Raw genomic sequence first — 57671 nt, 5'->3', positions numbered from 1 at the left:
ACCGGTTTCTACACCAAGTATGGTGATGGAGCGTGTGATTTGGCGCCATTGTTTGGGCTTAGTAAGCGCCAAGTAAGGCAGCTTGCGAAACATATGGGCGCACCCGACAACATCATCAATAAAGCGCCTACCGCAGATCTTGAAAGCTTAACACCACAGAAGGCTGATGAAGAGGCGCTGGGGCTTAGCTATGACCAAATTGATGACTTCCTTGAAGGTAAGCCTGTAGATGATGCGGTAATAGAACGTTTGCTATATATTTACACGATTACGCAACATAAACGTGTTCCCATTCCGACTATTTACGACGGCGAGTAAATTCATGAAAAAAGTTGAAGCTATCATAAAACCCTTTAAGTTAGATGATGTACGAGAAGCGCTATCTTCAATCGGTGTTACAGGATTAACTGTTACTGAGGTCAAAGGCTTCGGTCGCCAAAAAGGGCACACGGAAATGTATCGCGGAGCTGAATATCAAGTCGACTTTCTACCTAAAATGAAACTCGAAATGGTGATAACAGATGAACTGCTCGATCAAACCGTTGAAACCTTAGTTGCAGCGGCTAAAACAGGCAAAATAGGTGATGGAAAAGTGTTTGTCACCAATGTCGAGCGGGCCGTGCGTATCCGCACCGGAGAAGAGGACGGTGAAGCAATATAATCACCGCAGTCAATAGGCTCGAGAGACGGGATAATAGGTCTGAACAACAAAAATTGACGTATTATCCCACTTTATCTAAGTACCAGAACTAGCAGCTCCAACAGTATTCGCTAGCTGAAAGGCTACCACTGTTATCTTGGTCCCACGCTTTTCGTCCATCACTAAATACGTATAAGGATCCATCTGTTGCTTGCGCGCCTCCCGAGACAGGTATTGCGCGTAGACGGTAACTGACACCATTGGCAGAAACGGTATCAATGACAAGATCATAACGTTTATTAGCGGCAGGTTCCGCCGCCGGTGAATGCGTTTGAAAGATCGCTGGAGCGCCTGTATCACTTCCACCAGTCGCAGCCCCCTCATAAGTATAATTGGCCGCTTTGTGTCGTTCCATTGCAGCGGCTAACGCCATGAGGTCTGCCTGGGCGGTACTGCGGTAGCTACCGACCATCATTCCCTGATATGCCGGATAAGCGATAGCGCTGATAATCCCCACAATCGCAACCACTATCATCAATTCCACTAGCGTGAAACCCGTTGTTTTTCTGTTCTGCCTAATTCTGTACATATTTATTGTCTCTCGACTTCTGTTTCCCAACTTCCACGTTGCACACGTTCAAACCGACCATAAATGTTTCGGGCTAAACATTCAAAATCTGAATTACACGGCTGAACAACGCCATTATTGTCTATTTTAATAACAGCAGAAACACACTCTGTACCCAAACAAACAACAGGTTGCACAATATCCTCAATCAAGATCTTAGTATCTGGCGCGATACCTGTCTGCTTTAATTGCGCATATCGGTCATTTTTGTCCAGCTCACCCGTTTGATTCAGATCATCAACGGCGTTGGCATTAAATAAATTGACTAAATATGCGCGACTATTACCTGTCGGCGGTGCACAGCTACTACCGCTTGAACTTGCCGGAACATAGGTTGTAAAGAATATCTTGTAATCCAATATTAACGGCGAGGATAAAACTTTCTCACCATCCGTAGTTAATCTCAACAGCCAACCTTTCTTGCTCGCCAAAGTCGTACTGGCAATATCACGCGTAGTCTGATTTGCATCCGTCAATAAATGATCCGTCGCATCATACAAATCTGACTCTACGTAAGCTGTTTTGGGCAGCGTATATCGACCATTCGCATTGAGCGTGAACACTCCATCATCTTTGAGCATGTAAAAACGATCATCAATTTGAGTATCCAGTGGACCTGCCCTAAATCCGCTACCAAACGCGACCGCATAGAATAGGTCATCGCCTAAACTAATCTCTGATACATCCGGTCCATAATAGAAGCGACGATTATCAGCAGCACCGCTGCCTGCGAAATCAGCAAGGCGAGCACCGCGCATAAAATCGCCACCCGCTTGCCCATTGTAGATATCGAACCGGAACAATTGCCCGCCCATATCAACCACATACATGTGGTCAGCTAAACCGTCATTGTCACGATCAATAGTCGAAATCCGCGCAGGTATGCTGTATTGCATTTCAGGCACATTTAGATCAGCGCCGGCATTACTGATAGTCCACAACAACTGGCCATTGTCAGCATCGATGATATATACAGCATTCCCAACCGAGTCTGTCGTACGGATGCTGTTTGAATCCTGAGAATCATCATACCCACCACCGACAATCATGACATTCTTGGTAGAGCCGCCGATAGACATCTTGGTGATCGTCGGTCTTGACCATGTTTGGCCTAGTTTCTCAAATCCTGGAGAACCACCAGTAATTTGGAAGACTAACTTAGGCGAGCTCTTGCTGGTTACATCAAATACATAATAATTGTTGCCACCTCTTCGCATACCCACATACAAGTATGTGTCTGTTCCTTTGGTTCGCAGTACCATATCACCGTCAAGCCCATATATGTGGTTGAACGTAGAGGTGTCTCGGTATAGCTCATTCAAATTAGCTAACAGGTCTTGAGGAATAATAGCGAAATTTTCGCTACCTGTGGCGGCGTCAATTGAATGTAAAAAGCCATGATTGGTTGCGACAAAAATCGCACTGTCAGTTGTAGAATAGTTAACAATGACAGGCTGACTGTGAATAGGATCCCCCATTTGCAAACGCACATCACTAGTCGAACCATCACCATCATCATCTCTAACATCCACGCCTCTAGCCCATTTCAGTACAGTATCCCTTGCTACCAGTGGATTTGGTTCACTATCAACATCCAACATCGTCGTTGTAATGGCTGTGTTAGATTCATGTAACTCATTACTGCTACTGGCAATGTTCCCAGGCCCTGAGAAGGTGTAAATATTTCGCGTGAGTGACACTTTGCTAGCAGCACCACCATCCCTTACATCATTTCCATCAGCCAACGTTGACCAGAATGAGTGACTATTCTCAGCAAAGAAACCGGTTACAGTATCCACGGCATCAAGGCTGTTTTTATCCAACACTTTGTCACCGTCAATCTTATACTTCTTCAGGTTACCCGGCCAAAGGGTTCCCTCAGAGGGCTTAAATAATGCGAAATACAGTTCATCTCTATGGGTTAGACGATTCAGCTGGTTCACCGCTACACCTGGAGATACAAAGGTCGCGTTGACATCTTTAACGGAGCGCAAGATTGTTTGGAATGCTTCTACTAAATCGGCGCTATTATTGGCAGTATAGAATCCACCACCGCTTTGCAATGCGAGTTTATTGAGAAAGTTGTTCGCCGTGCTATTTGCCGCAAAGCCTATTGTGTGCGTAATAATGCGAGCGTCAATTTTTGATTGGTTGGCTTTACTTAAGTTACTGACTAAGTCTACCCCACACTTCTCACCGCCAGAGCCGGTGCACGACTGCCCCAACAACGCCTCTATTTCATCTACGCTATGATTGTTGTTTGCCTCACCATCAGACAACAAGACAATATGATTATTAGTCTGGCACTGTAAATCTACGATAGGTGAAATATACTCAGCTCCCGTGGGTATATATTCATTGATACAGTTTGAGCTGCTCAGATTGTCCGCTGTACAACCGCTCGGTTTTACCGCATCTGAACCAATATAAGAGGCTCTATGACTAACACGCGTATTTCTGCGCACTGTACTACTGACCGAGCCATCTCCCCTGCGCAAACCATAATAGACATCACGGCCACCGTAATACTGTGTTGCTTCATAAAGTGTATCTACAATAGGCGTGAACCCACTGGCACTCAAATCATCGACTTGGCTGATCAAGTGCTGACGCACCGTACTTGTCGTGCCGGGAATAGCATTTCCTTGATATTTGATCACTAACACGGGGGAGCCTGATGGCTTGCCTTTATATGAATAGGCGCCTCGGTCACCGGTGAAATTAGAGAAAATAAACATCATGTCGTTGTTCGCCTGCCATCCAGTACGATTTACGATTTGTTGTACGATAGGCACCAACGACGGCGTTTTGTACACTGAATTTTTATAAAACGACGGAATATTCGACCAGGTTACACTGGCTGTTTTTGACTTGTCGCGCAGTGTGTAACGCTTATAGTTGTTGAACCCTTTAGGGTCATCTTCATCAGCTGCCGCAATAGTCATTGAAGCACCATTGCCGGTATCCGTTTGATAGGCAGTAAATTCTATATAGGCCTCTGAAATGGTTGCGCCCTGAGGCAAATTAACATTTCGAAACCGTGCTGCAATGTAGGCATTGTTGCCACTGTCAAAAGTCAGTTCACTACCTGTCGATTGGTAACCGTCAGGTCTTTCCTCTGCATTATTTCGATTGGAACTGACTTGATAGGCCAATTGACCTGTTACACACCCTGTAGCGGTCGTATCATCATAGACGACTACCAGCTGTGGCGAGCGCCCCGTACCTTCTTCAATGGCCAACGCTTTGCGCGCACTTGATGCGTCGGAACTGGTTCCCTCAATGATAAGGTTTAATGCACTACCACCGCACCAGCTACTCTGATCGACGACCTCTTGGATCACATTGACCAAACTGGGTGAATTGACTATTTCTCCAGAAGCAGGAAATTCATTATCCGTACTCCACACCACAGCATCGCTTGTGACCGGTCGACTTGAAATATCGTTATTGGTAGTAGTGAATTCTGTCGCATTACCACTTTTCTCACCGCGAATGGTAATAGTCGATGCCGCACTGTTTAATTGTGCGGACGTCAGGCGTAAAAAAGCGTTCGTAATAGTAGCGCCACGCGGAATGTTCAACTGCGTGTATCGTAGCCCCGTGGTAACCGTATTAGTACCTTGCGTTAACACCAATTGATTGTTGCCAAGCGTGACTGACCCATTGACTTCATATGCATCATTCTCACCCGCGTTCGTTGACGTAATGATTTCGGGTTGAACCGCTTCATCGATATCTCGAATGGGGTACAATATTGGTCCGCCGAGATCAGAAAATCGCATGAGACCAGCATTGATATTGGTTGCAGAACCTAACGCATCCTTCAAGGCATTCTGCACACGCAACATACGTGACTCAGACGTACCGTCCATCCCCGTCATACTGCCGGAGGTATCCATAATAAATAACACATTAGGGTTATAGGTTACCGCACTGCCGCCAGAACCGAGATAGATATCTAAATCGTCAGCCATTGCAGTGGCGTTGATCATAATGCTCAAAATAGCACTAACGAAAAAAAGAAAAACGTTACGGCCTTTGTAAATGTTCATAGGGTCTCCTCCCCACTATTGCGAGGCTGGCGCAAATACTGATGCAGACATGCTGTTGGCTACCGCATAGGGTTTTCCAGCCACCTGCCCGCAACCGCGCACGATAAAAACATGACAATTGATATTGCTGCCACCAATGACGTTGCTAGAACCTCGACAAGCTTGCTCGCGCACAAACGCAGTACGCGACCAACTATTGATGGCTGGGCGACTATCAAATAATCCAGCAGCGTTATGATTATTACCCGTAATCAAACCCGCTTGAGTCACAGTGCGATTGGTCCATGTGGCGTTTTCATAGCAACTCATCGTCTGGACGGTAGGATCAAAAATGTTGCCCTGACGAGCATCCGAGAGTGGATCAGTCAAATTCGGGTCTGTTAGTAGAATTTCATCTTCTGATTCAAATACGACCCCGGCAATAGCGGCTTCCGCTGCATCGAATGCTAGCGAAGAGGTTTCCATCGAGGTCGCCATTTTACTTTGCATCAAGCTGCTTGAAACAGACGCTACTCCCAAAATAGTCAGCGAAAGCAAAATAAGCAGTGCAAATACGAGTACTAAGCCTTGTTGTCTCATACGCCAATACTCCGAACAAAATTTTTCATATTGCGAAGGGCAATAGTGATTTCAAATGGTTTATAGATATTGTCGGTTCCAGGTGTAATAGGGTCACCGCCGAGCAACACAAATGAAGGAGAATCACTTAAGTTAACTTCACCATCACCTTGCACAAGTACCGCTATGCGGACGGCTACAACCTGCCCATCATTCGCAAGTGCTGCTGGGAGTTCATCTGCGGGAATAAATTGCACAGGTCGCGCTGACGTATCACCTGCTAGATCTGCATCTGCAATTCCATACAAGACCTGAAAACTTTGTACGTCATCTAGCAAGGTGAATGCATTGTGTCCATTGTGTCCTGCTGCGGCTTTTAGTCCCCTCAAGTACCGCCCATCAAATCCTCTGCACTTTAATTCAGTGCCATCCATAAAATACTCATTCACCACATGAAACTCTGCACCATTGTTGTAACCAAGCGTATATCCTCTGCAATCCCTGTCACTTTGTAGGCTTACTACCAAAGTGTCATTGCTGCCCGCAGCGCCTTCAAGAGCACCTAGCGCAGGACGCGCGGGGAAATCACCAGGAACAGGAATTGGGTGGTTTTGCACAAATGCAGCTTCAGTAACGACGTCTACTGTTCTGTCCAATTGACCTGACAAAGGATCGTAGCGTCCCGCCATGATGACGTCAGTGCGAAGGCGATTAACAATAAACCGGCCACTCTCTTGGGCTGATGCTATCGCACGGTTAAGTTTATCAGTCACTGAATTACTCACCATCACTTGAATGATGGCGCCGGAAATGATTAACCCCAGAGTTAACGAAATCATTATCTCGATAAGGGTAAAACCCTGCTGACGTTTCATAGCACCACCTCTACAATCACACAATCGTGATCGCCAGTGCGGCCAATCAAACAATCGGGATTAAGCTCCCTGTCATTGGCTTGCCAGCTTTCTACAGGCCAAGCCAAGATGACCCTGTGGCGAGAACCAACACTACAGGCATCTGCGTCTGCAAGATTATTGTCATTACAACTGAGTTCGAGTTCGATTAATGGATTTGAATTAACAGCTGCGCATGACATTTCATAGGCATCGAAACTGGCGACTTCAGCCGCCGTACAGGGATTCTGTCGGCAATCAGGTATCGCGGCGGGATGCGCAAGACAATGGCACTGATAAGGATTGCCTGAAGTACCACAGCTTAAATTTTCGAAGTTGTACAGCGTCGTGTCAAAGTAAGCGTTATTGACAATGAGACCATCACCCTCTGTAGACGAAACAGCACTGGCGCGTAGACGCTCGCTCATTTGCTGAGCAACGAGCACAGCCTGAGTGCGACTGAGCGCGTCGGCATTGGCAAACGACCCAATAAATTGCAAAGAGGCAACACCGAGTAAACCTACAGAAAGGATGAATAAGGTAATTAGGACTTCAACCATGCCCACGCCTCTTTCTGAAGCGCCTACTGGCCTTACGTCTTTTCTTTTTAAACCTGCATATAACACCATAATGTCATCCTTGAGTTCACTTAAACGAGCACTAAGCGAACACTATTGCCTTTGTTGCCATGACAGACAATAGCGTAAATGTGTCAATGGATGGTTATAGTGAGGAATCAAAAGGTATAAAACTAGAGTACCTGTACCGATTCAACTCATCAGTACAGGCAATACTAACTAACTGATTTGCTTAACTCTTAGTTCCTTAGGGACTGCAAATTCCACGTTTTCTTCCCTTCCTTGACGTTCCGTCGCTGATGTCGCTCCCAACGTTTTTAATCGTTCAATTACGTCTTGTACTAACACTTCAGGCGCAGAGGCACCCGCTGTCACACCAATATGCTCAACTCCGTCGAGCCAGTCAACTTTGATGCACGAGGCACCGTCAATTAGATACGCTTTGGAACCTATTTTTTCGGCCAATTCACGTAATCGGTTTGAATTAGAGCTATTTTGAGCCCCTACAACCAATACGACATCACACTCGGCAGCAAGTTCACGAACAGCGTCTTGTCTATTTTGCGTAGCATAGCAAATATCATCTTTACGCGGCCCTTCTATCATCGGAAAACGCTCGCGCAGTGCATCAATGACCTCAGCTGTATCATCAACAGACAGAGTTGTTTGACTGCAATAATATAAATTAGCTGTATCTTTAACAGTTAACTTAGCAACATCCTCAATAGATTCAACCAGATAAATACCACCCTGTGGGTTGTGATACTGCCCCATTGTTCCTTCTACTTCTGGATGCCCTGCGTGACCAATAAGAATACATTCTGTGCCTCGCTTACTGGCACGGGTGACTTCCATATGCACTTTCGTCACCAATGGACATGTGGCATCGAATACTTTTAGGCCGCGCTCATCAGCTTCTTGTCTGACTTTTTGTGATACACCATGAGCACTGAAAATTACGATACTGTCATCAGGCACTTCAGCCACTTCGTCTACGAAAATAGCCCCACGTGCTTTTAAGCCATCTACCACGAAACGGTTGTGAACGACTTCATGACGCACATAAATAGGTGGTTGAAAAAGCTCTAACGCCCGTTCAACGATAGTGATAGCACGGTCGACGCCGGCACAGAAGCCGCGAGGGTTAGCGAGATGAATTTGCATATAATGCCCCGTAATGTCTAGTGCAATGAGGTTGGTTCAGGATTCCTGACCGCTAAAATTTCGACATCAAAGATAACGGTTTGACCAGCCAATGGATGATTAAAGTCAACGGTTACAGAGTCTCCTGCTACACTTCTGATGATGCCGGGTAACTCGCTACCATCTGGCTGCGCAAACCCCACAATCATACCCTCTTGTACGCCCTCTTCCAATTGAAAACGACTGCGTTCAAGGTGATAAATATTATCCGGATTCGGCATGCCGAATGCGTCCGTTGGAGCAAGCGTAAATGACTTACGGTCACCTTCTTTCAGGCCGATTAAACATGCTTCAAAGTTAGCGGTTAAACTGCCATCCCCCATCACCAATTTGGCTGGTTTATTGTTGACTCGCGTGCTATCTGCCGCCGAACCGTCTTCTAACTTGAGGTCGAAGTGCATTAGCACTTCGCTGTTTTCTCTGATGGTATCTTCGCTCATGGTGTCGCTTCAGACTCCTGATTGTCTTTGCTCAATAGCATGTCCAAAATCAATAAAGCGGCGCCGATGAAAATAGCGCTATCGGCAATATTGAACGCAGGCCAGTGCCACTGTTGATAATAAAAGTCGAGAAAATCTATTACGTAGCCATGCACTAAACGATCATACACATTCCCTATCGCGCCCCCCAAAATGAAGGTAAATGCGATGGGAAGTCTTAGTTGTGTCTTGGGTACCTGTTTCAACCAGTAGATTAACAGCGCACTGATGCCTATTGCGATTGCGGTAAAGAACCAGCGTTGCCAACCGCCTGCATCATGCAAAAAACTGAATGCGGCCCCGTAATTGTGTACGTAGGTCAAATTGAAAAAGGGCATCACTTCGATCGATTGATATAAGTCCATTTGCTCAACAACTGTAACTTTAGTCCACTGGTCAACAATGAAAACAACGATACTGATCCAGAGAAAGCGTAAGCCGGTATTTCTCAATACATTAGGCATACTGACGTTCCTCACCGTCGCCCGCGACATTGCTGACACAACGCCCACACAATTCTGGATGCTCAGCATCTTGACCAACATCATCGGTATAATGCCAGCAACGTACACATTTAGTGTCTTGCGTTTTATTAACCGCTACTTGAAGGCCTGGCACATCGGTTTCAATAGCATCTTCGGAGCTGCCTTCTATCACATCGGCTTTAGAGCAAATCAATACAAAACGCAATTCATCACCCAGCTTTGCAAGTTGCTCGGAGAGCTCTTTGCTCGCATAAAGTGTGACGTTCGCTTCTAATGAACCGCCAAGCTTGCCGTCTTTACGAGCACCTTCCAAACATCGGTTAACTGCCGTTTTAACCTTCATAATGGATTGCCAGAAGGCATTGTCAAATTGCATATCAACCGATTCAAAACCTTCATACCAAGTCTCTGTGAATACAAATTCATTGCGCTCACCTGGCATTGCCTCCCACACTTCCTGCGCGGTAAAACTCATGACTGGAGCCATCCATCGCACCAGTGCTTCGGCGATGTGATATAAAGCGGTTTGACATGAACGTCTTGCATGACCATCACCTTTCGCGGTGTATTGACGGTCTTTGATAATATCAAGATAGAAACTGCCCATCTCAATTGAACAAAACTGCATCAGAGCTTGCGTAACTTCTAACAAGTCATATCTTGAATAAGCATCAGCAATGTTCTTCTGTACATCAACGGCGCGTTGAACAGCCCATTGATCAAGGGCCACCATATCCGCCACGGCTACTTTATCTTTAACCGGATCGAATCCGTTTAAGTTCGCTAACAAGAAACGTGCTGTGTTACGGATACGACGATAGGCATCAGCTGAACGCTTCAAGATCTCATCTGACACAGCGATTTCACTGCGATAATCTGTTGATGCCACCCAAAGGCGCAGAATATCCGCCCCCAACTTGTTGGTCACATCCTGCGGTGACACAACATTACCCAACGACTTGGACATTTTTTTACCATCAGCATCAACTGTAAACCCGTGGGTTAACACTTGCTTATAGGGTGCATGACCGTGCATAGCGACGGAAGACATCAGCGAAGACATAAACCAACCACGATGTTGGTCCGAACCTTCCAGGTACAAATCTGCACCGGCTGGCAAATCATCACGGCAGTCGACCACAAAGTAATGCGTTACGCCTGAGTCAAACCATACGTCCAACGTATCTGTAACCTTTTCGTAATCTCCTGCATCAGCGCCTAGTAGATCCTCATCAGCCAGATCCCACCACGCCTGAATACCAGTCTTCTCTACGGCTTGTGCAACCGTTTCCATAATACGCGTTGACTCAGGGTGTAATTCACCGCTGACTTTGTGAATAAATAGTGGAATTGGTACGCCCCATGTACGCTGACGTGATATACACCAATCTGGACGGCCTTCCACCATGCTTTCAATGCGGCTTTCGCCCCATGCCGGGATCCATTGAGTTTTATGAATCTCATCAATTGAATCTTTACGTAAATGTTTTTTGTCCATGCTCACAAACCACTGCGGCGTTGCACGGAAAATTATCGGCGTTTTATGTCGCCAGCAATGTGGATAACTGTGCTCGTACTTAACATTCAAAAGCAAGTTGCCTGAGGCCTCTAACGCTTCAATGATAGCGTCGTTCGCTTTAAAAACGTGCATACCTTCAAACTGAGGAGTACCCGGTAAATACACACCATTCCCACCCACTGGGTTATACACTTCAATATCGTATTGCTTACCCACGTTGAAGTCGTCAACACCGTGTGCTGGTGCAGTGTGAACACAGCCGGTACCTGATTCGGTTGTAACATGTTCACCGAGGATCACCGGCACCTGTATATCTAATAGAGGGTGTTGCAATTGAACTCGCTCTAGTGACTGACCCGACGTAGTGGCAACAATTTCAACATCATCCGCCGCATAACGTTGAGCACAGCTTTCAACCAAGTCTTCAGCAAGGATCAAGCTGTGAACCTTTCCTGCGATGGTCATGTTAACCAACGCATAAGGCAATTCAGGGTGTAGTGACACTGCACGGTTTGCAGGAATTGTCCATGGCGTTGTCGTCCAGATAACTAACGCGGCCTGAGCGGTTGTGTCTTCTGCGACACCGAATATTCCAGCAAGAGCGCTTTGATCAACGACAGGAAATGCAACATCAATAGCTGGCGAAATCTTATCTTTATATTCAACTTCAGCTTCAGCCAATGCAGAGCCACAATCTGTACACCAATGCACGGGTTTGAAGCCTTTCTCAACGTGACCATTTTCGACGATTTTTGATAACGCACGAATAATGTTCGCTTCAGATTGGAAATCCATGGTTTTATAAGGATTATCCCAGTCACCGAACACGCCTAATCGAACGAAATCCGCTAACTGACCATCAATTTGCTTTTGTGCATATTCACGGCATTTTTGTCTAAATTCAGCGGTTGAAACTTTGTGGCCTGGTTTACCTACCTTTTTCTCAACCATCAACTCAATCGGAAGGCCGTGACAATCCCATCCCGGTACATATGGTGAATCAAAATCCGCTAACGTTTTTGATTTAACAATAATGTCTTTAAGAATTTTATTAACCGCATGACCGATATGAATATTGCCGTTCGCGTAAGGAGGGCCATCGTGCAAAATAAAAGGCTTCTTACCTTGCTTGGCTGCTCGGATCTTTGCATACAAGTCCTTCTGCTGCCATTTTTTGAGCATTTCAGGTTCTCGCTGCGCAAGGTTACCGCGCATCGGGAACGAAGTATCAGGCAAGTTTAAGGTGGCTTTGTAGTCACTCATGCGTCTATGGTTCCAATTGTGTTAAATAGTCGATGCTAACAAGGTTTTGGCCTGTTCAGCATCTTGGATAATTTGTTGTTTAAGCGCGTCAAAAGACGCAAATCTCTGTTCTTCTCGCAACTTGGCAATAGGTATTACATTGATACGTTTACCATACAAATTGTGAGCAAAATCAAACACGTGCACTTCAAGTTGCGCTCGTGTACCGTCTACAGTAGGTCGATGACCTATGTTGGCAACTCCCGCATAAAGCGTATTTTCAATACGCACATGCACCGCAAAAACACCTGAAATGGGGCTTTTGAGGCGTTTAAGTAATACATTTGCCGTTGGAAAGCCGATAGTTCTGCCGAGCTTTTCACCGTGTATGACTTTCCCAGATATCGTAAATGGGCGCCCTAACATCGATTCAGCCAATGAAAATTCACTGCGTTCGAGGGCTTCACGTATCGCTGTCGAACTCACACGACATTTGGCCAGCAATAAACTTTTCGTGTTAACTACCGAAAAACCATTTTGCTGCCCGGCGTCGACCAACATGGCAAAATCGCCTGCGCGACCTTTGCCAAAGCGAAAGTCATCGCCAACGACCAAAAACCTTACACCCAACCTATTGACTAATAAATCTTGGGTAAACGTTTGCGGCGACTGACCCGCAAAATCATGATTAAACTTAACGCAGATAAGACGGTCGATGCCAAGCGCTTCAAGCGCTTGATACTTATCCCTCAACGTACTCAATCGAGCAGGCGCTGACGAAGGCATAAATACTTCTTCTGGCTGAGGTTCAAATACCATCACGGTGGCCGGTAATTGGCGAGCACGAGCTTGCTCAATTAGCTGTTTCAACACAGCCTGATGACCTAAATGCACACCATCGAATTTACCAATGGTTAATACGCACCCTTTATGCCGTTCTCGCAAATTGTGTACGCCGTGCACCAGTTCCACGTACTGCCCTCAATTAACTGCTCTGTTCTAAGCGGGAGTTTAAACAAAGCTCGCGATTATAAACGACCTTGAATTGAATACCAATTACTGTAGCGGTTTTATTCTACGCATTACCATGGCGAATATGGCGAGGACGGATCCCCATCAGCAATAATCCAGCAAAGAACACTAATCCAGCAGTGACAATTCTTTCTGCCAACCAACCTATTCGCTGCATTTCAGCCATCAAAGACCAATCTAACTCAGGGCGCCAAAGTACAAATAAAGCCATCCCAATAGCCGCGATAAAGACTCTCAAGACGAACCATAATGTGTGGGGAGACAACTTGAACACGCCTTGAGAAGACAATGCCCAATATAACAAAGCGGCGTTTAACGTAGCGGACAGACTGGTAGCAAGCGCTAAACCAATGTAACCAAAGGGTATAGCCAGAATGATATTAAATACCATATTTGCCGCCATGCTCCAGATCCCAAACTTCACCGGCGTTTTAGTATCATGACGAGAGAAGTATCCTGGCGCCAGAACTTTCACAAGCATAAAGCTCAGTAAGCCCGTTGAGTACGCCATGAGGCTTAAAGATGCCATATACGCAGTTTCAGCTGTGAATGCACCACGCTGGAAAATAACGGTCAAAATCGGCTCAGCCAAAACAAATAATCCAGTCGCAGCAGGTATCCCCAGCAAGCACACCATACGCACAGCCCAATCCATATTATTCGCAAACTGTACAGCGTTCTTGCTCACGTGGTCACGGGACAGCGCGGGTAAAATAACGGTTGCGATCGCTATGCCAAAGAGTCCGAGTGGGAACTCTAACAAACGATCAGAATAATAAAGCCAACTGATTGACCCCGTCACCAGAAAGCTCGCGATAAGCGTATCCAATAACAGGTTAATTTGACTAACACTCACACCAAACAAGGCTGGGATCATCAATTTGCGAACTTTCACCACCCCAGGGTCGTTCCAGCCCCAACGCGGCCTCACTAAGTAACCCGCGCGATATAAAAAGGGTAGTTGAAATAAAAGCTGAACAATACCGCCAATAAACACCCCCCACGCAAGGGCAAAAGCGGGCTGCTCTAAGTGGGGAGACAAATACCACGCACACAGAATGATACAAATATTCAACAGTACTGGCGTGAAAGCCGCCACGGCAAAACGATTAATCGTGTTTAATACCGCGCCTGATACCCCCACGAGTGAGATGAAGGCAATATAAGGAAATGTGATCTTGAGCATCGTCGATGCAAGCTCGAACTTCGCCCCATCCGGTTGATGATTTAAGTAGTCAAGGAACCAACCGGTGCCAAATAGCGCGGCCAATACGGGGGAGCCAATGACACCTAAAATGGCAATGACAAATACGATTGCACCTAGTGTGCCTGAGACCTGTGCGACAAACTCTCGTTGACGCGCGTTGTCTTCATTGTGATGAACTTCCGTTAATACCGGTACAAAAGCTTGTGAAAAAGCGCCTTCAGCGAATAAACGGCGGAGGAAATTGGGGATCTTATTCGCAAAGAAGAAGACGTCTGCAGCTGCTCCATCGCCCATAATAAGGGCAACTACGGCGTCTCGGACTAAACCGAGCACGCGTGAAATAAAAGTCATTGCGCTGACAATGATACCGGATTTTAATAATTTTGAAGCCAACGCTAATGCCTATGATCAGGAGATGAATTTACTCGGCTAACAATTTAATTGCCAGTTTGACAAAGTCTGATGAGGTCAACATGCCAATCACACGATGCTCTTCATCGACAACGGGCAAGCAACCGTGTTTATTCTGTAAAAAGAAGGACGCCACGCTCTTGACATCATCACTGGCTTTAACCGTATCAAAGTCGGTCAACGCCACTTCCATAATATTGGTGTCCGCTTCATGCTCAGCTAATTTCGCACCACCATAGGTTGCCATTAAGCCAAACACTTTAGCAATCAACGATTTTTGGGTCACAATACCGACCAACTTGTCAGATTTGGGATCGACAATCGGCAAATGGCGGATGCCTTTCTCGCGTGTGACGCTATGCGCATGATGCAAGGTTGTATCAGGAGACAAGGAAAAAACGGGTGTCGTCATCACGTCTGCAACAGTGAGAGTCATAATACGTCCTTTTGCTTATTCTGTTATGCAACTAATCGTGGTGTAGATTACCCCATCCACTGTACCAGTGTCATTAATCTCCCGCACACAAATACTAAGATAGCTGACACGCTTAAAAACAGTTGACTTTAGGCGCTTGAATAGGCACAATCCGCACCCTTAATTTTTACCTGTTTTTTGGGAGTTACACCTTGGCTAACATTAAGTCTGCTAAGAAACGTGCCATCCAGGCCGAAAAGCGTCGTCAGCACAACGCCAGTCGTCGCTCCATGACTCGCACCAGCTTGAAAAAAGTTGTTGCGGCTATTGAAGCTGGCGATAAAGCCGCTGCACAAACTGCGTTCGTGGCGGCTCAGCCGATTCTAGACCGCATGGCTGCACGTGGTTTGATCCATAAGAATAAAGCTGCTCGTCATAAGAGCCGCCTAGCTGCACAAATTAAAGCGCTAGCTTAATTTACCAGTTTATATTCAATAAAAAGGCGCCTGTTGGCGCTTTTTTTGTACTTCATGATTCAGTCATTTAGCTGTTGATTCGCGCTAATTTGAGCGTCAAGTGATTGGTAAAGCAATAGTTGATAGCGAGGCATGTCAGGAATAGTCGAGGCGGATAACAAATCTGAAGCCTCCGTGAAACGTTCTTGTAATATATAGTTTTCGACTAATTTTAATCGTGTATGGTTCATACCAACTTCACTGCCTGGATGCTTAGCCCATTCACGCAAAGCTGAACTAAAGTATTCTTCAGCCATTGTATAATTTTTCAAATTGCTGAAACCCGTCGCGACGTTATGTAACACCGAAACCCTTCGCACATCATCTGGTGTTAAATCATAAATACTTAATGCCTTCTGATAATAAGATAACGATGATTCAAGCTGACCTGCGTACTTAAATGTATGTCCAAGCGCAATCAATAGATCGGCCAAACCATCCGGTTCAGAGACCCGTTCAATGTTAGGAATAAGCGATTTCGCAAACAACATTGCTTGTTCGTTCAATTCAGGTATGTATGTGTACAAATTTAGGATATCAGCACTTCTGAATGGGTCTGGATATGACTCGTTAATTTGAGCGACCAGTGTCACGGCTTTGTCTAGGTACCGACGCCCTTCAGCTTTTTTACCATCTAATAACAGTACCTTTGAATGCAATGTATACACCGTTGCTTTAAAAACCATAGGTGATTGCTGATCAACTAACACTGACAATAACTCACTACGCAACGTTGGATATTGCTGCATTTCAATGAGAGCCAGCAGTTTCATCATCGTTAAACGATACCACTCTCGGCTCCCCTCTGGTAATGCACTAAGGGAGGACTCAGTTTGTGCTAAACAAGCATGAGGTGAAGCGAGACAATCGCCGCGAACGTCGTATAGATTATCCGCAACAGCGCCAAGCGGTATAACCAGATACATGATCATCAAAATGTATCTGAATGTGAGCGTAATATTATGTAACTGCATTCTTCCCGCGCATCAAAGAGACTTACCGCCGTCGCCGCCTATGATTCTTTAAGCGACCAATAAGCCGACCGTTACGATTAGATTTTGAATTATGATGCTAATCATACCATCAAAACTGACGTTTAACCGACGCTTTAGGGGTTTAGCCGAAGATAGCCAATGGTACCTCTTCATCCCTAGAGTGACTTCAGTTAGACTCCTATTACACCTATCATCAAGGAACATCAATGCTATCCATAAAGAAAAGCCTGTTGCTTGGCCTAGCTTGTTTATCAACAATTGCCTGTGCCGCGACATCCACTCAACAAGCGCATACATCCGATAAATCGCTTGCAGACATAGCGGCCAATTCAACGCTAGCCTATGACGTAGTTAAGTCTCTTACGGTCGAAGTCGGTCCTCGCATACCGGGAAGCGAAGGAGATAAGCGTGCGGTAGAATGGGCTAAAAACAAATTTGCAGAGTTAGGCTTTGATCGCATTACCTCACAACCGGTTAGAGTCAGAAACTGGTCGAGAGGATTAGCTGACGCTAAGATAGTTGCGCCATTTAAACAAGACCTAGTGATAACTGCCCTAGGCGGCTCTATCGCGACTCCAGAAGGTGGCCTAGTTGCAGATGTGATCATGGTCGATTCAATGCAAGCACTCACTGAGCTAAAACCGGATGATGTTGCTGGCAAAATTGTTTTTATCAATCATAGAATGGAACGCGATAAGGCCGGCAGAGGATACGGACCGGTTGTCAGTGGTCGCGTTCAGGGTGCAGTAGAAGCCGCCAAACTGGGCGCTAGTGCTGTACTGATCCGCTCGGTAGGAACCGACAATTCAAGATTCGCCCACACGGGCATTATGCGTTACAGCGACGATGTAGAAAAGATCCCCGCAGGCGCATTGTCAAACGCGGATTCTGACACGGTTGAAGCTATGATCCATGCAGGTCACACCGTTACACTCGATGTGGATCTAAGAGCAAAAGAATTAGGCTGGCAGACTTCCTATAATGTTATTGGCGACTTTATCGGAACTGAGCGTCCAGACGAAATCGTGTTAATTTCTGCTCATTTGGACTCTTGGGATGAAGGCACCGGCGCGTTGGATGATGGTGCCGGTGTGGGTATTGTGATGGCTGCGGCAAAATTAGTTAAGGACGTTGTTGGGCAGCCTAAACGAACGGTTCGTGTCGTCTTATACGCGGCTGAAGAAATAGGGCTTCTCGGCGGCAACGAATATGCACGCGTTGAAAAAGATAATCTAGGTAAACTAATTGTCGCGGCTGAAAGTGATTTCGGCGCTGGCCGAATCTATCGCTTAGACACTCGCTTCGATGAGAAAGCACTTCCTTTGGCTGAGCAATTACATGCGGCCCTAGCGCCTTTAGGCGTTGAGAAAGGCAATAACGAAGCCGGTGGCGGTCCAGATGTTTCGATGCTACCCAAGCACGGTGTACCTGTTGTTAGCTTGCGCCAAGACGGCACCTACTATTTTGACTATCACCACACACCAAATGACACCTTGGATAAAATTGACCCCGCCGAGTTACAACAAAATTTAGCTGTTTGGGCCATCTTTACCGATTTTATGGCTAATACATCCATAGAACCACGTCCAGCCCCTGCTCTATAATCAATTATTCCCACTGGATCACTCAATATAATCCAGTGGGCTTTTTGGGTTTAGATGCCGTATAAATGCATTGTTCAGCATAACTGTTTGAGGAAGGATTAAGCTTTGATACGTTTACTTTTTTTAGTACCGGTTTTGTTGTGCTTGGTGTGGGTCGTTTACCTTAAATCGCAGGGCTATTCGGTTCGACAGGGTAAACAAGGATTCAAATATATCCTTATATTCTCTACCGGTTTAGCCATCGCTTACACCGTTCTATTGTTTATTACTCAATCACAATACTGACTTTATTGCAGCAACAAAAAAGCCCCGCTTCACATACGAAGCGGGGCTTTTTTATATCATCTAGACTTATTGCACCAATATCGCCACGTCAGCATTGCTGCGCAACGCATCTACGAATGCTTGGTAATTAGTCTGGCTGAAATTAGACGCTAATCGTTGTTTAAACGCTGTCACCTGTGCTTCTTCAGGCATTTCCGGCGTATTGACAGCAACCAGCTTCACTAACGCTGCATCACCGTTCGACTTCGCTACAGTTGTAAACTCTTGCCCAGCATCTAATCCCAAAGTAAACGCTTGCTCAACAACCTGAATGCCTGGAGTATTCATGCTACGGGTAATATCGCTAAATGACTCCCACGCCAATGATTTTTCGGTTAGCGCTTCTTCGATTGATTCTCCGGCTTGCAACTTCAACATAAGCTCGTCAGCAAAGGCAAGGGCCGCCTGTTGCGCACGCTCACGGCGAAGCATATCTTCGATAGATGTAGCAACCTCTTCCAATGCTTTCGTACGTTGAGGTTCATGCTCTGCAACACGAACAACAATCACATGATCTTCACTCACTTCAATCAGATCTGAGTTGACTCGCTCTTCAATTAACTCAGGACTAAACGCGACCGCGAGCACTTGCGGATAATTAACCATCGCTGGCGCAGCACCATTTGTAAACAGTTCAGTTTCTTGTACCTGAGTACCCGCAGCGCCGGCTACATCTTGCAACGTGTCTGGAATTTCAAAGGCTAATTGAGCCATGTCCTGTTGACGTGCATAAAACATTTCTGTTGCTTTATCTGTCAACAGTATCGTGCGTATGTCCTCTGACACTTCCGCTAAAGGCGTGACTTGTTCAGGTCTGATATCCGTTAATTTGATGATATGGAAACCAAAATCACTGCGAACCACTTCAGACGTGTTGCCCACTTCCGCCAACGAAAATGCAGCTTCTTCAAACGCGGGATCCATAATGTCGCGACCGAAAAAGTCTAGGTCACCACCGTTTTCAGCACTGAATGCATCATCAGACTCTGTAGATGCTAATTCTGCAAAATCTTCACCCGCTTGCACACGCGCTAATATAGCAGCCGCTTTAGCTTCCGCAGCATCTTCATCTTCTCCGAACTCTACGAGGATGTGTGAAACGCGACGCTCTTCTTCAGTCATATATGAACGTTTGTTCAACGTATAATATTCAGAAATTTCATCTTCTGTAACATCAACTTCGCCGAGCAAATCACTGACTCGCAACTCAACGAAACTTAATGCTACACGCTCCTGCGTATCGTACTGTTCTAAATTTGCCTGATAATAGCTTTGTACATCTTGCTCAGTAACTTCGACATCAGCAGAAAAAGGTTCAGACGCGATCGATAATACGTCAATGTTACGTTGCTGATCTTGTAGCAAACCAATCCGGCTGGCCTCAGCTGTTAAAGCAAACTCACTGCCAGCCAATGCTCGCGCCAATTGCTCGCGCGTCATCTCAGCACGCATATAATCACGGAATGTATTTGGCTTAAAACCGGCTTGCTGGATAATGGCTTGATAACGATCGTTATTGAACTGACCACCCACTTGGAATTCCGGCATATTTAGGATGGCTTCGCGTATTTGTGCATCGCTCACGCGCAAGCCCAATTCAACCGCTTTTTGTTCAACCAGTTGCTCTCCAATTAAGCGATCTAACACGCCCAAACGGAACTCACGCAAGTAGTCAGGATTTGCAAACAGTGCTGCAACACCTTCACCAAACTGATTTTCAATGCGAGCACGTTCATTTTGGTATGCACGCTCTAAGGTGTTTTGTTGTATCTCCACACCATTCACTTTAGCAACAGCTGTTTCGGTTGAACCTGTAAGGTAACTGCCAACACCTGCAAACACGAAGCTCAAAACGATAAGTGCAATAATCACCATCGCCCAAGGACCCTGAGCCCCTTCTCTTATTTTCTCTAACATGGCTTATAAAATCTCCATAAAACCATTTATTTTGTAAACTCTAGCGTAAAGCCCACATTCATTTCAGGCCGCGAATTATACCGCATTCAGAAAATTTCTCGACAGGTTATTTCCACATTAAAGGCTGAGATACGAGATAAAGATGTGAGTTTGCAGATATTGTACTAATGAAATAAAAAAGCCTCTGAAGATCAGAGGCTTTTTCGAACTTAAGCGAAACGAGTAATTAGTTACAAGCGTCTTTAAGTGCTTTACCAGCTTTGAAAGAAGGTACTTTCGCTGCTGCGATTTGAATTGTTTGGCCAGTTTGTGGGTTACGACCGCTACGAGCTGCACGCTCTCTAACTGAGAATGTACCAAAACCAACAAGTGCTACTTGATCACCATCTTTAAGAGCTGCAGTTACTGCGTCAGTGAAAGCGTCTAGAGCACGTCCAGCTGCTGCTTTAGAAATATCTGCGCTTGCAGCGATGGTATCAATGAGTTGAGACTTGTTCACAATAAGATCCCCTTCGGTTGTTATTATTTGTGTGGCAAAACCGTTTTTGCCATGTGGTTATAGCAAGCTTGAATAATAACATCAAGCGTCCATTTACAATTTATTAACTTCTACTGAATCGCTGCCACCCCTTTGGTGGCAAAGGCTTGAAGCGAATACCCATTAAAGGTATCACAACTATTTCCAGTTTGAAGCTATATTCGTTAAAAAAGTGAAAAAAAAACCGCTCAATTGGTTATTTTTTAATCTATTGAGCGGTTTTTATGCCTTTACGTCTATATTAGGGTGTATCGCTACATTAAAAATCCCTGCAAAAACGGGAATTATTTTTCTATCTTAAACGATTCCACTGGCTCTTGAAGTGCCAAATCAAGCACCTCATCAATCCATTTTACTGGGTGGATCGATAAATCTTTCTTCACATTTTCTGGAATTTCTTCCAAGTCACGTTCATTTTCATGAGGAATAATGACGGTTTTAATGCCACCTCGGTGCGCTGCAAGAAGCTTCTCTTTCAAACCACCTATCGCTAACACTTCCCCGCGAAGCGTAATTTCACCGGTCATCGCCACATCGCATTTAACTGGATTCCCAGTTAAACAAGATACCAACGCTGTGCACATTCCAATACCAGCACTGGGGCCATCTTTTGGAGTAGCGCCTTCAGGCACGTGCACATGGATATCGCGCTTCTCATGAAAATCGCTGTTGATACGTAGTTTTTCAGCTCGGCTTCGAACGACGGTCATCGCAGTCTTAATCGACTCCTGCATCACATCACCCAAAGAGCCGGTAAAGGTCATCTTTCCTTTCCCTGGTACAGCGGTGGTCTCTATCGTTAATAAATCCCCACCCACTTGAGTCCACGCTAGGCCGGTGACTTGACCAATTTGGTTTTCTTTATCAGCTTTTCCATAATCAAATCGCTGCACACCTAAATAGTCTTTAAGGTTTTCCTGCGTGACAACCACTTTGTCGGACTTAGGGTTTAGTAAAATATGTTTAACCGCTTTACGACAAACCTTTGAGATCTCGCGCTCTAAACTTCTAACACCTGCCTCTCTGGTGTAATAACGGATCATCCCCAGTATCGCCGAATCCGTTATTTCTAATTCTGCATCTTTCAATCCGTTGCGTTCGATTTGCTTTGAAACCAAGTGGCGTTGCGCAATGTTTAACTTCTCGTCTTCGGTATAGCCCGACAAACGAATCACTTCCATACGATCTAACAAAGGACCCGGTATATTCATGCTGTTTGATGTAGCGACAAACATGACGTCCGACAGATCATAATCAACTTCTAAATAGTGATCGCTAAATGAACTGTTTTGCTCTGGATCCAACACTTCCAATAAGGCTGAGGAAGGATCGCCGCGCATATCCGATGACATTTTATCGATTTCATCTAATAAAAAGAGCGGGTTTTTCACACCAACTTTCGACATTTTCTGGATCAGCTTACCCGGCATAGACCCTATGTAGGTGCGGCGATGACCACGAATTTCAGCTTCATCTCTAACACCGCCTAACGCCATACGAACATATTTTCGCCCTGTCGCCTTCGCAATAGACTGACCTAAAGAGGTTTTACCTACACCCGGTGGACCAACAAGACATAAAATAGGCCCTTTTAATTTTTTAACACGTTGTTGAACGGCGAGATATTCAATGATGCGCTCTTTAACTTTCTCGAGACCATAATGATCAGCATCGAGGATCTTCTCCGCCTTGGCCAGATCCTTTTTAACCGCAGAACGTTTATGCCACGGCACCCCCGTTAGCCAATCAATATAACTGCGTACCACAGTAGCTTCTGCTGACATCGGAGACATCATCTTGAGCTTTTTAAGTTCTGCAGAAGCTTTATCTTTAGCCTCTTGTGGCATTTTTGCTTCTTCAATCTTAGTATTCAGCGCTTCGAATTCATCAGGTGCTTCATCTAACTCACCCAACTCTTTCTGGATCGCTTTCATCTGTTCATTCAGATAATACTCGCGCTGGCTTTTCTCCATTTGCTTTTTAACGCGGGTACGAATTTTCTTTTCGACCTGAAGAACATCAATCTCACCTTCCATCAATGCCATTAAATATTCGATGCGCTCATTGACGCTCGACATTTCTAGCACTTTTTGCTTCTCTGCTAACTTCAGTGGCATGTGTGCTGCCATGGTATCAGCTAAGCGAGCAGCATCTTCTATACCATTTAAAGAGGTTAACACTTCCGGTGGTATCTTTTTGTTTAACTTAACATAGCCCTCAAACTGAGAGACTGCAGAACGGGTTAATACGTCTTGCTCACTGTCACTGATAGGTTCATCGCTCATTCGCTCAACATCAGCAGCAAAATACGGTTCGGTTTTACTTAAACCTTCTACCTGGCCACGTACATTACCTTCTACCAAAACCTTAACAGTGCCATCAGGCAGTTTTAATAACTGTAAAATTGTTGCAATGGTGCCAACATGAAAAATGTCCTCTTGTTGAGGCTCATCTACACCGGCATCTTTTTGGGCAACTAAAAATATTTGTTTATCATTTGCCATCGCTGCGTCTAAACAACGAATAGACTTCTCCCGCCCAACAAAAAGCGGAATAACCATATGCGGATAAACAACGACATCTCGCAATGCCAATACTGGCATCTCAATCCGTTGTACTTGCTCTTTAGACATGCTTTCTCTCTTAAACTGCTTATCGTTCTTATATGGGGTTTGGGTAAGAAAGTTCAATCACTGTATCAAGAATAGAGCAACAGAGAATAAAAAAAAGGCCCTTTTAAGGGCCTTTTCAAGTTATTTATTCAGATGCTGCTTTTTTATCCTGAGAATCGTATATCAGGATAGGGTTTGACTCGCCTTTTATAACCGACTCATCAATCACCACTTTGCTGACATTTTCCATCGACGGTAAGTCATACATGGTGTCCAATAATACGGCCTCAACAATTGAGCGTAATCCGCGTGCTCCTGTTTTACGTTGCATCGCTTTTTGCGCAATAGCATGTAAGGCATCTTCACGGAATTCCAATTCAGTATCTTCGATAGCAAACAATGCCGCATACTGTTTTGTAATCGCATTCTTTGGTTCACGTAAGATTTGGATCAACGCATCTTCACTTAACTCTTCCAAGCTAGTAACCACTGGTAGGCGTCCAATGAATTCTGGGATCAGACCATACTTGACCAAATCCTCAGGTTCAACTTGACGGAATAGCTCAGTCAACTGCTTGTTGTTTTGCGTATCTTTTACTTTAGCGCCAAACCCGATTCCGGTGCCTGTGTGCGCACGTTGTTCAATCACTTTATCAAGACCGGCAAATGCACCACCACAGATAAATAGAATTTTTGACGTATCAACCTGCAAGAATTCCTGCTGAGGATGCTTTCGGCCACCTTGTGGTGGTACTGATGCAACCGTTCCTTCGATTAGCTTGAGTAGCGCTTGTTGTACACCTTCCCCGGAAACATCACGCGTAATTGATGGATTGTCGGATTTTCTTGAAATCTTATCAATCTCATCAATGTAGACAATACCACGTTGGGCCTTCTCTACATCGTAATCGCATTTTTGCAATAGCTTCTGGATGATATTTTCAACATCTTCGCCAACATATCCGGCTTCAGTTAGTGTTGTCGCATCTGCCATTGTGAAAGGTACATCGAGCAATCGCGCGAGTGTCTCAGCCAATAGGGTTTTACCACTACCGGTTGGGCCGATGAGTAGAATATTACTTTTGCCAAGTTCGACACCATCATGCACATCACCATTGCGCAAACGTTTATAGTGATTGTACACGGCAACCGACAACACTTTTTTCGCATGTTCTTGGCCGATTACGTAATCATTCAAATGCGCATGGATTTCTTGCGGCTTTGGTAACGCATCTTGTTCTTGCTTAGGTGCAATTTCTTTTATTTCTTCACGAATAATGTCATTGCACAACTCAACACATTCATCGCATATGAACACTGAGGGACCGGCAATAAGTTTTCGAACTTCATGCTGGCTTTTCCCACAGAATGAGCAGTACAGTAATTTATTATCACCATCACCGTTTTGCTTGTCTGTCATGTATCGATTGCCTCTACTATTAAACTAAGCAGTCACCTACTTATACTTAGTCTAGTCGATTATGCGCCTAATGCGTCATCTCGATTAGACAATACTTTATCAATTAAACCATATTCTTTGGCTTCAGTCGCACTTAAAAAGTTATCGCGGTCGGTATCCTGCGCGACTTTTTCATACGGCTGGCCAGTATGGTTTGCCATCAATCTATTCAATTTCTCTTTGATAGACAGAATTTCTTTGGCATGTATTTCAAAATCAGACGCCTGGCCTTGGAACCCACCTAATGGCTGGTGGATCATGACGCGAGAGTTCGGTAAGCAATAACGTTTACCTTTAGCTCCGCCTGACAATAAAAATGCGCCCATACTCGCGGCCTGACCTACGCAAACCGTACTAACGTCAGGTTTAATGAAGTTCATTGTGTCGTAAATCGCCATCCCCGCCGTCACTGAGCCACCCGGCGAGTTAATATATAAATAGATATCTTTCTCAGGATTTTCGGCTTCAAGAAACAACATCTGTGCCACGATAAGGTTGGCCATGTGATCTTCCACCTGCCCCACTAAGAAAATGACATTCTCTTTCAATAGCCGAGAATAGATGTCGTAGGAACGCTCACCCTTGGACGTTTGCTCAACTACCATAGGGACGAGTGCATTAGCAGGGTCAAAAACATTGTGCATGTCAAAAAGGCCTTATTTCAAACTAGAAAAAAAAATGCTCGGGAAGTACCGAGCATTTAATCAGTTGCTGACTATAAAAGTCAATGTTCAAGGACGTTGATTACGCCTGTTTGTTCATGATCTCATCAAAGTCTTTTTTAACTTCTTTAGTCTTAGCGTTATCTGCAATCCAATCAATCGCCTGATCTTCTAGCGCAACGTTCTTCATTTGTTGCATCAATTCATCATTTGACTTGTAGTATTCAATTACTTCGCTTGGATCTTCATAAGCAGAAGCCATAGATTCGATCAATGCATCAACACGTGCATCGTCTGCTTCCAAGCTTTCTTTCTTGATGATTTCACCTAAAAGAAGACCTACAGAAACGCGACGCTTTGCGTTGTCCATAAACAAATCAGCTGGAAGTTCTGGTAAGTTCTGGCCTTGACCTTGTTGCTGGAAACGTTGCTTAGCTTGTTCACGAAGCGCATTTACTTCTTGATCAACCAATGCTTGTGGCAGATCTAACTCATTCTTCTCTAGAAGAGCTGCGATTACGTTTTCTTTAAGCTGTGACTTCAACGTTTGGTCTAGCTCACGCTGCATGTTTTTCTTAACTTCTTCACGCAGAGCTTCTACACCACCTTCTTCGATACCGAATAACGTAGCAAACTCGTCGTCAACTTTTGGTAAAGCCTGACCTTCTACTTTCTTCACTGTGATAGCAAAGCTAGCGTTTTTACCTTTAAGTGCTTCGGCATGATAATCTTCAGGGAACGTTACTTCAGTAACGAATTCTTCACCCTTCTTTGCACCCACTAGGTCTTTTTCGAAACCAGGGATCATGCGATCCTTACCAAGCTCAAGTGTAAAGTCTTCAGCCTTACCACCAGCGAATTCTTCACCGTCGATAGTACCAACAAAATCGATCACTACGCGGTCATCTTTCTTCGCTTTACGCTTAACTTCTTTCCACTCTGCATGTTGTTTTTGTAAAGTAACCATCATGTTGTCTAAATCTTTATCTTTGATTTCTACAACTGGCTTTTCAATTTTTAGTTTATCAACGTCTTTTACTTCGATTTCTGGATAAACTTCAAAAGATGCGATGAATTCGAAATCTTCACCATCTTTGTCATTCTTCAGTTCGAATGAAGGGTAACCAGCTGGTGTGATCTTCTCTTGAACAATCGCTTCATAAAAGTTGCGCTGCATCACATCGCCTGCAATTTCTTGACGAACAGCTGTACCGAAACGTTTTTGGATGACCGATACAGGTACTTTACCTGGACGGAAACCGTTAATACGTTGTGTTTTAGCCAATTGCTGTAGGCGTGATTTAACAGCACTGTCAATTGCATCAGCAGGAACAGTGATAGTAAGACGGCGTTGTAAACCTTCAGTCGTCTCAACAGAAACTTGCATTATAATACCTCAACTATGCGCCGGATGACGCGCTTACAAATCAGATGTTTAATAACAGCCAATGCCGCCCCAACACCTTTTCTTATGTGGCGCTTTGTTTGGCGTCGGTTAAAAAAAGACGCGGTAGTATACAGGCTAGCCAAGTTAGAGTCGAGATGTAAAAGCCATTTTCATCGCTTATTGATCACGCGATTTCATTTACCTGGAGTGAATGGGTAAAAATTAGGCGCTTTATGGGTGAAAAGTGTATACAAAGACACGTCGTTTACCCGCTATGAATTGCGATAAAAAAAAGCTTTTCACCGCTATTGATAACGATAAACACTATGGGTTCATTGAAGAAACGAAGTTCACGAATAGGGTTTCAACAAAGACCGTTTTGGAGAAGAACCAAAACTAATAAGTAGGCATCTAGTAGACGAAAGGCTCATGATTGCAATCACCAGACGCTTAAAAGTTGAGCAATCTGACTATGACGAGTCATATGGCGCTTCAATTTCGATGTCTGGAATTAATTAAGAGTAATAAAATGGTCGGTGAGATAGGATTCGAACCTACGACCCCTTGGACCCAAACCAAGTGCGCTACCAAGCTGCGCCACTCACCGACAATAAAATAAGATGGTGCGGAAGGAGAGACTTGAACTCTCACGCCGTGAAGCACTGGAACCTAAATCCAGCGTGTCTACCAATTCCACCACTTCCGCAAAAATGGGGTGGACGATGGGATTTGAACCCACGACAACCGGAATCACAATCCGGGGCTCTACCAACTGAGCTACGCCCACCATAATGATTTGTTCAGACCATTATAGTCTAGTTAATCTTGCTGAGTACACTATCCCTTTGGTTCTCATTTACCGACCGCCAAATGGCGCGTCCGGCAGGATTCGAACCTGCGACCCACGGCTTAGAAGGCCGTTGCTCTATCCAGCTGAGCTACGGACGCGTAGCGAATCTGTGCAAGATTAAAGTGGTCGGTGAGATAGGATTCGAACCTACGACCCCTTGGACCCAAACCAAGTGCGCTACCAAGCTGCGCCACTCACCGAACCTAGTAGACATGCTATTCAGCACCTCTACGGGGGGCGCATATTACCGACTTGCCCCTATCTCGTCAAACACTTTTAGCATTAATTTTTTAGTTGTTTAAATTGCATTCAAATTGCGCTCTTTTAAGGCATTAAATTACTCAAAAACTCTTCGATGAGCGCTAAACATCTGTACATCAGCACCTTGCCAATAATTAAAAGAAACGCATACCCTGACAATGTCTAAAGGAAAATGCTCCCAGCAAAGTATAGGCGTTTAAAGTGCGTGACTCCTTCGTTCTGAAGCTTTAGATAATATTCCTGCAATGATGATTTTGTTCCAACCGTCATCCACTAAGCGGGATTTGGTGCCACCAGTAGCGCCCAAGGAGGCAGTATTATTAGTAATCGGCAAAATAAATCAGTACGTAACGATTGAATCTAGCCATCGATCCGTGGGATCATAACGCTAAGCTTCAAATCCAAAGAGTAAGTAAATGTCAGCCCATCGAATTGACGGTAAAGTCATCGCCAAACAAGTACGCGATGATGTCGCTAATTATGTTGCATCGTTAAAGGAAACGAAGAAACGATTACCCGGATTAGCGGTCGTTTTAGTCGGTTCAGATCCTGCGTCACAAGTCTACGTCAATAACAAGACAAAAGCGTGTGAAGAAGTGGGCTTTGTGTCCAAGTCTTACGACCTACCGGCGACTACCAAGCAGGACGATTTACTGGCTTTAGTCGATGAACTCAACGCAGACGACACTATTGACGGTATTCTAGTGCAATTACCCTTGCCTGCTGGGTTAGATGCTGAAGCCATTTTAGAACGCATTCATCCACACAAAGACGTTGATGGTTTTCATCCATACAATATAGGTCGACTAGCACAACGTATTCCAGCGTTACGCCCTTGTACACCGAAAGGCATAATGACCATGATCGCAGCTACCAAGCGCCCCATCAAAGGTCTTGACGCGGTTATCGTAGGCGCATCCAATATTGTCGGTCGTCCCATGTCATTAGAATTATTGTTAGCCGGATGCACTGTAACGACCTGCCACAAGTTCACTAAGGACCTGCATGCACACGTGAGTAGAGCCGACCTATTGGTAGTTGCGGTAGGTAAAGCTAACTTTATTCCGGGCGAATGGATTAAGCCTGGCGCAATAGTGATTGATGTTGGTATCAACCGCTTAGGAGATGGTCGTTTGGTGGGCGATGTAGAATATGACAAGGCCGCAGAAGTCGCTGGTTGGATTACCCCCGTACCCGGTGGCGTAGGGCCAATGACTGTCGCAAGCTTGATAGAGAACACCCTTGAAGCCTACATCAAGTTCCATTCCTAAACTATTGTGACTTCACCACATCACGAGGTCGCTATCGCAGCGACCCAATACTGGCTGGAAAAAGTCGTTATCGGTGAGAATTTTTGTCCGTTTGCGAAACGAGAATATGAGCGCAAACGCATACATTTTCAGCTGTGTACTAACGACTCATTCGACGAACAAGTCGTCGCAGTATTGAAGGAATGTCAACGCTTACTGGACAACAGTGAGATAGAAACTACATTGATTATCTACGCACCGCCATCAGAAGAACTTTCTGCTGGCAATCATTGTATCGGTGATTTTAATGATTTTCTCGGTGTCGCTGAACATGCTCAAGCATTGATGTCCGAAGCGGGACTCGATGGCGAATTACAACTCGCCACCTTCCATCCGGATTATTGTTTTGCCGGCGAACATCAGGAATCAGCCTCCAACTACACCAACCGCTCTCCGTTTCCAATACTCCATCTCATTCGAGAAGCCAGCATAGAGCGTGCGCTAAAAACGTATAAAGATCCTGAATCTATACCTGATATCAATATTGCCCGAGCAGAAGCGTTAGGTGTTGAACACTTTACTGCATTGCTCAAAGCATCATTACAAGCGAACAATTAAAGTTATCCGCCGACATCTTCAACACTTACTGATTGTTAGGGTCTCCGGCGTCAGGCATTGCCTCAACTGACGCCTCGGCAACAGGTTCAGTCAACAACTCAAAACGTTGCTTATTTAACTGACCAAACGTAAAACTACTGAGCTCGAACAACCAATCTTTTAGCCAAGGTGAAGAGGCCAACTGATAACTCGCAAAGTAACGCTCTTCATGCTTGTACAAGTCAATGGAAAGGCTTTCCTTATCAGTATCAAACACGATAGTGCTCTGCAGTGTAAGATCATCAGCCACACTATTTCGCTCGACAACGTCTTCAAAACGCGCGGTTAACATAGCGTTTAAGGTACTTTGCAATATGTTAGGGAAAAGCAGCTTTTCTTCACTGCTTTGCCCAACCAGTTTCCAAGGCGTCGCCGCAGGACCGGTGTCAGCTGACGCTGTTACACGCTCAACTTCCCAACTATCCTGACCAATCAGTCGCGCATGGGACACAGAATCAAGCGAAAGCAACGGAATCGGATTTTGCAGCCATGCTGATGCCGATTCAGGTAATACTAATGATTGATTAATTTGCCAGCTTTGTGCGTTATCAGGTAAGCGCACGAAACTCCCCAAGCCACTGGTTGCTTGCTTCCCAACCAAAAGCGTAAAGGTTTGCGTATCAGTTTTAAGCTGCAACAAATGAGACTGAGCGTCCTCTGAGTTTACAGGTTCTACTCCTAAACGCGCATAATTCTCTGGATTGCTTGTTTTGGCCTCAATGATCTGCGCATTCTTTAACGAATCAATAAGCCCCGACAAACTGTCAAAGTCTACGGGTAAGCGAGCATACTCACTTAGATGAAAAGCCTGCCACTCATCCCCTTCACGCTGAGCTCGCAATAACAACTGGTCTCCGCTTTGAATGTCAATACGGGTGACATTGGGTAATGCATCTTCAAAATCACCCAACAAAGCGGTTTGCAATAGCTCAGGTTGTGCAGCATCTTGCTTGAGCAACCAGACACTGCCAGAGACCGCCAACATTAGAGCGATCGCTAACCCAATCAATGTCGATGTTTTCATTCTAGTTCATCCCTTAAGATAATTGCTGGCGCGTCGCTTTAGTGCGCAATATGCGTGCAAAGAAAAACAATAAAATCGCGAGCAGCAAAGGTGCTACTGCTATATTAATAAACTTCAACCAGTTGCCCAATGTGTCGATATCCCGATCCAATTGGAAGCGTACGTCACGTAGCTCTTTTCTGATCTCAATGCGTTTTTCCACAAACTCATCAATTGCAGCTTGTTGCTCAGGCGATACCACTAACGCACCGGTGTCTTGCTGGGCACTCTGTAACTGTGCCAATTGATTCTCGGTTTCCGTCAATTGCTGCTGCAAACGTTCTTCTTGCTCTCTGAATTTAGCCTCTGCAGCTACTTCAAGCGCTTCAACTTTAGTAAATGGACGCGCGAAAGTGCCTCGACTTCGAACACTGATAAGTGAGTCGCTGCCACTTAGGTTCTCAACCGCATTGGTAAACAAGTCTCCATTGTTTGCAAATGGCGTAAAGATCACCTGACCGAAAAAGTTACTCTGTTGAACCCAAAAACGATCGGACAATAAATCCGCATCCGCCACCACAATAAGGTTTAATCTATCACTCTGCTTTAACCATTGTGTATCACCAGCCTTTTGCTCTGTGAAAGCTGATTTAGCTTTTCCAGAAAACCGAGCTGCGATTGTGTATTGCTGTTCATCCGCAGCAAATGTTCGAGATAAGACTTGAGGGTCCTGCGTTGTCGCATAAACACTGGTATTCAACAATTGGCTGTTGTCGCTGCTTGTTATCAACGGCAGCATGCTCAATGTCGAGCTTTCAGCTAGCGAAAGAGAACCAACAGACGCGGCATTGATGCTTTCAAGATTCGCTGTCACAACATCATCACTGTCAACAGCAGCAGTATCAAATCCTAGAATACCAAGATGGCGAGCCACACCGCCTTCAGGTGTGCGCACTTCCAACCCTAAGTTTGCGTCGAGCACCACATTGGCATTATCAAACTCAACTCCCCAACTTGCCAGCAACGGAAAAACAGTGGCATTAGCGCCCATTCCGCCCATCATTGCCATAGCATCTGACTCATAATGAGGGTCGGCAAATACCAACAAGCGCCCACCGTTCATCGCGTATTGGTCTATTGATTGCAACAATGGTTCTGGCAAATTTTTGGGGTGAGCGAGCATAAGAACGTCAGTATCTTCCGGTACTTCATTGGCATCGGAATTCAGCAAAGTAACGTCGTAAAGTTGTTCCAATTGACTGTATATGACCATGGGTGGATCAAATTGCCCTGACATAGGGTTTTGCCCCCCAGTCAGCGCAAGATCAGAAATGATTGTGACCTTAACGCCCGCATTGTCACTTAATTGATAAATCAATTTGCTGATGTCGTACTCTAAAAAGGTCTCTTTCTGAGGGTCAAAGAAACCGATAATTTGTTGATCATCAACGGCATTGGTACCCGCCAGACCAAAATATACTGACTCTCCGATTTGTCCAATGGCTGCGCCCGTAAGACCGTATTGAGCCGCTTGATCTTCTGACTCTGAGAATGGCACAGGGTCAATCACGTGCAACTTGATCTTACCATCAGCGAAAGTCTCATATTCACGTAACAAGCTTTCTACGCGATTGGCATAGTTGCGCAAACTGGTCATGCCCTTGGTCGCCGTATCTGAGTAGAAGAAATATAAGTTTATCGGCTCTTCAATATCCGCAATGACTTCTTTACTGCCCTGTGACAACGAATAGACCTGATTTTCAGTTAGGTCGACACGAACGTTATCCAGCAATTGATTGTTCACTATTACCAGTGAAAAAAACAGGCCTGCCAGTAGCAATAAGCCAAGCGTAAAAGAAAATATTCGATTCATGCTTAATCTGCCTTTTTCTGTTCAATGATAATGAAGTTGGCGAGCAGGAAAATGGTCACGACAATAATGAAGTAACCCGCATCATTAAGCGCCAACACACCTTTTGCCATAGCCTCGAAATGGGTCAAAAAACTAAACGAGGCGATAGTGTCCAACACCCAAGCAGGTGCCCACCCTTGAAAGGCATCGAGCACGACGCTACTACCACTTAACACAAATAGAAAACACACCACTACGGCAAGAATAAATGCAATCACCTGATTCTTAGTCATCGCAGACATGCACATGCTAATAGCTAGAAAACCACCTGCCATAAACCAACTGCCGATATAAGCGGCTAGTATAATGCCATTGTCTGGATCGCCCAGATAATTCACCGTCAACCACAGTGGAAATGTCAGCACTAACGATAAACCTAACACTGCCCACGCGGCGAGAAACTTACCCAAAACAGCTTGAGAAACAGTCACCGGCAGAGTCATCAATAATTCAATGGTGCCTGACCTTCTCTCCTCGGCCCAGCTGCGCATTGCAATAGCTGGCACCAAGAACAAATAGAGCCATGGATGAAAATTAAAAAATGGCAATAGATCGGCTTGACCACGTTCGTACAGTTGGCCAATAAAAAACGTAAACACACCACTTAACATTAAGAAAATCGTGATAAATACGTAAGCAACCGGTGTAGCAAAAAAACTCGCAAACTCGCGACGAAAAATAATGCCTACAGTGCTCATGCTGCTTTCTCCTCAGTGATTTGTCGAAACACTTCATCTAAACGCCCTTGTTCAATGAAGAGCGTATCAACGGGGAGTTTTCTGACCTGAATGTAATCTGTTACCAGGTGCAAAATATGCGCATCAGGCTCAGGGAATAAAGTGACCCGCCCTGTCACTTTGTCTATTTGCATATCGGCCACTCCATCCAGTTCGAGTAAGCCGGAGATGTCAGCCTGGTAGCTCAAATGCAAGGTAATCGCTTTGTGATACTTGGAGAGTTTAAGCAATGCCTCTGGCGTATCGTCAAAACGCAACTGGCCATTTGCGATCACCATCACCCGATTACACACGGCGGTTACTTCTTCCAAAATATGGGTTGATACGATTACCAACTTGTCTTTTGACAAGTGCTGAATAAGCTCTCTTACCTGATGTTTCTGATTCGGGTCCAAACCATCGGTGGGCTCATCGAGTATCAAAATCTGCGGATCGTGGATAATCGCTTGGGCTAACCCCACACGTCGCTTATAGCCTTTGGACAGGTTATCGATTGGCTTGTCTAGCACCGATTGCAACTCAAGTTGATGAATAACGGTGCTGAGTCGCTCTTCTTTATGCTTACCCTTTAACTTGCGAATATTCGCGATAAAGTGCAAAAACTGAATAACCGTCATATCGCCGTAGGCCGGAGCACCTTCTGGCAAGTAACCAATTCGTTTTTGCACTTCCTTGCTGTCTTCACTAACGGATACACCATCAACCGTTATTTCACCATGGCTGGGGGCAAGAAAGCCGGTTAGCATTTTCATGGTGGTTGATTTACCTGCCCCATTGGGCCCCAAAAAGCCGACGATATCGCCTGGCTCAATGGAAAAAGATAGATTATCGACGGCCTTAAAGTCGTCAAAGTATTTACTGAGTTGGCTTACTGAGATCATAGTTGTCTTATTCTCGTCTCATCCAAAATATGCATTAATTGCTGAATAGGGTATGTGTCGCTTCACAACACATGCACGCGAGACATTGGGGCGACTGCACTAAATTCAATACCGCAACAGATAAAAAAAGACCTGCAAGGAAGCAGGTCATAAAGTTGGGATCCGTGAAACATACATGCCATAGCAAATTTGTTATGACAGCTTCACTGTACCGTTTAAATGTGAATAATGTATGACCACTTCCAGTGTATGTGTTGCAGAGTGTTTCAAAGCAGCGATAATAAGCCAACTTTTCGCTATACTCGCCCACTCATGACCACCAATAACCTTCAAATACATCCGATAGGCAAAATCGAAACGCCTTTCAGTGAAAAGTTTGGTATTCCAAGGCAAGGGGTTATAGCAGACGGTGTGGAAGGGATAATTCACTTTGAACCAGAGTACAGTCATCCCGACTATATTCGAGGAATTGAGCAATTCTCCCACCTGTGGTTAATTTTCGCTTTTGATCAACACGTTGCACAACCACATAGTGCCCTTGTGCGCCCACCGAGATTAGGTGGCAATGCAAAAATGGGCGTGTTTGCCACAAGAAGTTCATTTCGACCAAACCACCTTGGTATGTCTTTGGTGCGTTACCTCGATCACTCATTTGATCAGGGGCAGTTAACCTTAACAGTGAGCGGGGTCGACTTACTTACGCAAACACCGATATTCGATATCAAGCCTTACATTCACTACAGTGATTCAATCGACGACGCTCAATGCGGCTATGCGAACCTAGCCCCATCAGCTAGGTTATCCGTTGTTTTTAGTGAAATGGCTAAAACGCAGCTCTTAACTTATCAAAGCACCCTGCCACAATTAAAAAGCGTAATTACGCAAATGTTGCGTCAGGATCCACGCCCCGCATATAAGCAACAGAAAGAAGACCCCAAGCACTACGCATGCCGCGTGTATGATCTCGATGTAAAGTGGCACGTTGACGGTGATAAAGCGATCGTGAGTTCACTGGAAAAGAGTTAAAACCATTAGCATCTGTAATAATCTGACCATCATAACCACGTCAAACCCAAAAGGCTTTAAAACCCAATCAGTTGGAAGTAATAAACACCAATATTTGCAACTTTTTTCACCCCAAAGCCAATTAGCTTTTGCCATCTAAATAGCGGCTGATAGAATACCGCATTTACACTTAACCACGAGACACAGAACGGCATGCGCACGAGCCAATATTTGCTATCCACTCAAAAAGAGACACCTGCAGATGCAGAAGTAATCAGTCATCAGCTTATGCTACGCGCGGGTATGATCCGCAAACTAGCTTCAGGGCTCTACACTTGGCTACCCAGTGGATTGCGTGTGTTAAATAAAGTTGCTGACATCGTGAAATCTGAAATGAATAAGGCCGGTGCTATTGAAGTACTGATGCCAGTCGTTCAACCGGCTGATTTATGGCAGGAGTCTGGCCGTTGGGATGAGTATGGTCCAGAACTATTGCGCATCAAGGACCGCCACGCGAGAGATTTTGTATTGGGCCCAACTCACGAAGAAGTGATCACAGCCTTGGTTCGTAATGAAATCAGTAGCTACAAGCAATTGCCACTAAATCTATATCAAGTACAAACCAAATTCCGCGATGAGGTTCGCCCTCGCTTCGGCATCATGCGCGGACGCGAATTCACCATGAAAGACGCCTATTCTTTCCATATAGACCACACTTGCCTGCAAGAGACTTACGATAAAATGCACCAAGCCTACTGCAATGTGTTTAGCCGCTGTGGCTTAGAATACCGCCCTGTGGTAGCAGACTCCGGCGCAATCGGTGGAAGTGTTAGTCATGAATTCCACGTGCTAGCTGAATCAGGCGAGGACGACATCGTATTTAGCACTGGCTCTGATTACGCGGCAAATATTGAAACCGCGGAAGCGTTAGCCGTCGGTGACAAACAACAAGCAAGTGCTCAGAGCGAAAAAGTTGCCACACCAAACGTTGGTACTATTGAGCAAGTGTGTGAACACTTCAATGTCGATGCAGCACAAACCATAAAGACTATTATAGTGGTCGCGGCAAGCGCAGAAGACCCAACAGCTGCTAATGCGCCGCTGGTTGCATTGGCATTGCGAGGTGATCATGCACTTAATGAAGTAAAAGCGGAAAAGCTTGAAGCTGTAATGGCGCCATTAACCATGGCCAGTGAGCAACAACTGCGAACAACTCTGGGCTGCAGTACTGGCAGTGTTGGACCGCTAAATATATCCATACCTTTGATTGTCGATCGCAGCGCCGAGCGCATAGCTGATTTTATATGCGGGGCCAATGAAGATGGGTTCCACCTCCAAGGCGCCAATTGGTCAGGTGATGAGAGCATTGCTGATATTCGCAATGTTGTGAAAGGCGATCCTTCGCCAGATGGTAATGGTGAGTTAGATATCCGTCGTGGGATCGAAGTGGGTCATATTTTCCAATTAGGCGATAAATACTCTCAAGCTATGAACTGTGGGGTACTCAGTGAGACCGGTAAGCATGAAATACTGCAAATGGGCTGCTATGGTATAGGTGTATCACGCATTGTTGCCGCTGCAATTGAACAAAACCATGACAAGTACGGCATCATATGGCCAGATGCAATTGCGCCATTTAAAGTAGTTTTGATCCCCATGAACATGCACAAGAGTCATCGCGTGAAGGAAGCGGCTGAGGCGATTTATCAACAATTAGTCGACTTGGGCATCGAAGTATTATTTGACGATCGTAAAGAACGACCGGGTGTTATGTTTGCCGATATGGAGCTAATAGGTATACCTCACCATATCGTTGTCGGTGAACGCAACCTTGACAATCAACAAGTGGAATACAAGAATCGCCGTAGTGGTGAAAAACAATTGATGACGTTGGACGCGGTCGCAGAGTTCATCCAACAAGTGTAAATAACGATGGGGATAGTATGCAGGTAACATTTTACGGTGTAAGAGGCTCTATCCCCACGCCTGGAAAGGAGTACATTCGATACGGCGGCAATACTGCGTGTGTTGATGTCGCGTTGGAAGATGGCTCTCACATCGTATTAGATGCCGGAACGGGGATCCGTGTCCTAGGTAAGAAGCTGATCGCTGAACAGTGTCCTATTACGATTATGTTATCGCACAATCATTGGGACCATATTCAAGGCTTTCCTTTCTTCGCCCCCATTTATCAACCGGGTCGAGAAATTACGATTATCCCTGGAAAAGTAAATGATGGTAACGCGCGCGCGGTTATTGAACAGATGCAAGGCTCTCTATTCCCTGTGCCATTTGAAGTTCTACAATCCAAAATTGAACTGAATGTATTCGACGAAAACGAGTGGCAATCCGGCACTGCACAGGTACAACGTATGGCGATCAATCATCCGGGCGGCGGCTGTGCATACTCGATAACCGAGGGTAATACTAAGTTGGTGTATTTGACCGACAATGAACTCTACCCTCCATACAAGAAAAATAGCGACTTCTTAGAGTTTGTTGAATTTTGCTGGGATGCAGACCTACTGATCCATGACGCCCAATATATGCTGAGCGATATGCCCGCAAAATCTGGCTGGGGTCATTCGGTAGCCGAAGAAGCGGTAAAGCTGGCGATGGCAAGTAACAGTAAACAGCTTGCACTCTACAGTCACGATCCTGAGCGTACCGATGATGACGTAGATGCAATTATCGCGCACTGTAGAAAGTTCATTCAAGCCGCGGGCTCACCGTTACATTTATTCGCCTCATACGAAGGTCAGTTAATCGAATTCAATTAATCCGTAAGGACACGACATGCGCAACAAGGCTGCAGCAGTTCTGATTGGCTTACTGGCAAACAATGCGTTTGCACAAGAACCACAAACAACAGAATCTTCAGATGATATGGCGCCTTCTATTTTAGACAGGCGCGTTAAAGCAGACAAAGTTGCCATAGAGAACCCATTCTCATTTAGTCAACATCGTAGAAACTACCTTTTACCAGCAACGCATATTTCCAACCCAAACGGTATCGGCAATCAGGCTCTCACGGAAGAAACCATAGACAACGTAGAAGCCAAGTTTCAGATCAGCGTAAAGATTCCGCTGTATCAGCGTAATGAAGGCATTGATGGGTTATATTTTGGTTTTACTGCTGTCTCATTTTGGCAAGTATACAATGATGAGGCATCTAAACCTTTTCGGGAAACTAACTACGAGCCTGAGGTTTTCTATCAATGGCAAGCGGATATTTCTTTTCTTGGGTATCGCTTTAACGCAGTACAAGCAGGACTAAACCATCAAAGTAATGGTCAAAGTGGCATTCGTTCACGCAGTTGGAATCGCCTAACTGCTTCAGCCTTGTTCAGTGATTATGATTCAGTCTACTACATAAAATCGTGGTGGCGCCTGCCAGAGGATGACAAGATAGACATCAATGACCCCACTGGCGATGACAATCCAGATATTCATGACTATTACGGGCGCATGGAATTTGGCTACGGCACGGTTTTCGGCGAAACCGAATTTTTTATGCGATGGCGCAATAATCTCAAATTAGATGACAACAGGGGCAGTATAGAATTAAACCTCACTTACCCCCTAAATAACCGATATCATTTGATGTTCCAGTACTTCAATGGCTACGGTGATTCTTTGATTGATTACAATCGTCAACAGCAACGTTTTGGTGTGGGACTTCAATTACGCTTTTTGTAACGGCGAGTAGGGTTTACTGACCACATCGGCGGCATAAAATAACTGCATATGAACGTCCACCAGCTTATCGATATCCCGTTGGTATCCACCACCTATTACAGCTGCTACCGGTAAATTTCGTGCTTGGCAGGAATCAAAAACGAGTCTATCTCGGCGATAAACGCCTTCAGTACTTATCGACAAATGACCAAGATCATCATCAACATGGATGTCCACGCCTGCATCATAAATCACAGCATCCGGCGTTGCTGCGCGTAAAGCTAAATCAAGCGCCTCCTCTACTACGGTCATATACTCAGTATCTTGCGTCCCTTTGGATAAAGCGAAGTCTAAATCTGAGTGCTGTTTACGATAGGGAAAGTTCTTTTCACCGTGCAATGAAACCGTATAAATATTCGCGTTACTCTCAGCTAACTTAGCTGTGCCATCTCCCTGATGTACGTCACAATCAAAAATCAGTACGCGATCTACATCGTTATGTGTCAGCATGCTCAACGCGGCCAAATACAAATCATTCACCATGCAAAAACCGCTACCATAATTAGCAAAAGCATGATGATAGCCCCCGGTCAAATTTAACGCTTTACCGTACTCCAATGCCAAATTCGCGGTCATTACCGTACCCGCCGCGGCAGTTAAGGTACGTTTAATCAACTGCTCAGACCACGGAAAACCTATTCGTCGCATCGCTTTAGCATCCAGAGTTCCGGACACCAGTGCGTCTATGTAACCGGGCTCCATCACACCTTTTATTTCGTCCATTTCAAGTGGTTCAGGCTGATAAAAGCGACCATGCTCAACGCCTTCTTTTATCAGTCGATCATGAATGCCTTGGTATTTATCAATCGGGAAGCGATGACGTTCAGGTAAATCCAGTTGACTGTAAATAGGATGAAAAACCAATGGGACCATGCAAGGAACACCTTTAAAACCAAGTACCAGCGACAATATTGGCTCGGAGAACTGAGCGGTTACCCGATGACATATTGAATGTCACCGAGCATACCGTTATATGCCGCAGCGTTAAAGGGGAACGCAGTGTTTTAAGTGCCGCCTTTGGGGTTCAACATAGCAACTATTGAATCGACTTGCTGAGTCGCCTGTTGCATATGCTCGGTAACATCTTTACGTGCAGCAACCCCTCGGTATTGCTCAGCCAGCGTAGCAATTTGTTCGGCAACTTGCGCAATAGTATTCACCGCCACATGTTGCTGCTCAGTAATATGCGAAAGCTGCTTGGCTTCCTGTTCCGTTTGCTCCACACCCGATACAACGGTTGATAATATTGCCAACGCATTACCCGCCTCTTCAGCATTGGTGTCTGATAGCGACTTGCCTGTATGCATTGCGGCAACAGCACCTTCAGCTTCTTGCTCAAAGGCGGTTAGAATGGCGTTAATCTCTTTGGTCGAGTGCTGAGTTTTTGCAGCCAATGCGCGCACTTCGTCTGCGACTACTGCAAAGCCTCTACCTTGCTCACCCGCTCTGGCCGCTTCAATCGCAGCATTGAGCGCGAGTAGATTGGTTTGATCGGCAATTTCATTGATCACATTGACCACACCCAGAATATCGCGGCTTCTCTTCTGCAATGCTTCAACAATTTGCCCTGACTCCGTTACCGTCTGAGCAAGTGTAGAGAACCCTTGGTTCGCCTGTTCAAACGTAGCGTAGCATTTATTCATGCTCGTATTTGACTCGCGCGCAACCTCTTCCACACGTGAGACGATCGAGACTAATGCGTCAACGTGCTGCTGAAATTCATGCGTGGTTGTATTCAAGCGTTGAGATTCATCACGCTGGCTCAATGATCCATTGTGAATATCCCGTGTAACCGAAATCAGTGTCTCATTCGCTTGGTTAACATGCAGCTCCGCATTAGTTAATACCTCGATCGTCTGCTTCAGCTTTCCATGCAAAGTGCGAGTTGCCTCGGCCAGGATCCCCAACTCATTATCACTTCGGTAATCCAATGTTAGCGCATAGTCTCCACGCGAAATCCCTTCCAACTGTTGTGCAATAAGCTTCACCGGCTTAATCACCTGTGAACGCAAACGTCGGATTACATATACCACCGTCAAAATCGTGATCGCAATTAACGCCACAATGAGTAAAACCAGCGTAGTACGAGTACTGGATTGTAATGACGCCAAAGAATCACCCGCTTGTTGCCCAATCATCAGTTTCAAGTCCGTCAGCAACTTCGCGGGCTCTCTATCTATCCCTTTTACGGCAAGATCGCCGACTTTAGGATCAAACCCGGCATTGATATAGGCTTGATATCCTTCGCGGTATTTCTCTGCCATCACATTATGCGCGGCTAAAAACGCATTAATGGTTTGCTTGGCCTTTTCTGATACAGCCGAATTACCCAGCATCCTTCTCAGTGATTGCTGAATAGTGCTTTCTCTTTCTTGGAAGCGTGTCCAATATTTTTCGCGGTTTTCGTCATCATGGCCACGCAATAGCACATTCTTCCATTCCTGCACTTGGGTTTTAAAATCACTCAATACCGTTGCCACATCACGCTCAGCTTGTACGACAGTATTTTCGAGAGTTTCAAAGCTATTCAGTACAAGGTTAGTCTTTACAACACTGATACCCGCGAGCGTTGTCAGGATAATCAGACTGATAAGGACAGGTAAAATCACTAACGTGCTTACACTCTTATACTGTGGCATGGAAGGCTCCTCTGAAAATCAAGTATTCAACACCAGAATTGTGACACCTACGTGACAAGGCATCCTTAAACCCCGCGATCGCTGTTTGTTTAACCATAGACGATTTAAAACACACGTCTAATATGCCACACTGCGTGCAGGTGAATTGAATAATAAGAAAACGCTGATGCAATCACACGATGCAACACCACTGAATGATTTCATTGAATACCCTGAAGCCGAAATGCAACAACGGTCAGCTGAATTTTATGCTGATATAAAACGACGCCACAGTATCCGTAAATTTAGCGATAGAGACGTACCGCGCAGTATTATAGAAAATTGCCTAAAGGCGGCAGGCACAGCGCCAAGTGGCGCCAACCACCAACCTTGGCATTTTGTCGCTATCCATTCCCACGACGTAAAGAAGCAAGTACGCGAGCAAGCCGAGGCGCATGAGCGAGGATTTTATGAAGGTCGAGCGGGTGATGAGTGGTTAAACGCACTCAAACCGTTAGGTACCGATGCAGACAAACCCTACTTAGAGCATGCCCCTTGGTTAATCGCCATCTTTAGCCAAAAAAAAGGCGGTATTAACAGTGGCGAAAAGCAAACCAATTATTATGTGCATGAATCGGTGGGTATTGCCACAGGCATGCTCATTACAGCCTTGCATCACAGCGGTTTAGCGACGCTAACCCACACGCCAAAACCGATGACATTTTTATCTAAGATCTGTCAGCGCCCGGATGATGAGCGCCCCTACATGCTATTAGTCACGGGATATCCAGCGGAAGACGCTACCGTGCCCATTCATGCACAACAGAAAAAGCCACTGGAAGAGATTTCGACGTTTTTGTAATGAATATTGATAGCGACATATGTTGTCTATTAACGAAAACGAAACATAGCCCGTTTTGCACATACAAACAAAACGCCTATGGTTGATGCGTCAATCGACGAAATAGAACCATCATCGTAAGTGCAATCAGCCAACCTAACGTTGTTGAGCCCCCCCCATTAGAAACTTGTTCTAGTTGTGGAGTGGAGGCCTGCTTGGTTATGTTAATCACGATTGATGCGCCAGTGGTCAGAGTCGGTGTACCCGTGTCTGTAACTTCAGCGCTTATGGTCACTTGAGTAGAATTAAGATTTGAAGGATTAAAATTCAACTCTATTCCATTGGTAGTGTAATCAGACAACCCTGAAACATGCCATTCGATCGTATGCAAATCCTCACTATTCTGGTCAGATATAATGGCCGTAACGTTTACAACGCCATCGCTTGTTGAGACCGAAGTGGTTTCATTCGACAATTGAACTGCGCGTAGCGAAACTTCAGGGGCTATATTTTGCTCTTGCTGAATATCACGACCAAAATATATGTTGTCTAGAAATACCGTACCATTTCCGGTTATTTTCAACTGAAATACGCGCTCCAGATCGGGTACTGTAAATACCGATAAAGGGATCTTCACCGACTGCCAAGACTGTTGCTCTACGTCAATACTGAAAGGGTTTTCTAGCGGGCCCGGACTAATTGCATAGACATCTAGCCCATTCGCATCGTAAGTCCAGTAGTCAATGCTCAAGTAGTCCATTCCTGAGACATTTTGCATATTCTGAGCAAAATCGATGCCCTGATAATTTAGGTTGCTGTATTTAAGAGTCCTATTCCCTTCAATTAAGATGTTCTCAACTTGAGTCACTTGCCCCCAGTTAGGGTTATATTCGACATCAGAAATATTGTTATACGCATCACTAAAGATTGAAATTGCATTTTCATTGGGTGCAGTCGGCGTTGGCGCTGCAATCGTGGGTTCTGTGACTATCTCACACCCGACATCATTGACCGGAACGCCGACCGGTGTATTAGGGCATTGGTCTTTGCTATTACTCACACCATCATTGTCGTCGTCAGCAATCACGGGAGTATTTTCATTGCATGAAGTCCACTCATTCGCATCGGTTTTTTCGCAATGAGCGACATAATCAACTTCCATCACAGCCGTGTTCAGGGTTGGCTCAATAGCGCCCCCTAAATTTCCGCCGATCGCTACATTCAGCAACACAAACATTCGCTCTTCGTATTGACTGCAATCAGAAAGATCGTGTTCAACAACGACTTCATCATTCATGAAGAACGCAATGTTATCTGCGTCCCACTCGATGGCATAGGTCGTCCATTCCATTACATCTGGGGAGCCACCTGAATATTGAATACGCTGCTCAGCGCCGCACCTTCCAGTATTGAAAAAGTTCGTAATGTAACGGTCGCCATTGTTGCTATACCACTCCCACACATCTATTTCACCGGCACCGGGATTTGGCCAAGGTATGTTGTCATTATCACCTTTAATCGGTTGCTCATTAATACGATTTTCGAGCATCCAAAACGCTGGCCAAGTGCCCCCCTTCAATTCTAAGAAACGGATCCTAGCTTCAATGCGGCCATACAAAAATTCACCTTTGTCTTTGCTATTGAGTCTACCTGATGTCCAAGGACGCAGTTGGTTATCCACACCGCTACAGTTCACTTGTCCTTTTCGTGCAATAATCTTTAGTGTGCCATCGGACACATCATAGTTCCGAATTTCAGACGTATCGTCGTCGGTGTAACACTGTACCTCGTTGTTATAGTTTGCTTGCGTCTGTGCTGTCCATTTACTTAAGTCGACGCGATCACCTTCGAATTTATCTATCCAAGTCACTTCCCAACCAGCGACTAATGCAGGGCTTATCAACAGAAAAAGGAGTAATAAAAAAAGTAGGGGTAGGCTTCGAAGCGTTGGCATAGGAGCGATTTTTCTGCAGAGAGATTAATTATCTACCATAACAATCACATTTGAGAGTCTTCAATTTAGATTCGGCAGAGCGGTTCAGCCATACGCTCAAATTGATTATTTTAAGCTATCAAGTACTTTAAGTGGCTACTTGGTGCGATAGCATTTCGAGGCCTGAAAGCAAAAAAAAAGCCCTGCAATGCAAGGCTATTCGAAAATATCACTCTTGAAAAAGGTCTATAACAAGTTGATTTTCAATTCCTGAAGTCAGTCGCTTATTCCCACTCAATCGTCGCGGGCGGCTTACCTGAAATGTCATAGACAACTCGCGATATACCATCAATTTCGTTGATAATACGGTTCGACACATGACCTAAGAAATCATACGGTAAATGCGCCCAATGAGCAGTCATAAAGTCGATGGTTTCAACTGCTCGTAGGGATACGACCCAATCGTATTTACGCGCATCACCCATTACCCCAACAGAACGCACAGGTAAGAATACAGTAAAGGCTTGGCTAACCTTGTGATAAAGCTCCGCACGATGCAATTCTTCAATGAAAATGGCATCTGCTCGGCGCAATAGATCACAATATTCTTTTTTGATCTCACCCAACACGCGAACACCCAAGCCTGGCCCTGGGAACGGGTGGCGATACAACATGTCATAGGGCAAACCTAGCTCAAGACCAATTTTACGCACTTCATCTTTGAACAATTCACGCAATGGCTCAACCAAGCCCAATTTCATGTCCTTAGGTAACCCGCCTACATTGTGGTGAGACTTAATTACGTGTGCTTTACCTGTTGCAGAACCTGCTGACTCAATCACATCTGGATAAATTGTCCCTTGCGCTAACCACTTCGCATCGCTGATATTGGCTGCTTGTTCGTCAAAAACTTTAACAAACTCACCACCAATGATCTTACGTTTAGCTTCAGGATCCGCTTCTCCCGAAAGTGCAGTCAAGAAACGCTCCTCGGCTTCCACTTTTATGATATTCAAGCCAAAGTGATTGCCAAACATGTCCATGACTTGCTGACCTTCATTCAGTCGTAACAGGCCGTTATCCACAAATACACAGGTTAATCGGTCACCAATTGCACGATGTAACAACATCGCAGTCACTGAAGAATCCACGCCGCCTGATAAACCAAGGATCACGCGATCGGAGCCCACTTGCTGTTTAATCCGCTCAACGGCATCTTCAATAATGGCTGAGGGCGTCCATAGTTTTTCACAGCCACAAATATCCATTACGAAGTGTTGTAAAATCCGCTGCCCCTGACGAGTGTGAGTCACTTCTGGGTGGAATTGAACCCCGTAAAACCGCTTCTCTACATTGGCCATTGCAGCATGAGGGCAGCTCGGTGTTTTGGCTATAGTGCTGAAGCCAAGCGGTATTTCTGCAACCTTGTCACCATGACTCATCCACACATCAATCAGTGCATTACCATTGTCGCCGATATGGTCTTCAATATTGGCAAACAAAGATGTCGATTCCATTATCTCAACTTGAGCGTAACCAAATTCACGAATGTTTGAGCCCTGAACTCGTCCACCGAGTTGTTCCGACATAGTTTGCATGCCATAGCAGATACCTAATACCGGTACACCTGCTTCGAAGACATATTCTGGTGCGCGAGGAGAGCCACTTTCAGTAACAGACTCTGGTCCACCGGAGAGGATAATGCCATCGGGATTAAACTCTCGGATTTGAGCTTCGCTGACATCCCACGCCCACAGTTCACAGTAAACCCCTATTTCACGCACGCGACGTGCAATCAATTGAGTGTATTGAGAACCAAAATCGAGGATCAAAATGCGTTGGTCATGGATATTAGTGGTCATTGTCGCTTTCCTAAAAATAAAAACGCGCGGCCTATAGGTCGCGCGTAAAAAAGATGCTTATGGATTAACCTAAACGGTAATTGGGCGCTTCTTTCGTAATACTCACATCATGCACGTGAGATTCTCCCATACCTGCAGCAGTCACTTTAACAAACTGCGGTTTAGTGCGAAGTTCATCAATTGTGCCACAGCCGGTAAGCCCCATGGCTGAACGAAGGCCACCCATTTGTTGGTGAATGATGTTAGCAATTGGGCCTTTATAAGCCACTCGGCCTTCAATACCCTCAGGTACCAATTTTTCAGCATTATTGCTGTCTTGGAAATAGCGGTCTGAAGAACCATGGCTTTGGTTCATAGCGCCCAATGATCCCATTCCACGGTAGGATTTGTAATAACGCCCTTGATACAATTCGACATCGCCTGGGGCTTCTTCAGTACCCGCCAACATGCTACCGACCATTACACAGCTAGCGCCAGCAGCGATAGCTTTAGCGATATCACCAGAATAACGAATACCGCCGTCGGCAATCACAGGAATATCCGTACCTTTTAGGGCTTCAACCGCATCGCTTACCGCCGTTATCTGAGGAACACCACAGCCCGTTACGATTCGGGTAGTACAAATTGAGCCTGGACCAATACCGACTTTAACAGCATCTACCCCTGCATCAGCCAATGCCTTAGCCCCTTCGCTAGTTGCCACGTTTCCTGCGATAAGCTGAACATCCGGATAGGCTTCTCTAATGGCTTTAACACGGTCAATAACGCCTTGTGAGTGACCATGAGAGGTATCAATCAATAAAACATCTACGTTAGCTTCTACCAGCAACTTGATGCGCTCATCAGTACCTGGGCCAACACCAACCGCGGCGCCTACACGTAAACGCCCTAATTCATCTTTACAAGCATTAGGCTTACTTTCTGCTTTTTGGAAATCCTTAACCGTAATCAATCCGCTTAATTTGAAATGCTCATCTACGACTAAAATCTTCTCAATGCGATGTTCGTGCATCAAATCCAAAACTGTTTCTGATGGAGCACCCTCTTTCACTGTGACCAAGCGCTCTTTCGGTGTCATCACTTTACTGATCGGTTGATCAAATCGATTCTCAAAACGTAAATCGCGTCCGGTTACAATTCCGACTAAGTTATTGTCGGTATCGATAACAGGGAAACCTGAGTAGCCTAATTTCTTGCTTAACGCATTAACTTCACCAATCGTAGCCGTTGGCATTACGGTTACAGGATCAGAAACCACACCACTTTCATATTTTTTCACTTCACGCACATGGTTGGCCTGCTGTTCTGCAGTCATGTTTTTGTGGATAAAGCCAATGCCACCTTCTTGCGCAAGTGCAATTGCCAGGCGAGCTTCTGAAACAGTATCCATGGCGGCTGACACCATCGGAATATTCAAATTAACACGGCGTGTTAAACGGGTTTTTAAACTGGCAGTATGTGGAAGAACTTGCGAGTGACCAGGCACCAACAAGACATCATCAAAAGTAAGGGCTTCTTTAGCGATTCGGAGCATGCAACAACACCTACAGAATAAGGTTTTAATTGCGGCGCAATTGTAGTGTTTTTTGTATTTCAGGTAAACTTACATTTGCATAAAAGACTATAAAAATTCTAACTATGATAAAACCACCTGCTGACCTTAGACAAATTTACTCCGTAACCAAGCTAAATCGCTTTGTTCGATCGCTCCTAGAAGGAGAGATAGGGACCGTTTGGTTGTCAGCAGAAATATCCAACTTCACAGCAGCTGCTAGCGGACATTGGTATTTTACCCTCAAAGACAGCAAAGCTCAGATTAAAAGTGCAATGTTTCGCGGTGCTAATAGTCGCCTGCAATATCGCCCTAAAGAAGGTGACAAAGTGTTGGTGCGCGGGAATTTGTCCTTATATGAACCTCGTGGCGATTATCAACTGATTGCTGAATACATGGAGCTCGATGGCCTTGGGAATCTACAAGCAGCGTTTGAGGCACTTAAAGCAAAACTGAACGCCCTTGGCCTTTTCAATACAGATCGTAAACGCCCTTTACCAAGCACGATAAATACTGTTGGGGTCGTAACCTCAGCTTCAGGTGCTGCTTTGCATGATATTCTGACGGTTCTAAAACGTCGCAGCCCTGGCACCAAGGTGATTGTGTACCCTACACAGGTCCAAGGGGAACGAGCTCACTTAGAAATTATCAATGCCATAGAAACGGCTAATTCACGACGTGAAGTTGACGTGCTTATTGTTGGCCGCGGTGGTGGCTCTATTGAAGACCTATGGTGTTTTAATCATGAGCAATTGGCCCATTGTATAGCGCAATCGACGTTACCGGTTATCAGTGCTGTCGGCCACGAAGTTGATATTACTATTGCCGATTTAGTCGCTGATTTACGCGCGCCAACGCCGAGCGCTGCGGCTGAGTTGGTCAGTCAAGACCGTCAGGCGCAATCTAATACGCTAAACGCGTATCAAAGACACTTATTACAACTCATGCAGCGCCATTTTGCGTTATATAGGCAACAACTTGCATCAAGCCGAGCCGGTATCGAGCGCAACCACCCAAGTAGTAAACTGAATACTCAAGCGCAACGTTTAGACGATTTGCAGCGACGACTGGACAGCAGTACCCGGCGTTCTATAAGTGCGACCCAAAATAATATAGAGCAATTACAGCAACGTCTTCTGCGGGCTTCCCCGCTTAAACAAATTCAGCGCAATCAGACACAATTACACAATGAGTTCGAACGGATCCAACAAGGTATTAAGCGACGTGTAAATACTGGCCAACATGATATTCAGCGACTGGCTGCCGTGATGCACTCACTCAGCCCTTTGGCTACCTTGAGTAGAGGTTTTAGTGTCACCTACCACAACGAACGTGTACTTCACGACAGTCAAAATATTCAGACTGGTGATCAAATTACCACTCAATTAGAACAAGGTCAGATCATCAGTGTGGTGAAAAGTACTCATAAGTAGAATAAAAGCGCAAAACTCAAAGAAAAGACCTCAAAGACTTCTTATCTTTAGCTCGCTAGATTAGTAATAAAATGAAGCAAACATTTGTGAAATTGACAAACAACCGAATACTGTATACATTTACAGTGTTATGGCGATAAAAACTCTTCAAGTTCGGGTCAAAGATAAGCACATCCCCTATCTGTGCTCACAAGCGATAAAGGTTAATTATGTTTGGAATTACATTAACCAACTAAGCTCGCGTGTAATTAAAGAGAAGAGAGTGTTTTTAAGTGATTACGATATACAACGATTCACGAATGGAAGTTCTAAGCTTATAGGCCTGCACAGCCAAACTATTCAAGAGATATCAAAGGAATATGTAACTCGCCGTGACCAATATAAGAAACATAGGCTTGCTTGGAGAAAATCACGAGGAGCGAAACGCTCACTAGGCTGGATCCCTTTAAAATCAGGCTCCGCCTCATATCGAAATGGGCAAATATATTTTAACCGCAATTATTTCAAGGTATGGGACAGTTTCGGTTTGTCTAAGTATACATTCAAATCTGCCTGTTTTAGCGAAGACTCCAGAGGTAGGTGGTATTTTAATGTTTGTGTCGAATTCCCACCAAATCAGTCTGAAGGAAAGAGTATCGTTGGTATAGATTTAGGTCTGAAAGATGTTGCCACCGACTCTAACGGAGTGAAAATAAGAGGCAAGGATTATCAATATCTTGAACATAAGTTAGCGGTAGCCCAACGCGCAAGAAAATCAAAATTAATTAAGAACATACATAGTAAAATTAAGAATCGCAGAAAAGATAGATTACATAAATACAGCCGAAACCTAGTAAACAAAAATTCAGCTATTTTCATAGGGAACGTATCAAGCTCAAAATTCACTAAAACTAGAATGGCAAAGTCAGTCTTTGATGCTGGCTGGGGATTATTAAGGACTATGCTGGAATATAAATGCGCTCACGCAGGTATAGTCTATTCGACCATTAATGAGGCATATACCACCCAATCATGCTCAATCTGCGGCTCTAATAAGAACGGCCCCAGAGGATTAGCAGGACTTGGAATAAGAGAATGGACATGTGAGTGCGGTATCACTCATGACCGCGATATAAATGCAGCAATGAACATTCTCGCGCTGGGGCATCAGCGTCTCGCTGGAGGAGTCCCTCGGTAGATTAGGGGGAAGATGTCAAAGATTGATGATTTTATGAGCTTTTTTTCACTTGCAGTTCTGCTGTCAGTAGGTCATTATCCAGCATCCATAAAAGGGAGGCTTTACAGTTGTCGACGGAATTTTTTTGCAGTATCTGGACACGCTCATGCGCCACTGCTATCGCACTTTCTATAAGTGCTCATACATATGCATTGTCAGTATCAACTGAATCGCACGCGACATTGCCTCCGGTATCTATTTTTTCTTCCTATTCCAGTGATGCTGTGATCGCACCGTGTCAGGAGTCGTCTCAAGCCAATGCTTGTGTTGAGGATTACTTGTCGCCTCGAGGTTTTTATGACGCGTTAACAAACGCGGAGAGCTTCGTTAAAACCGCCGCCAGCGAAGATGGTTTTGACTATGAGATTTTAGTCGCCAATGTACTGATCCCGTCTCACAACGCACAAACAGATACTGACTTTTTCACCATGGTGACGGAATTTGATGTCACCTGGCGTTCGGTTCCATTAGCGTCATATAAGTTTGAGTATGGACTTGCACAGACATTATCCGCTGATGAAAAACTTCAATTCACGCAACGTCTGGGTAATGCCTTTATGGATAAAGCCAGAGCCGAAGGGGTGTTCGATGCTGATTATCTGTTCTCACACCTAAACGCCAGCAATTACTTAAAAGATTTGCAACTGCCACAATCTATCGATGCGTTTACATTGGATGATTTGCAACTGTATCACGATCCTCTTAGAGGCGCGGTCGCACGCTACACACATCCTGAATACCCCAAAGACATCATAGACGTATTTGTCTATCCTGTTTTTGACCCAATGGCCAATTCCAGCAACAGTGAGCCTTTAGCCAAAGAACTTGAAAAGGATATAAACGATATATCCCTGATCGCACAAAGTCGTGAAATCGATGAAATTCGCATCAGTGATATTCAAGCAATTGATTGGCAAATAGACCGTGAAAATTATCAAGGTAAGTACTTTGATGTTGCAGCAGTGGATGACAGCGGAGAGCCTTTGTTCACCACAACCTATGTGTTCCAATCTAAAGATAAGATCATCAAGTTCAGTGCTAACTTTCCTGGTCGTGTTGCTACACACATGATTAAAGATGCGCTACCTAAAATCAGCGTGCCAGAGCCATCACAATTAATGCAATCGCTGCGTCAGCACCCGCAAGGCTAAATTTTCACGGCCAATAAAATAGAGAAGCGTTTATCAAGCAGGTTACACATTATGTTAACCTGCCTTGCCCTTTATTTCTTCTTGTGAAATGACATCATGCGGCGGCGTTTACGTTGCTGTGCAAGGGTAAGCTGGTTTTTCTTCCCTTCAAACGGATTAGCGCCTTCCCGAAACTCAATTTTAATGGGCGTACCCATGGTTTTCAGCGCTTTCCGGAAATAGTTCATCAAAAAGCGCTTGTAAGAATCGGGTAAGTCTTGAACCTGATTGCCATGAATTACAATCACCGGAGGGTTATATCCACCGGCATGTGCATACTTCATTTTAACGCGGCGTCCACGCACCAATGGCGGTTGGTGGTCTTCTTGAGCAATTTCCATAATACGTGTCAGCAAGGATGTGTTGACACGTTGAGTGGCTGAAGCGTACGCCTCTTGTACCGACTCAAATAAATGCCCTACGCCGGTGCCATGCAGTGCAGAAATAAAATGTAGGCGGGCAAAATCAATAAAACCGAGACGTCTGTCAATCTCACGCTTAATGTCTTCTTTAACGTCAGTATGCAGTCCGTCCCACTTATTCACAGCCAGTACCAAAGAGCGACCCGAATTGAGTACAAAGCCTAACAAACTAAGGTCCTGATCAGTGATACCTTCTCGTGCATCAATAACCATCAACACCACGTTTGATGCTTCGATGGCTTGTAATGTCTTTACAATGGAAAACTTCTCAACCGCATCGCTGACTTTCTTGCGCTTACGTACACCTGCTGTATCAATCAATATGTACTCGCGCTCATCGCGTTCCATCGGAATGAATATGCTGTCTCGCGTCGTACCGGGGAGGTCATACACCACAACACGCTCTTCACCCAGAATGCGATTGGTCAGCGTCGATTTACCCACATTAGGTTTACCAACGATTGCCAACTTAATAGGCAAACCTTGTAGACGCTCAAGTTGCGCTTCAGCGTCTTCTTCACTGTTCGGCTCTACCTGCTCAACCAATGCCATATCCGGAAAGTCTTCCAGTAATGGCCTGACTGACTCGTTTAGCAATTGACTGACACCGCGGCCATGCGCTGCTGCAATTTGATGAATATGACCAAGACCTAAGGCAAAAAACTCTGCACTTTCACTGTCTCCGTCAATGCCATCCACCTTGTTGGCCACAACGTACACTTTCTTTTGAGATTTACGCAAGTGATCGGCGATACCTTGATCTGCTGGGGTCAATCCCGCTCTGGCATCCACTAAGAAGAAAACAACATCAGCCTCTTCAATCGCGAGTAGCGACTGTTCAGCCATTGCGGCATCAATGCCTTCCTCGTCACCTGAGATACCACCGGTATCGACGACAATGAACCCAAGGCCGTCTACTTTTGCCTGACCGTATTTACGGTCACGGGTAAGGCCTGGGAAATCTGCTACCAGCGCATCTCGCGTGTTCGTTAGCCGATTAAATAATGTCGACTTACCAACGTTCGGGCGTCCGACTAATGCGATTACTGGTAACATATTAAAAACCTAGCCCATCCAATTTACGGTTAAATCAATTAACTTGTAGCGCTGCAACTACACCATCGCGAGTCGTCGCAAACAACGTATCACCTTGCACTACAGGCGCAACAAAGACTGATTCATCTTCATCGTCATCACCCAATGCATAGCGGGCAACTAAAGTACCGTCAGCTTGATTCAACCAATGTAAGAAGCCGTATTTGTCACCGACGACAACGTACTCTCCCATAGTTGCAGGGGCTGATAATTCTCTGCCTTTTAAACGACCTTGCGACCACAACTCAACACCATTACGACGGTCTATTGCATACACATGGCTATTATTGTCAACCACATACAAATTGTTACCCGCCAATGCGATTGACTGATAAGACGCGTATTCACGCTTCCAAATAACTCGACCAGTGCGTAACTCAACCGCTGCTAATGTGCCGCCATAGCTAATTGTGTAAATGTTACCGGCGAATACTATAGGTTTAGCATCAATATCAACAATACGCTCAAGTTCAGTTGCACCACTTGGCGCACTGATCACTTGTTCCCACGCCATAAGCCCAGATTCGAGAATATTAACCTGTAACTTCCCAGTCGGTGTTCCAATAATGGCGCCGCCGTTGCTAGCAACAGGTGTTGATAGTCCGCGCAAAGACAAGGGTGGTACTTCGCTGTCAGTGCGCCACAGTTCGCGACCATCACTGCTGCTCAAAGCAAGCATTGCACCAGAGCCGGTGTTAACGATGACGATACCGCTTTCCACTGCAGGGGCAGATAAGACTTCACCGCGTACATCAACTTGCCATTTTGTTTCGCCTGTATTGGCATCTAATGCGTATACCAAACCATCTTCAGTACCAAGGTATAGGGTATCAGCAACAACCGTAATACCACCCGATATCTTGGCGGATATTCCGCTAGACCAAAGTGAAGATAAGCCGCTGAAAAAGCCTTCATTCGGATAAACGGCAAAGTTTCGGTGCCATACTTTTTCACCATTCGACTGTTCCAAGGCATAGACATCACCTTGGCGATTGGCGACATACACGTTGCCGTATGCTAGCGCCGGTTGAAGACGTGAAAAATAGGCATCAACGCCATGACCAATGTCTTTATCCCAGACTTTTGTCGGTTGAAATTGCTCAGTGATAGGCTCCAGACGACGAACTTCTAGTTCTTCTTCATCTGCAAACCAATCAGAGATTGTGCTACAGCCACTAACCGCAATCAGGCCGAGCGCTAACAATGAAGGTTTAAAAATGTTCACTCGCATGCCCTTAGCTGCCTGATGCAACCGCTAAATTATCCAGTTTCATCTTCACTACACGATTCTCTGGTGCCGCTTCTACCGCATTACCATAGGCCAAACGCGCTTGCACAAAGTCCGCTTTCAATGAGTAAGCGTCACCTTTAATTTCTTCTACCTGAGCAGTGAATGACTCACTTGCTACTTTAGACACATTATCTAATGCGGAATCAGCGTCGTTCTGTGCTAGCTGAACACGCGCTAATCGCACCAGCGCCATGTCGCGTAAAGCGACGTCTTGTGCTTCTGTTGCAGTTTTGAGGTATGTCGCAGCACTGTCTAAATCTTCGCTTTGAATAGCCTGAGCAGCCATTATCATAGCGGTCAAAGAGGCATAACCTGATGCTTCATTGCTGCTTAAGAACGTTTTAGCTCGTTCAAGGCCAGCTTCTGTTTGCAGTCCTTCAATAACGCTTTGATATTCCAAAGACGCAGCTTCTTTAGCCGCCAGTTGACTGTCAGAATAATAACGCCATCCCCATAGGCCGCCTAAACCTAATACGGCACCGACAACGATCGCCATACCATTTTCTTTCCAGAATCGCTTAATCGCTTCTACTTGTTGTTCTTCTGTTGCGAACTGTTCCACTTCGTATCCCTCATAACTGCACAGGTAATCCCTGCTAAATTTATATCTGTATTGTTTTGTTCACTATTCGCCGAGCATCTGCTGAATGCGCTCTGGCAATTCATCTAGCCCGACATCTAGTTGTGAATCGTTCGAACGCAACGGTTTCAAACCAACGCGTTGCGCACTGACTTCTGACTCGCCAATAACCACAGCCACCGACGCGCCAATCTTGTCAGCTCGTTTAAATTGCTTTTTCATGTTGCCGCCACCGCAGTGCAATTGCACATTGAGTTGCGGCACTTGCTCTCGCAGTGATTCAGCCACTTGCATGGCATAAACGAATTCATTCTCGCTCATGGGCATAACATACACATCAGCCTGAGCGGTGCTGACAGAGGCACTTTCTAGCGTTTCAATCAGCAAAACTAAACGCTCTAACCCCATGGCAAAACCGACAGCTGGCGTTGCTCGCCCACCTAACTGCTCAACAAGGCCATCATATCGTCCACCCGCTAATACCGTACCTTGAGCACCAAGAGCATCAGTCACCCACTCAAACACAGTACGATTGTAATAATCTAAACCGCGAACCAATCGAGGGTTAACCTCAAATTCGATACCTAAGTCGCGCAAACGTTCACATAATTGCGAAAAATGTTGTTGCGACTCTTCGTCGAGATAATCAATCAGCAATGGTGCATGCTTAACAATCGCCTGAACATCAGGATTTTTGCTGTCTAACACTCTTAGTGGGTTAGTCTGCAAGCGACGTTTGCTGTCTTCATCCAGTGCAGATTCATGCTGACTTAAATAAGCTACAAGTGCTTCACGGTAGTTTGCTCTAGCCTCTGGCGAACCGAGTGAATTAATTTCGAGCTTTACCGATTTTTCGATTCCAAACTCGCGCCACAATCGCGCGCTCATCATAATGACTTCAACGTCGATGTCGGGACCATTTAAGCCATATGCCTCAACACCAAACTGATGGAATTGTCTATAACGTCCCTTCTGCGGACGCTCATGACGGAACATTGGCCCCATGTACCATAAACGTTGCTGTTGGTTGTAGAGCAAACCATGCTGGTTACCTGCTCTAACACAACTGGCTGTCCCCTCAGGGCGCAAGGTCAGGCTGTCACCATTTCTATCGTCAAAGGTATACATTTCTTTTTCAACGATATCGGTCACTTCGCCAATAGAACGTTTGAATAAATCTGTACTTTCAACAATAGGGGTGCGAATTTCCTGATAGCCGTAACTGGCAACCACTCTGCGCAGTCGAGATTCCACCCACTGCCACAGTTTTAGTTGCTCAGGCAACCCATCATTCATACCACGAATGGCTTGGAGTTGTTTGGACACGTGTAAACTCAAATCTGATTGGTTAATAAAAAGCCCCGTATTATAGGGGCTAAGACTCAAAACAACAAACCACTTATGCGCTTTTATTAGTGCTGATTAGGTCAATCATTATCAACGGTTTTAACCGCAATCTTGTTACGCTCATCAAGTGCCGCCGCTTTCGCTCGAATACGTTGCTCCAATTGCGTCACTAAGTCATTGTTATCCAATCGTTCTTTTTGACGTTTGCCGTCTAAATAAAAGCCACTCATATTGCGTGCACCTGTAAGGCCTAAATCTGAAACTTCGGCTTCTCCAGGCCCATTCACCACGCAGCCAATGATAGATACGTCCATTGGCGTAAGGATATCGTCCAAGCGCTCCTCGAGCGCATTAACAGTGCCAATTACGTCGAATTCCTGGCGAGAACAACTAGGGCAAGCAATGAAATTAATACCGCGAGAACGAATTCGCAGCGACTTCAAAATATCAAATCCGACTTTTATTTCTTCAACAGGATCAGCCGCAAGCGAGATCCGAATAGTGTCACCAATCCCTTCGGCCAACAACATGCCTAACCCAACCGCGCTTTTCACTGCGCCGGAACGAAAACCACCGGCTTCGGTAATGCCCAAGTGCAGTGGGTTTTCAATCTGCTTTGCCAGTAATCGATAGGCCCCC

At 45.2% G+C, this 57671-nt stretch carries 47 protein-coding genes and 5 tRNA genes (2 of these 52 running past the window's edge); 14 read left to right on the top strand and 38 right to left on the bottom strand.

Annotated elements, in window-relative coordinates; all coding sequences use genetic code 11:
* Both nadE and CSH93_RS11150 read left to right on the top strand, forming a co-directional pair.
* On the top strand, positions 1 to 318 hold the final stretch of the coding sequence (nadE, locus tag CSH93_RS11155) for an ammonia-dependent NAD(+) synthetase (protein ID WP_100643406.1). The gene continues 519 nt to the left of window position 1, outside the view; 318 of the gene's 837 nt are visible here — the last part of the coding sequence; the start codon falls outside the window, past its left edge; the stop codon is at positions 316 to 318.
* A 4-nt stretch (positions 319 to 322) separates the two neighbouring features.
* The gene (locus CSH93_RS11150; protein WP_100643302.1) at positions 323 to 661 is read left to right on the top strand and encodes a P-II family nitrogen regulator; all 339 of its coding nucleotides are present in this window, start codon (positions 323 to 325) and stop codon (positions 659 to 661) included.
* An 88-nt stretch (positions 662 to 749) separates the two neighbouring features.
* Here the strand turns inward: CSH93_RS11150 and CSH93_RS11145 are convergent, their stop codons facing one another.
* The 12 genes from CSH93_RS11145 to CSH93_RS11090 all read right to left on the bottom strand — a co-directional run bounded on the left by CSH93_RS11145 (position 750) and on the right by CSH93_RS11090 (position 15366).
* Positions 750 to 1229, bottom strand: coding sequence for a type IV pilin protein (locus CSH93_RS11145; RefSeq protein WP_100643301.1), 480 nt, complete (start codon positions 1227 to 1229; stop codon positions 750 to 752).
* A gap of 2 nt (positions 1230 to 1231) precedes the next feature.
* Positions 1232 to 5323 (bottom strand): PilC/PilY family type IV pilus protein, encoded by a 4092-nt coding sequence (locus CSH93_RS11140; RefSeq protein ID WP_420807254.1) that lies wholly within the window; start codon positions 5321 to 5323, stop codon positions 1232 to 1234.
* 15 nt (positions 5324 to 5338) lie between these two features.
* Positions 5339 to 5902, bottom strand: a complete 564-nt coding sequence (locus tag CSH93_RS11135) for a PilX N-terminal domain-containing pilus assembly protein (protein WP_100643300.1) — start codon at positions 5900 to 5902, stop codon at positions 5339 to 5341.
* Positions 5899 to 6756: a PilW family protein gene (locus CSH93_RS11130; protein ID WP_100643299.1), complete on the bottom strand. Its 858-nt coding sequence runs from the start codon at positions 6754 to 6756 to the stop codon at positions 5899 to 5901. Before CSH93_RS11130 ends, CSH93_RS11135 begins: the two co-directional genes overlap by 4 nt.
* Complete coding sequence (locus tag CSH93_RS11125; protein WP_100643404.1) at positions 6753 to 7334, bottom strand: type IV pilus modification PilV family protein; 582 nt, start codon at positions 7332 to 7334, stop codon at positions 6753 to 6755. Before CSH93_RS11125 ends, CSH93_RS11130 begins: the two co-directional genes overlap by 4 nt.
* 237 nt (positions 7335 to 7571) lie before the next feature.
* Positions 7572 to 8516 carry a 4-hydroxy-3-methylbut-2-enyl diphosphate reductase gene (gene ispH, locus CSH93_RS11120; RefSeq protein ID WP_100643298.1) on the bottom strand — a complete coding sequence of 315 codons (945 nt, stop codon included), beginning with the start codon at positions 8514 to 8516 and terminating at the stop codon, positions 7572 to 7574.
* 17 nt (positions 8517 to 8533) lie between these two features.
* A complete protein-coding gene (gene fkpB, locus CSH93_RS11115) occupies positions 8534 to 8995 on the bottom strand; it encodes an FKBP-type peptidyl-prolyl cis-trans isomerase (RefSeq protein ID WP_100643297.1) in 462 nt (153 codons plus the stop codon).
* On the bottom strand, positions 8992 to 9498 hold the full coding sequence (gene lspA / locus CSH93_RS11110) for a signal peptidase II (protein WP_100643296.1): 507 nt from the start codon (positions 9496 to 9498) through the stop codon (positions 8992 to 8994). Before lspA ends, fkpB begins: the two co-directional genes overlap by 4 nt.
* On the bottom strand, positions 9491 to 12301 hold the full coding sequence (ileS, locus tag CSH93_RS11105; protein ID WP_100643295.1) for an isoleucine--tRNA ligase: 2811 nt from the start codon (positions 12299 to 12301) through the stop codon (positions 9491 to 9493). The genes lspA and ileS overlap by 8 nt, the downstream gene beginning before the upstream one ends.
* Before the next feature lie 21 nt (positions 12302 to 12322).
* A complete protein-coding gene (gene ribF / locus CSH93_RS11100; RefSeq protein ID WP_100643294.1) occupies positions 12323 to 13252 on the bottom strand; it encodes a bifunctional riboflavin kinase/FAD synthetase in 930 nt (309 codons plus the stop codon).
* A gap of 103 nt (positions 13253 to 13355) precedes the next feature.
* Complete coding sequence (murJ, locus tag CSH93_RS11095; protein ID WP_100643293.1) at positions 13356 to 14912, bottom strand: murein biosynthesis integral membrane protein MurJ; 1557 nt, start codon at positions 14910 to 14912, stop codon at positions 13356 to 13358.
* Positions 14913 to 14940: 28 nt separating this feature from the next.
* The gene (locus tag CSH93_RS11090) at positions 14941 to 15366 is read right to left on the bottom strand and encodes a CBS domain-containing protein (RefSeq protein ID WP_100643292.1); all 426 of its coding nucleotides are present in this window, start codon (positions 15364 to 15366) and stop codon (positions 14941 to 14943) included.
* A 191-nt stretch (positions 15367 to 15557) separates the two neighbouring features.
* Between CSH93_RS11090 and rpsT the strand changes: the two genes are divergently transcribed.
* Positions 15558 to 15821 (top strand): 30S ribosomal protein S20, encoded by a 264-nt coding sequence (gene rpsT, locus CSH93_RS11085; protein WP_100643291.1) that lies wholly within the window; start codon positions 15558 to 15560, stop codon positions 15819 to 15821.
* A gap of 59 nt (positions 15822 to 15880) precedes the next feature.
* On the opposite strand, the gene CSH93_RS11080 is transcribed toward rpsT, so the two are convergent.
* The gene (locus tag CSH93_RS11080) at positions 15881 to 16834 is read right to left on the bottom strand and encodes a tetratricopeptide repeat protein (RefSeq protein ID WP_100643290.1); all 954 of its coding nucleotides are present in this window, start codon (positions 16832 to 16834) and stop codon (positions 15881 to 15883) included.
* Positions 16835 to 17061: 227 nt separating this feature from the next.
* On the opposite strand from CSH93_RS11080, the gene CSH93_RS11075 reads away from it, so the two are divergent.
* On the top strand, positions 17062 to 18459 hold the full coding sequence (locus tag CSH93_RS11075; protein WP_100643289.1) for a M28 family peptidase: 1398 nt from the start codon (positions 17062 to 17064) through the stop codon (positions 18457 to 18459).
* A gap of 351 nt (positions 18460 to 18810) precedes the next feature.
* On the opposite strand, the gene CSH93_RS11065 is transcribed toward CSH93_RS11075, so the two are convergent.
* The 11 genes from CSH93_RS11065 to CSH93_RS11015 all read right to left on the bottom strand — a co-directional run bounded on the left by CSH93_RS11065 (position 18811) and on the right by CSH93_RS11015 (position 28408).
* Entirely contained in the window at positions 18811 to 20700 is a 1890-nt protein-coding gene (locus tag CSH93_RS11065; RefSeq protein WP_100643287.1) for a SurA N-terminal domain-containing protein, read from the bottom strand.
* A gap of 226 nt (positions 20701 to 20926) precedes the next feature.
* Positions 20927 to 21199, bottom strand: a complete 273-nt coding sequence (hupB, locus tag CSH93_RS11060) for a nucleoid-associated protein HU-beta (RefSeq protein WP_100643286.1) — start codon at positions 21197 to 21199, stop codon at positions 20927 to 20929.
* Between the two features lie 323 nt (positions 21200 to 21522).
* Positions 21523 to 23871, bottom strand: a complete 2349-nt coding sequence (lon, locus tag CSH93_RS11055) for an endopeptidase La (protein ID WP_100643285.1) — start codon at positions 23869 to 23871, stop codon at positions 21523 to 21525.
* 124 nt (positions 23872 to 23995) lie between these two features.
* On the bottom strand, positions 23996 to 25270 hold the full coding sequence (gene clpX / locus CSH93_RS11050) for an ATP-dependent protease ATP-binding subunit ClpX (protein WP_100643284.1): 1275 nt from the start codon (positions 25268 to 25270) through the stop codon (positions 23996 to 23998).
* Positions 25271 to 25329: 59 nt separating this feature from the next.
* Positions 25330 to 25953 (bottom strand): ATP-dependent Clp endopeptidase proteolytic subunit ClpP, encoded by a 624-nt coding sequence (gene clpP / locus CSH93_RS11045; protein WP_100643283.1) that lies wholly within the window; start codon positions 25951 to 25953, stop codon positions 25330 to 25332.
* 100 nt (positions 25954 to 26053) lie between these two features.
* Complete coding sequence (gene tig / locus CSH93_RS11040; RefSeq protein WP_100643282.1) at positions 26054 to 27358, bottom strand: trigger factor; 1305 nt, start codon at positions 27356 to 27358, stop codon at positions 26054 to 26056.
* A gap of 530 nt (positions 27359 to 27888) precedes the next feature.
* A tRNA-Pro gene (locus tag CSH93_RS11035) sits at positions 27889 to 27965 on the bottom strand.
* Between the two features lie 14 nt (positions 27966 to 27979).
* Positions 27980 to 28064, bottom strand: a tRNA-Leu gene (locus CSH93_RS11030).
* Positions 28065 to 28069: 5 nt separating this feature from the next.
* A tRNA-His gene (locus tag CSH93_RS11025) sits at positions 28070 to 28145 on the bottom strand.
* Positions 28146 to 28229: 84 nt separating this feature from the next.
* Positions 28230 to 28306 (bottom strand) — tRNA-Arg (locus CSH93_RS11020).
* A 25-nt stretch (positions 28307 to 28331) separates the two neighbouring features.
* Positions 28332 to 28408, bottom strand: a tRNA-Pro gene (locus tag CSH93_RS11015).
* A 477-nt stretch (positions 28409 to 28885) separates the two neighbouring features.
* On the opposite strand from CSH93_RS11015, the gene folD reads away from it, so the two are divergent.
* Both folD and CSH93_RS11005 read left to right on the top strand, forming a co-directional pair.
* Complete coding sequence (gene folD / locus CSH93_RS11010) at positions 28886 to 29740, top strand: bifunctional methylenetetrahydrofolate dehydrogenase/methenyltetrahydrofolate cyclohydrolase FolD (protein ID WP_100643281.1); 855 nt, start codon at positions 28886 to 28888, stop codon at positions 29738 to 29740.
* Between the two features lie 6 nt (positions 29741 to 29746).
* Positions 29747 to 30337, top strand: coding sequence for a DUF1415 domain-containing protein (locus CSH93_RS11005; protein WP_240615575.1), 591 nt, complete (start codon positions 29747 to 29749; stop codon positions 30335 to 30337).
* A gap of 25 nt (positions 30338 to 30362) precedes the next feature.
* On the opposite strand, the gene CSH93_RS11000 is transcribed toward CSH93_RS11005, so the two are convergent.
* The 4 genes from CSH93_RS11000 to CSH93_RS10985 are packed head-to-tail and all read right to left on the bottom strand — an operon-like array spanning position 30363 to position 34909.
* On the bottom strand, positions 30363 to 31400 hold the full coding sequence (locus tag CSH93_RS11000) for a DUF4340 domain-containing protein (RefSeq protein ID WP_100643279.1): 1038 nt from the start codon (positions 31398 to 31400) through the stop codon (positions 30363 to 30365).
* Between the two features lie 13 nt (positions 31401 to 31413).
* Complete coding sequence (locus tag CSH93_RS10995) at positions 31414 to 33252, bottom strand: GldG family protein (protein WP_100643278.1); 1839 nt, start codon at positions 33250 to 33252, stop codon at positions 31414 to 31416.
* Positions 33253 to 33254: 2 nt separating this feature from the next.
* Positions 33255 to 33989 (bottom strand): ABC transporter permease subunit, encoded by a 735-nt coding sequence (locus CSH93_RS10990; RefSeq protein WP_100643277.1) that lies wholly within the window; start codon positions 33987 to 33989, stop codon positions 33255 to 33257.
* Positions 33986 to 34909 (bottom strand): ABC transporter ATP-binding protein, encoded by a 924-nt coding sequence (locus CSH93_RS10985; protein WP_100643276.1) that lies wholly within the window; start codon positions 34907 to 34909, stop codon positions 33986 to 33988. The genes CSH93_RS10990 and CSH93_RS10985 overlap by 4 nt, the downstream gene beginning before the upstream one ends.
* Positions 34910 to 35221: 312 nt before the next feature.
* Between CSH93_RS10985 and tsaA the strand changes: the two genes are divergently transcribed.
* The 4 genes from tsaA to CSH93_RS10965 all read left to right on the top strand — a co-directional run bounded on the left by tsaA (position 35222) and on the right by CSH93_RS10965 (position 39613).
* On the top strand, positions 35222 to 35935 hold the full coding sequence (tsaA, locus tag CSH93_RS10980) for a tRNA (N6-threonylcarbamoyladenosine(37)-N6)-methyltransferase TrmO (RefSeq protein ID WP_100643275.1): 714 nt from the start codon (positions 35222 to 35224) through the stop codon (positions 35933 to 35935).
* Between the two features lie 192 nt (positions 35936 to 36127).
* Entirely contained in the window at positions 36128 to 37840 is a 1713-nt protein-coding gene (locus tag CSH93_RS10975) for a proline--tRNA ligase (protein ID WP_100643274.1), read from the top strand.
* Positions 37841 to 37857: 17 nt separating this feature from the next.
* Complete coding sequence (locus CSH93_RS10970; protein ID WP_100643273.1) at positions 37858 to 38694, top strand: MBL fold metallo-hydrolase; 837 nt, start codon at positions 37858 to 37860, stop codon at positions 38692 to 38694.
* 16 nt (positions 38695 to 38710) lie between these two features.
* Complete coding sequence (locus CSH93_RS10965) at positions 38711 to 39613, top strand: phospholipase A (RefSeq protein ID WP_100643272.1); 903 nt, start codon at positions 38711 to 38713, stop codon at positions 39611 to 39613.
* On the opposite strand, the gene CSH93_RS10960 is transcribed toward CSH93_RS10965, so the two are convergent.
* Entirely contained in the window at positions 39599 to 40525 is a 927-nt protein-coding gene (locus CSH93_RS10960; protein ID WP_100643271.1) for a histone deacetylase family protein, read from the bottom strand. The genes CSH93_RS10965 and CSH93_RS10960 overlap by 15 nt on opposite strands.
* A gap of 131 nt (positions 40526 to 40656) precedes the next feature.
* Positions 40657 to 42291 carry a methyl-accepting chemotaxis protein gene (locus CSH93_RS10955; RefSeq protein ID WP_100643270.1) on the bottom strand — a complete coding sequence of 545 codons (1635 nt, stop codon included), beginning with the start codon at positions 42289 to 42291 and terminating at the stop codon, positions 40657 to 40659.
* 166 nt (positions 42292 to 42457) lie between these two features.
* Between CSH93_RS10955 and CSH93_RS10950 the strand changes: the two genes are divergently transcribed.
* Complete coding sequence (locus CSH93_RS10950; RefSeq protein ID WP_100643269.1) at positions 42458 to 43132, top strand: nitroreductase family protein; 675 nt, start codon at positions 42458 to 42460, stop codon at positions 43130 to 43132.
* 76 nt (positions 43133 to 43208) lie between these two features.
* On the opposite strand, the gene CSH93_RS10945 is transcribed toward CSH93_RS10950, so the two are convergent.
* The 3 genes from CSH93_RS10945 to guaB all read right to left on the bottom strand — a co-directional run bounded on the left by CSH93_RS10945 (position 43209) and on the right by guaB (position 48440).
* Positions 43209 to 45065: a glycoside hydrolase family 16 protein gene (locus tag CSH93_RS10945; RefSeq protein ID WP_100643268.1), complete on the bottom strand. Its 1857-nt coding sequence runs from the start codon at positions 45063 to 45065 to the stop codon at positions 43209 to 43211.
* A gap of 263 nt (positions 45066 to 45328) precedes the next feature.
* Positions 45329 to 46906, bottom strand: coding sequence for a glutamine-hydrolyzing GMP synthase (gene guaA / locus CSH93_RS10940; protein ID WP_100643267.1), 1578 nt, complete (start codon positions 46904 to 46906; stop codon positions 45329 to 45331).
* Between the two features lie 64 nt (positions 46907 to 46970).
* Complete coding sequence (guaB, locus tag CSH93_RS10935; protein WP_100643266.1) at positions 46971 to 48440, bottom strand: IMP dehydrogenase; 1470 nt, start codon at positions 48438 to 48440, stop codon at positions 46971 to 46973.
* A 104-nt stretch (positions 48441 to 48544) separates the two neighbouring features.
* Between guaB and xseA the strand changes: the two genes are divergently transcribed.
* The 3 genes from xseA (at position 48545) to CSH93_RS10920 (ending at position 52258) form a co-directional block, all read left to right on the top strand.
* On the top strand, positions 48545 to 49891 hold the full coding sequence (gene xseA / locus CSH93_RS10930; protein ID WP_100643265.1) for an exodeoxyribonuclease VII large subunit: 1347 nt from the start codon (positions 48545 to 48547) through the stop codon (positions 49889 to 49891).
* Between the two features lie 130 nt (positions 49892 to 50021).
* Positions 50022 to 51068 carry an RNA-guided endonuclease InsQ/TnpB family protein gene (locus CSH93_RS10925; RefSeq protein ID WP_205663289.1) on the top strand — a complete coding sequence of 349 codons (1047 nt, stop codon included), beginning with the start codon at positions 50022 to 50024 and terminating at the stop codon, positions 51066 to 51068.
* Positions 51069 to 51175: 107 nt separating this feature from the next.
* Positions 51176 to 52258, top strand: coding sequence for a hypothetical protein (locus CSH93_RS10920; protein ID WP_100643264.1), 1083 nt, complete (start codon positions 51176 to 51178; stop codon positions 52256 to 52258).
* Positions 52259 to 52329: 71 nt separating this feature from the next.
* On the opposite strand, the gene der is transcribed toward CSH93_RS10920, so the two are convergent.
* From der to ispG, 5 genes are all read right to left on the bottom strand, one after another.
* Entirely contained in the window at positions 52330 to 53775 is a 1446-nt protein-coding gene (gene der / locus CSH93_RS10915) for a ribosome biogenesis GTPase Der (RefSeq protein ID WP_100643263.1), read from the bottom strand.
* Between the two features lie 34 nt (positions 53776 to 53809).
* Positions 53810 to 55045: an outer membrane protein assembly factor BamB gene (gene bamB / locus CSH93_RS10910; RefSeq protein ID WP_100643262.1), complete on the bottom strand. Its 1236-nt coding sequence runs from the start codon at positions 55043 to 55045 to the stop codon at positions 53810 to 53812.
* Between the two features lie 4 nt (positions 55046 to 55049).
* Complete coding sequence (locus CSH93_RS10905) at positions 55050 to 55667, bottom strand: YfgM family protein (RefSeq protein ID WP_100643261.1); 618 nt, start codon at positions 55665 to 55667, stop codon at positions 55050 to 55052.
* 63 nt (positions 55668 to 55730) lie between these two features.
* Positions 55731 to 57011 (bottom strand): histidine--tRNA ligase, encoded by a 1281-nt coding sequence (gene hisS, locus CSH93_RS10900; protein WP_100643402.1) that lies wholly within the window; start codon positions 57009 to 57011, stop codon positions 55731 to 55733.
* 101 nt (positions 57012 to 57112) lie between these two features.
* On the bottom strand, positions 57113 to 57671 hold the end of the coding sequence (ispG, locus tag CSH93_RS10895) for a flavodoxin-dependent (E)-4-hydroxy-3-methylbut-2-enyl-diphosphate synthase (protein WP_100643260.1). Its footprint extends 566 nt past the window's final position; only the last 559 of its 1125 coding nucleotides appear in the window; its start codon lies beyond the right edge, outside the window; its stop codon occupies positions 57113 to 57115.

The sequence above is a fragment of the Neoalteromonas facilis genome (genome assembly GCF_002807665.1).
GTDB classification, from domain to species: Bacteria; Pseudomonadota; Gammaproteobacteria; order Enterobacterales; family Alteromonadaceae; genus Alteromonas_E; species Alteromonas_E facilis.
This window is presented reverse-complemented; position numbering and strand designations above follow the sequence as displayed.

Coding starts and splice junctions, on each gene's coding strand:
- CSH93_RS11150 (WP_100643302.1), top strand. CDS start 323: ATGAAAAAAGTTGAAGCTATCATAAAACCCTTTAAGTTAGATGATGTA.
- CSH93_RS11145 (WP_100643301.1), bottom strand. CDS start 1,229: ATGTACAGAATTAGGCAGAACAGAAAAACAACGGGTTTCACGCTAGTG.
- CSH93_RS11140 (WP_420807254.1), bottom strand. CDS start 5,323: ATGAACATTTACAAAGGCCGTAACGTTTTTCTTTTTTTCGTTAGTGCT.
- CSH93_RS11135 (WP_100643300.1), bottom strand. CDS start 5,902: ATGAGACAACAAGGCTTAGTACTCGTATTTGCACTGCTTATTTTGCTT.
- CSH93_RS11130 (WP_100643299.1), bottom strand. CDS start 6,756: ATGAAACGTCAGCAGGGTTTTACCCTTATCGAGATAATGATTTCGTTA.
- CSH93_RS11125 (WP_100643404.1), bottom strand. CDS start 7,334: ATGGTTGAAGTCCTAATTACCTTATTCATCCTTTCTGTAGGTTTACTC.
- ispH (WP_100643298.1), bottom strand. CDS start 8,516: ATGCAAATTCATCTCGCTAACCCTCGCGGCTTCTGTGCCGGCGTCGAC.
- fkpB (WP_100643297.1), bottom strand. CDS start 8,995: ATGAGCGAAGATACCATCAGAGAAAACAGCGAAGTGCTAATGCACTTC.
- lspA (WP_100643296.1), bottom strand. CDS start 9,498: ATGCCTAATGTATTGAGAAATACCGGCTTACGCTTTCTCTGGATCAGT.
- ileS (WP_100643295.1), bottom strand. CDS start 12,301: ATGAGTGACTACAAAGCCACCTTAAACTTGCCTGATACTTCGTTCCCG.
- CSH93_RS11090 (WP_100643292.1), bottom strand. CDS start 15,366: ATGACTCTCACTGTTGCAGACGTGATGACGACACCCGTTTTTTCCTTG.
- CSH93_RS11080 (WP_100643290.1), bottom strand. CDS start 16,834: ATGCAGTTACATAATATTACGCTCACATTCAGATACATTTTGATGATC.
- CSH93_RS11075 (WP_100643289.1), top strand. CDS start 17,062: ATGCTATCCATAAAGAAAAGCCTGTTGCTTGGCCTAGCTTGTTTATCA.
- CSH93_RS11065 (WP_100643287.1), bottom strand. CDS start 20,700: ATGTTAGAGAAAATAAGAGAAGGGGCTCAGGGTCCTTGGGCGATGGTG.
- lon (WP_100643285.1), bottom strand. CDS start 23,871: ATGTCTAAAGAGCAAGTACAACGGATTGAGATGCCAGTATTGGCATTG.
- clpX (WP_100643284.1), bottom strand. CDS start 25,270: ATGACAGACAAGCAAAACGGTGATGGTGATAATAAATTACTGTACTGC.
- clpP (WP_100643283.1), bottom strand. CDS start 25,953: ATGCACAATGTTTTTGACCCTGCTAATGCACTCGTCCCTATGGTAGTT.
- tig (WP_100643282.1), bottom strand. CDS start 27,358: ATGCAAGTTTCTGTTGAGACGACTGAAGGTTTACAACGCCGTCTTACT.
- folD (WP_100643281.1), top strand. CDS start 28,886: ATGTCAGCCCATCGAATTGACGGTAAAGTCATCGCCAAACAAGTACGC.
- CSH93_RS11000 (WP_100643279.1), bottom strand. CDS start 31,400: ATGAAAACATCGACATTGATTGGGTTAGCGATCGCTCTAATGTTGGCG.
- CSH93_RS10995 (WP_100643278.1), bottom strand. CDS start 33,252: ATGAATCGAATATTTTCTTTTACGCTTGGCTTATTGCTACTGGCAGGC.
- CSH93_RS10990 (WP_100643277.1), bottom strand. CDS start 33,989: ATGAGCACTGTAGGCATTATTTTTCGTCGCGAGTTTGCGAGTTTTTTT.
- CSH93_RS10985 (WP_100643276.1), bottom strand. CDS start 34,909: ATGATCTCAGTAAGCCAACTCAGTAAATACTTTGACGACTTTAAGGCC.
- tsaA (WP_100643275.1), top strand. CDS start 35,222: ATGACCACCAATAACCTTCAAATACATCCGATAGGCAAAATCGAAACG.
- CSH93_RS10975 (WP_100643274.1), top strand. CDS start 36,128: ATGCGCACGAGCCAATATTTGCTATCCACTCAAAAAGAGACACCTGCA.
- CSH93_RS10970 (WP_100643273.1), top strand. CDS start 37,858: ATGCAGGTAACATTTTACGGTGTAAGAGGCTCTATCCCCACGCCTGGA.
- CSH93_RS10965 (WP_100643272.1), top strand. CDS start 38,711: ATGCGCAACAAGGCTGCAGCAGTTCTGATTGGCTTACTGGCAAACAAT.
- CSH93_RS10960 (WP_100643271.1), bottom strand. CDS start 40,525: ATGGTCCCATTGGTTTTTCATCCTATTTACAGTCAACTGGATTTACCT.
- CSH93_RS10955 (WP_100643270.1), bottom strand. CDS start 42,291: ATGCCACAGTATAAGAGTGTAAGCACGTTAGTGATTTTACCTGTCCTT.
- CSH93_RS10950 (WP_100643269.1), top strand. CDS start 42,458: ATGCAATCACACGATGCAACACCACTGAATGATTTCATTGAATACCCT.
- CSH93_RS10945 (WP_100643268.1), bottom strand. CDS start 45,065: ATGCCAACGCTTCGAAGCCTACCCCTACTTTTTTTATTACTCCTTTTT.
- guaA (WP_100643267.1), bottom strand. CDS start 46,906: ATGACCACTAATATCCATGACCAACGCATTTTGATCCTCGATTTTGGT.
- guaB (WP_100643266.1), bottom strand. CDS start 48,440: ATGCTCCGAATCGCTAAAGAAGCCCTTACTTTTGATGATGTCTTGTTG.
- xseA (WP_100643265.1), top strand. CDS start 48,545: ATGATAAAACCACCTGCTGACCTTAGACAAATTTACTCCGTAACCAAG.
- CSH93_RS10925 (WP_205663289.1), top strand. CDS start 50,022: ATGGCGATAAAAACTCTTCAAGTTCGGGTCAAAGATAAGCACATCCCC.
- der (WP_100643263.1), bottom strand. CDS start 53,775: ATGTTACCAGTAATCGCATTAGTCGGACGCCCGAACGTTGGTAAGTCG.
- bamB (WP_100643262.1), bottom strand. CDS start 55,045: ATGCGAGTGAACATTTTTAAACCTTCATTGTTAGCGCTCGGCCTGATT.